The sequence below is a fragment of the Frankia torreyi genome, from assembly GCF_000948395.1.
GTDB lineage: Bacteria > Actinomycetota > Actinomycetes > Frankiales > Frankiaceae > Frankia > Frankia torreyi.
The window spans coordinates 1-45,203 of the sequence record NZ_JYFN01000059.1 but is presented as its reverse complement, the minus strand read 5'-3'; the positions used below and the strand labels follow the sequence as shown (position 1 = coordinate 45,203).

Here is a 45,203-nt window from a genome sequence, read left to right as displayed (position 1 = left end):
GCGGTCAACGCACCCCACCTCGTCGCCCTCGTCCGCGCCGGCGCCGTCTTCGAAGCCGGCCAGCTCGTCGAACGACCCACCACCACACCCGTCAACCAAGCCGCCTAACGATCACCATCCACAGGTCTTGACAATTCCTCGTGATAACGACCCGCATGACGGCTTCCTTCCGCCGGAGGCAGACCGCGGTCGGACGGAGGCTAGTACGTCAGGGAACCAGTCGCCACGGTGATACCACCGGCTCACGCGGTTATGGACCACGGGTACAGACACCGGCTGGCTACCGGGAATTCAGGACAGCCGCCAGTTGCGCGCGCGAACGCAGGCCCAGCTTGGCGTAGACATTTCCCAGGTGGTATTCGACCGTGCGAACGCTCAGTACCAGTTCGTCCGCGATCTTCTGGTTCGACAACCCGTCGCCGGCCAGGCGCGCCACGTCCGACTCCCGCCGGGTCAGACCACGCACCCGGCCCGGCAGCATGAGGACCGGCGTTGGTGTGGAGGTTGGGGTTGGGGTTGGTGACCTGACCCGAGGCATGGCGTCCATGCACGCGGCCAGCGCGGTCTCGCAGGAGGTCAGGTACGGCGTGGCGCGCAGCGAGGCGAAAATGTCCCGGGCGGAGGCGAGGACCTGTGCCGCCTCGCCGAGCCGACGCGCCCGGCTCAGAAAACGACCATGGGTGAGATCGAGTAGTGCCCGGTCGAACGGCAGGCGCACGCTGAGAGTCGTCGCCACCGCGCGTTCGTATGCCCCCATGGCGGCTCCGGCCCGCCCACTCGCCCATTCGATCGCGACCCGCGCCCGCGCCGCGGCGAACCCGGTCAGGCTCATGCCCCGTTGGGAGACCGACCGCTCGAGGGGGGCGAGTATCTTCTCGGCCTCGTCGATGCGACCGACACAGGCCAGCGACTCGGCGTAGAACACCCTCCAGGGAAGACTGACGGGTTGGACCGGGTCGTCCGCCGGATGCGCGACGAACCATTCCAGCTCGTCGACAACACGAGTGTGCGCGCCGAGGGCATGCGCGACGCGGGCTCGCGCGATGCGCACAAACTCCTCGGCACGGCCGCCGGTCAGCGCGACACGCAGGTGCTCGACTCGAGCCACATGCACGCCGGCCGCCTCGGGGTCGCGCGCCGCGAGCGGTTGGATCATGGCGAGCAGGCACCACAACGCCAGCCACGCCTGGCCGGTCTCGACGGCCGCCGCCGCGGCGGTCTCGGCGTGCGCAAGCGCGTCATCCCAGTCACCCAGGCAGAACTCGACCAGGGCCAGATGCGCCAGTGCCACCAGTCCGACCGGCGCCGCCGGGTCATCACCGTTGTGCGCCTCCGCCGCGGCCCGCAGAATCGTCCGGGCCTGGGCCATCTCGTCGGTGGACGCCTTGTACACCCCCCGGACCAGCAGCGCCAACTCCCGTTGATGTTCGCCAGCCGCAGCGTCGCGTTCGACGGACTCGGCAACGGCCCGCGCGTCCGCGAGGCGTCCCGACCACAGGTAGGCGGTCAACGCCAGATAGGGAAGGCTGCTGGGCTGGCCGCCGCTGGACCCGCCGGCCAACTGTCGAGCGAGCAAGGCCCGGCGGGCCCACGACGCGCCCGACCGGAATGATCCGTAGCTCAGACCGACGATCAGTAACGCCTCGCAGACCGCGCTCGCCATGGCGGGGTCGCGTGCGGTCGCGGTCCGGACGTCGGTGGCGTCCGAGGACTCGGCCTGGGGTAAGGAGCGGGATCGGACCTGGGGCCGGGACCCGGCTCGAGGCGCGGTCAGTTCCGCCCAGGCCCGCAGGAGCCTCGCCTCACCGGCGACGTAGTCGCCGCGAACCAGCGCGAGCCGCCCGTGGAGATAGTGGTATCGGGCGCCGTCGGCGAGCGGTTCCGTGTCCTCGAGCTGGGCCACCGCGCGCGCGGCGTCTCCAGCGTGGAGCGTGGCGTCAAGCGCGTCGACGAAGCGTCTCTCTCGGGTTGGGCGATGAGACGTGAGGCGAGCGGCATCAAGGAGCAGATCGCCGACGGCCGCCCACCGCCCTCGGGAGGCTTCCTGCCCAGCGGCCTCCACCAGGTCACCAGCGAGAGCGTCGTCGGTCAGCGGCGACGCGGCCACCCGGTGCCGAAGCGTGTCACGCGGATCGTCAACGATGTCGGCGGCGCCGCGGTGCAGGGCACAGCGACGGATGGGACCGAGGTCATGGTAGACAGCCGCTCGGATCAGTGGGTGCGCGAAGGCGATACGTCGGCCGAGCGGGCCGTGGCGTTCGGCGAGCAGCCCGGAGGCGACCGCCGGTTCGAGCGCGGCCAGGCCATCGGCGCCGTCCCCGCTGACGTCGTCGATCTCGGCGAGCCTGAGCGCCGCGGCCAACGAGCAGACCTGTCCCAACACGGAAGCGGCGACGACGAGCCGCCGCGTCGGCTCGGGGCAGGAGGTAAGGCGCGCGAGCACCACCAGCCCGAATGATCGGGGCGCCGGTAGCGGTCCGTCGTCGTCGGCGCGCAGCACGTCCTCTGGCAACTCCTCGAGCAACGCCCGGGCGTGCAGCGGGTTGCCGACCGTGGCCTCCTGCAGCCGCTCGGCCGCGCGCGCCGACAGCGGAACCGCCCGAACAGCCCGACAGAGGTGACCAAGATCCACCGCGGGCAGTCCGGACAGACGCAACCAGACAGCGCTGTCCACCAGCACCCGACGCAGTCCGTCGGCGAGCGCGGCGTTCTGACCACTCCGCATTGTCAACAGACACAGGACCTTCTCGCGCCGCAGGCGGCGTAACGCGAAAGCCAGCGCCCGCTGCGACGCGACGTCGGCCCACGCGACGTCATCAACGACAAGGACCAACACCCGATCGGCAGCGCCACCGTTCGCGAGCGCGGCCCCACCGTCCGCGAGCGCGGCGGCAAGCGCGGCACCGACCCTGGCCGAAGCCTGGAACGACTCCGCGCCGCGGGACAGGCCAGCGAGCCCCGCGAGAGACGGCGGCACGCGCTCGGGCGGTATCCCGGCGACGAACTGCTCGATGACGCCGAAGGGGACCGATCTCTCGGCCTCGTCAGCGCCCGCCAGCAGCGTGACCTCCTCGCTCAGGCCCGCGACGAACCGGCGTGCCAGGGCGGTCTTACCGATGCCGGCATCGCCGTCGATAACGACCAGACCCAGCCGACCTGTTCGTGTCTCGGCAAGCAGGGCGGCCAGAACCGCCAGTTCACGGTCCCTGCCGACGAGGTGATTCATCCCGTCACAACCCCTGTTTTCCGGCACGACGAGGGTCACTTCGGTAAATAGTTCCAAAAATTGGTGAAGTACTCAACGAACACCCCCTTCAGAATGCGCGCGGTGACGCCGGAAACAAAGATACTCGGGGCATTCCGCGCCACGCGCGGTCCACCCGTGGAATTCGACCGTGGACATGGCCGCCAACGAATCGATCGTATCCGTCCACGCGCCGCCGGCCACCGATTTTCAGGCACATCCCACCTCGGCCGAAGCACCCCCCGCGCCGATACCGGTCACTGAGCCGGGCCGTTGACCGGACGGCGGCCCGACTGGTCAGGCCAGACAGGGGTCCGCCATGATGATTGACCGAATCACGCTGTCAGGGACGTCGGTCGAGACGAGGTCGTTGAGGTCGGGTGTTCCGGCCGCACTGCCCGACTCGACCTCCCACCGGCCGTCCGCCTGCTTGCGGTAGACGACATCTCGTTGATCAATCTTCTGGTTGCCGAGTATGTCGCGTTCACAACGGCCGACGTCCCACCGCATCGTCAGCGTCTCGCCCGGCTTCTTTGCGGCAGCGACGTCGCGGATCTTCTTGCGCCAGACACCGAAGTTGAACCGGCCATCAAGGCCGACCGCCTTGTCGGCCGAATTGCCCGGGTCGAGGAACCACGCTCCGAGGTCGTAGAGGATTCCGTGTCCGCTCGGGCTGTCGAACGGCACGTAGCCCTCCTTGGCCGCCTGGTCCTTGATCCGCTTTTCGACGGCGCGGCCGTGTGCCCACCCGACGATGGGAAGCGCAATACTCAGCACGCCGCCGACAAGGCCGCCGATGCCGCCGCCGCCTCTCTTGGGCGTCGGCGTGGGCGAGGCTTCGGGGGCGAGCGCGGGCTCCGGGGCCACCGCCGGTTTCGGTGTGGGTGTGGGTGTGGGTTCGAGGGCCGCCGACTTCGGAGCGGCGGCGGGCGCCGGCTCGGCCACGGGCTTGGCCGCGGGCTTGGCCGCGGGACCGGATTTCGTTGCCGGACTGGGCTCGGGCGCGGGGCCGGACTCGGCCGCCGAGGGGGCGGCCGACGGTTCGCCGACGGCGGGAGAGCCCGCCGCGGGGGTCGGGCCCAGGGTCACACCGCGCACGAGCCGCGCGGAGGTCGCCGGCCGATTGCCCTGGAACGCGCTGGTGGAGGATGTCTTCGGGCTGGCCGTGGTGCCCGGCACCGTCATCGACTCGCGTGCGGGAACGTAGATTTCCAGGCGTTCGACCCCGAACTCGTGGGCCGCCTTCGTCAGCGCTGTGTCGCACTCAGGACAGGGAACCTGGTCGACGGCGACCATCATGGTCCCGCCCGCTGTCTGGGCGCCGGGCTTGACGCTGCCCCTGAGCGCCCCGATCGCGCCCTGCTCGCCGTGCGGCGTCGACCTGCTCGTGTAGGCACCAAGGCCGACGGCGACCTGGTTTCCCCTGGCGTCGACAATCTGGATCGCCGCATAGGTCCGATAGCCATAGCCCGTCGGCTTGCCGACCAGGTTCGGATCGATCGACACCGGCCCCGTCGTGCTGGTGCCGAATCCGCGCTGCGCGAGCATGGTGTCCATCAGCTCGTCAGGAGTGAGGGGCGGAAGGCCACCAGTCGGACCGCTCGGGCCGCCGGGCGCGAGCGCGACCCCACGGGCTGTTCCCTGGGCCCGGTCGGCCGGATGGCTGGCCGCCTGGCCCTTGCTGACCCGGTCGGCCTGGAGATCCGCCGCCGTCTCGTGAGACGCGGCGGCGTCCAGCGCCGGCGCCGGCCCGCCGAGCCGTTGCTGAACGACGTGGGCGAGCTCGTGCGCGATCAGGTGGTCGCCCGCCACGGTTCCCGGAACGTAGCGACCGGCGGCGAAGGAAATCTGCTCGCCGTGGGTGAAGGCGGCCGCGCCGAGCGCGCTCGCCGTTCGCGCGGCCGCGGCGTCAGTGTGCACCCGCACGCCGCTGAGATCCGTAGCGAAGCCCGCTTCCATTCGACGTCGGGTTGCCTCGTCCAACGCGTTGCCGGACGACGGTGTCGCCACGGCCAGGTCGGTGGCCGCGGCCTGGCCGAGGGTGAAGGAGCGCCGCGCGTGGACACGCGCCAGGGCTGGACGAGGCCGCCCAGCGGTCGCGGTCCGCGGCACCGATGGTGCCCGCTCACGAGTCATCAGGGGCCTCCCCTACCGATGGCGTCATCGCGGTGCCCGGCCACCGGTCAAACCCGGGTGACAGACCACAGTCCACGCGGCGGAATGCGGCAACCGTACTCCCGCCGCAAATCCAGCGCCGGCCATTTCTCACCGACGCCGCAGTCGGGTCGACGACATAGCCGGGTCGACTCTCGGGTGGTTCCCATTCAGAGCAGGGCGTTCTGCATCGCGAACAGCGCCGCCGCGCCACGGGTCGACACACCAATCCTGGGGTAAGAGCGTGTCTTGCGTGGACCTCCGGATATAGATTCGATCATGGATGTGTTGGCGAGCAGCCTCGCCGGGCGGCTGGTCCCGAGTGATCTGTGGGAGCTGGCGAAGTCGTTTTTGCCCCGGTTCGAGACGCGCCGGCAGGGTGGGGGGACGCCGGTGGAAGCAGGCGACGCGATACGGGCGATCGGCCCGCTCTCGTCTTCACGTAGCGGGCATGAAGCTCACCGTCAGCCGCGTCGGCCGAAGTTCTCGCCGAAGAAGGTCCCGACTCCGATTGCCGCGATGACGTACAGCGCGCCGGGCGGCGTGACGCCGATCAGACCGCCGAGGATGGTCAGCGCCACCACGGCGAGCACAGCACCCACGACAAAGCCGAGGACGGTCTTGAGGCGGTCGAAGGACGACGAACCTGACGGGGAACCGGGTACCGACGGGGAACCGGGTACCGACGGGGAACCGGGTACCGACGGGGAACTGGGTACCGACGGGGAGGGGGGTTTCGGCCGGGACACCGGCGGGGTGGAGATCTTCGGCCGCTCGTGGGTTCCGGCCCGGAACGGCTCCGGCGGCGTCGGCTTGACCGCCGGACCAGTGGTCGCCGACGGGGCCGCGTCGGCGCTGGCCGCGCCCGGCTTGGACGTGATCACAGGCTTGGGAGCGATCATCCGACGGGCGGTCAACGTCGCGCCCCGCACCACCGCCAGGTCGGGCTCGTCGACCTTGAGCACCCGGCGCCCGGACCGTCGGGCCAGTTCCCGCCCGACCAGCGGGCTCATCGAACTGCCGCCGACCGGCGCTACCGCGTCGACGTCGCGCCAGCCCAGACCCAGGTCGGCCAGCAGGCCCTCGCAGGTGTCGATCGTCTCCCGGACGTACCGGCCGGCGATTTCGTCCACGCGGTAGCGCGTCAGCTCAACCATGGTCGGCGGCTTTGTCTGCCCGACCAGTTCCGTGACCGACTTCCGGGTGGACAGCTCCCGCTTCAGCCGTTCGGCCCGGTCCCGCAGGTCGAGCCGTTGCCGTAGGACATCCAACGCGTCCGACGCGAGGAGCTCCTTGATCGGCGGGTAGGTGACGGCGAGGTGGGCGAGCAGGTCACGGTCGATGTCGCTCCCGCCGACGTCGAGGCCCTTGGTCCCCAGCGCCTCCCGGGTGCCGTCCGCCTGCTGCTCGACGACCGCGCAGTCGAACGTCCCACCGCCGAAGTCGTAGACGAGGATCCTTCCCGGCCCGCTGAAGTCGTCGGTACCGAAGGCGTGCTCGGCCCCGGCCACCGGCTCGGGAACCAGTCGCAGGACGGCGGGGTCGAAGCCGGCCGCGCCCGCCGCGTCCAACATCAGCCGCCGCCGCTGGTGCTCCCACGACACCGGCACGGTGATGCAGACCCGCTTCACCTTGCCCGGTACCTTCTCCGCGGCCAGGTGACGCAGATGCCGCAGCACCTCGCTGACCAGCTCGACGTTGGTCAGCTCCTGGTCGCCGAGCCGCTTCGGCGTGCGGTCCGCGATGTCGCCCTTGAACCCGTCCCGGTAGGCCTCGATACGGGTGTGGCGCATCCGCCGGGCCCGCTCGCCGACCGCTATCGTGCCGTCCGGGCCAAGGAAGACCGCCGTCGGCATGGAGACGCGGCTGCGGTCGGCCGGGTCCTGGATGGTCACCACATCGCCGCCCGGCCGACCAACCATGATCGCCGAAGTCGACATCCCGAAGTCGATCCCGTACACCAGTGCCACAGCTCATCCCGTTGCGAGTCATGAAGCATGAGTGAGCCTTCGTCTCGCAGCCACCGTCGATGTGGTGGCGCTCCCGGTCTGACCGGCCGCAGCCGTGCCGGGTTCCCGTTTCACAGCCACCTGCCGCGCGAACGCGGTCTTACGGTCGGCTCCGCGGGCGTTTTTCGTCTCCACCGCACTGGCGGCGACGAGGTGTTTGAGGTTGATCGCGGCGTTGGTGTCGCGGTCGAGGACCAGCCGGCAGGACTGGCAGTGGAACATGCGGTCCGACAGCGTCAGGCTTGGGTTTCGCCAGCCACAGCCGGAACAGGTCTTCGACGACGGGTACCAGCGGTCCGCGACGACGAGGGTCGAGCCGTACCAGCCGGTCTTGTAAGCGAGCTGACGGCGGATCTCGGCGAACCCGGCGGTCGCGACGGCCTTCGCGAGCCGGCGGTTGCGGACCATCCCGGCCACGTGGAGATCCTCGATCACGATCACGTCGTGGGACCGGGCGAGCCGGGTCGTGAGCTTGTGCAGGCCATCGCGGCGCTGGTCGGCGATCCGGTTCTGGACGTGGGCGAGCGCGGCGGCGCGCTGGCGGCGGCCGGCGGAGCTGGGCTTCGACCGGGCGTAGGCCCGCGACGCCCGGCGCAGTTTCCGTTCGGCCCGCTGGTAGTGCTTCGGGTTGGCCACGCTCTGTCCGGTCGACAGGACGGCGAGGGTCTTCACTCCCAGGTCGACCCCGACCGGGCCGCCCGTGCGCTGCCGCCAGGACGGCCGGGCGGGGATCTCGCGTTCGACCTCAACGGTGAACGAGACGAACCAGCGGGCGGCCGTGCGGGACACGGTCGCGCCGAGCAGCCGCGCCCGCCCGTCGGCCAGCCGGGACGCGAGCGCGGCCATCGGCTCGTAGACGTTGACCCGGCCGATCCGGGGCAGCTTCACGGACGTCTCGCTGGCTGGGCCGTAGGCGCCGGTCGTGTAACGGAACGAGTCGCGGCCCTTCCCGCGCTTTTTGAACCGGGGGAAGCCGACCTGTCGGCCCTTCCGTTTCCCTTTCCGGGAGTCGGTGACGTTCTTCAGCCCACGGGCAAGTTGGTCGAGGCCGGCGGAGAACGCCTCCTTCGAGCACTCGCCCCACCACGGGGCGACGTCGTTCTTCGCCGCGTTCCAGGCGAGGCGCAGCGCGGGCAGCGTCCACGGGACCGGGGTGAGCAGATCGCCGGTCAGGCCGTAGGACTGCTCGGCGGTGCGCTGCGACAGCGCGGCCTTCACCCGGGCCAGACCCCAGTTGTAGGCAAACCGAGCCGCCCCGGCGTGCCGGCGCAGGCCGGCGAGCTGGACCTGGTTCGGGTCAAGAGCGAACCGGTACGCCTGCAACGCCTTCACGCCGGGCCGTCTCTCGTCGCCTCAGCGACCGCACGCTGGGCCCGGTTCGCGGCGGCACGACGGCCGTACAGCCGGGCGCACATCGAGGTAAGGATCTCGGTCATGTCCCGGACCAGATCGTCATCGACCTCGGCCGGGTCGACCACCAGCAGCTCGCGGCCGTTCGCCGCAAGCGCGGCCTCAACATACTCGGCACCGAACCGGGCGAACCGGTCGCGATGCTCCACGACGATCGTGGACACGCCCGGGTCACGCAGCAGGGCGAGGAACTTCCTCCGGTGGCCGTTCAGCGCCGAACCCNCCTCGGTGACCNCCCGGTCGACAGGAAGACCCCGCCCTGTAGCCCAAGCGGTGACCCGGGCGACCTGCCGGTCCAGGTCCGGTTTCTGGTCAGCGGACGACACCCGGGCGTACACGGCGGCCAGCCCGGCCGGCCGTTCGGCGGCATCAGGCTCTACAAGGATCAGCCGGCCCACTCGGCGGGCCGGTACCGGCAGCTTGCCTTCCCGGAACCAGCGGTACGCGGTGACGTGGTGCACGCCCTCACGCTCAGCCCACTGCTTCAAGTTCACTCATGCATCATACTGCGCACTCAAACCGCAGCAGTTGGCACCCCCGTCGTGCGCCGTGTTCTTGTCGTCCGTTGGCGCCGGCCGCGACGGTCGGCGCAGGTGTCCGGCCGCCGCGCGCAGGCCGTCCAGCCGGGCCCGGAGCGTCTCGTAGCCGGCTTGGCGTTGCTCGAGTTCGGCCTGTCGCCGGNCCAGGTCGCGTTCGGACCGCTTCTTGTTCTCGCGTAGCCGCCCGACCGACTGGTTCAGCGACTCCCGGGCGAGCGTGACCTGCTGGTTGAGCTCCTGGCGGACCACATGGGTGATGTCGGTCAGGGCCTCGTCGAACGTGCGCAGGGCCCGCTCGCGGTTGGTCCGGACGGTCTGGTCGAGGTGAGACCGGAGCTGGGAACGCCGCTCCTGCGCCGCCCGCTCATCGTCGGCCTGCACGGTCTCCCGGTAGCCGGCGACCGAACCGGAGATCAGGCCGAACAGCGCGCCGAGGGCTCCTCCGATGACGGTGCCGATGCCCGGCATCACGGCCGTGCCGACAAGCGCTCCGCCCACCGCGCCGCCGGTGTAGAACATCCGCCCGGCCTGGACGGCCCGCGACGCCTTCCGCAGCCCGGTCGAACCGGCCGACACGGTCAGGTGCGGGGCCGACACCCGGGCCGTGAACCCGCTGCCGGACGCCGCCGGCGCGGTCAGGGTCAGCGCCGTCCGCGTGGCGAAATCGGCGCAGACATACTCAGCCAGCCGCATCAGGTCGCCGTTGGCCGCGTTCACCGCGTCGACCATCGTCGCGCTGACGCTGCCGACCAGCGCGTCCGGGTCGGCGTCGGCCTTGACCGCATCGTGGATCTGGGTCCGGATCGCCTCGAAGTCCTCGTCGAGCCGGCGGCGCACCGGCCGGGACTCGGTGCGCAACGCGTGGGCGAGCTCCTCCCGCCAGCCGGCGGTGTCCGACTGGAGTCGCCGGGCCTGCTCGGTCGCCGCGACCAGCTCTGCCTCGATCTTCTTGGGCTCACCACCGGCAGCCAGCGCGGCCAGCTCGTTGGCGACCGGAGCCGCACCCAGCGCCAGCGCGCTGTCGAGGGCGTCCAGGGCCCAGCCGAGCTGGGCCGCCCCACAGCCCGCCGCCAGACCGCCCCAGAGCTCGGCTTCCAGCTCGGGGAAGCCGGACTCGGCGACCAGCTCGGCCGTCAGCTCCTCGTCCGGCTCGGCGGTGGCCTGCTGCCGGCGGGCCGACGACAGCGCGACCACCAGCAGCTCGTCCGCGTCGAGCCCGGTCCGGCCCGCGACCCGCCTACGCGCCTCGTCGACGATCGCCGTGGCCGACACCACTTTGTCGATCATGGTCACGGCAACGACGACCACCGGCGACCGCTCCAGTGCGTCAGACAGAAAGTCGAGCTCCCGGCTGGACAGCGGCGCCATGGCCGAGGTCACGAACAGGATGGCGTCGGCGTTGGGGAGGAACGCGTAGGTGGCGGCGGTGTGCTCGGCGTTCATGCTGCCTATGCCGGGCGTGTCGACCAGCACCAGCCCGGTCTCCAGGGACGGGATCGGAGCCGTGATCTCGACCAGCTCGACCTGCCGCTGGTTGCCCGGGTTCGCCTGCTCGGTGACGAACTCCCGCACCTCGGCCAAGGTCAGGTCAACCCGCCGCGAAGGCCGGTCCGGCTTGGTCGCGTCCCGTAGCCAGGCGACGGCGGACTCCCGCTCCCCCCAGGCCAGGGTCATCACGGCACAGGTCGTCACGTCGACGTCGACCGGGAACAGTCGCGGTCGCTCCAGCAGAGCATTGAGCAGGCTGGACTTCCCCCGCCGGAACTCGCCGCAGACGACGACCCGGTAACGCCCGGCGGCCAGCCGGTCCCGCCCAGCGGTGAGCATCTCCCTGGCCGCCGCGGACAGGTCACCGCCGACCACGTCCAGCAGTTCCGGGAAGAAGGCCAGCACCCGGTCCCGGAGCTGGTCGAAATCGCTGTCGGTCACGCGGGCTCGTTCCCCTCAGGCGCGGCGTAGACGACCACCTGCTGGGGGCGGACGATCTGGTCGCGCCACAGGTAGCCGGGTCGAACGGTCTCGGCGATGCGGCCCTGGTGTCCGGCATCCGGCGCCGGCCGGGACGCGACGGCCTCGTGCCGGGCCGGATCAAACGGTCCCTCGTCGGCGACCCAGGTCACCTCGCAGTGGCTGATCATGGTGCCGACCCGCTGGGTGATCCAGCGGGCGAACGCGGCCGCGGCCGCGGGGTCGGCGATCGCCTCGTCATCGGTCAGGTCGACCAGGTTGTCGGCCACGGCAATCAGGTCGTGGACGACGACCGGCGGCCCGGCGTCGTCGATCGCGGCCAGCAGGTCTGCCAGGCGGTCGCGGTCGGCGGCCAAGCGGTCGCGGTCGGCGGCCAGACGGTCGCGGTCGGCGGCCAGCTCCGCGTAGGCGGCGGCACCGGCTTTCGACTCGGCCCGGGCCGCAGTCAGGTCGGCCACCAACCCGTCGGCCCGGCTCCGCAGGTCCCGCAGCTCGTGCCACGGTGACAGCACTCGACGGGTACTCACCCGACCACCACCTCACCATCGGACCTCGGCCGGGCTGCGCCGTGGGCCAGCCGTTCGTAGCTGCGCAGGACGGTCCGCGCCGCCCGGACCGTCTCCCGGTCCAGCAACGGATCGGCGCTGCGGCCCGCCCACCACCGGATCCGGGCCGTGGCCGCAGCGAGTTGGTCGGCCGCAGACGCGGCCGGGTCCAGACCCAGCCGGGCGGTCGGCTCCTGCCCGTACTCGCCGGTGACCCGCAGCAGCTCGTCGCGCTCGACCGACGAAAGATCCAGTTCCTGGGCGTAGAGCGCGGACAGGACCGAGAGCTCGGCGAAACTGTGGTCGTTGGATCGCAGGTTCTCCACTCGCCCGGCCAGGGCATCGACCGCAGCCGGCACCGGGCGCCCAGCCTGGCGCGCCTCGCGGCGCAGCCGCACGATCGCGTTCTCCAGGTCCCGCAGGCCGCCGTCCATCTTGATCAAGGTTGCCCGGTTACCGAAATGGTCGACGATCAGGGAACGCAGCCGCTCGACGCCGCTGTCGGCCAACAGCCGTTGCCGCACCTCGGCCTCGCCCAGCCCGTCCCGCAGGTAGCCGCAGGCCCGGTGGATCCCCCAGGCACCGAGCCGCAGGATCAGGTCCCGCCGCTGCTCCACCGGCACCCGGATGCCGGGCAGGGATTCGCGGGTGGCGAAGAACGCGGTGTCGCCGAGCCGCAGGGCCAGCCTTTTCGGGTCAGCGGCGGCCAGGTCGGCCAGCACGTCGAACGATGCGGCCGGCAGGGTCTGCGCCCCCTCGGCCACCAGCCCGGCCACCGGCACGATCGCAAAGAACAACCGGGCCAGCGCCGAGCGCTGGCCCAGCCGGGCGGCGATCTGGCTGGCCGCCGCCATCGGGTCGTAGGTCATCGGGTTGTGGTCACCCGGCAGGTCCGGCTGCGGTGGCCAGTACTCGTCGCACCGCGACAGCACGCCGAACGCCTTGAGCGCAGTGACCGTCGCCGCCGAACCGGACCCGACGAACTCGGTGACGACCCGCAGGTCCCGTTCGTGCGGGCTGCGCGCGAACAGGAAAAGCACGGCGTCCGCCCGGTTCACCTCGGCCGCGCTGTCGGCGTGCATGCCGGCCTCGGTCCGGCCGATCGTGGCCAGCGTCTCGGCCCGCCGCTGCGCCTCGGGGTCTCCGTACGTGCCCAGCGCGTCGTGGGTGTTCGCAGCGTCGACCCCGTCGACACTGCCCAGGCCGGGCGTGTCGACCAGGCGGAAGGTCCGCAGCAGCCGGTGCGGGAGCCCGAGTTCGACCGACCGGATCGCCCTCAGATCGGCCAGCCGCTCCGGGTCACGCACCGTCCACCGGTGCAGGTCGGCCGGGTCGACCTCGACCGAGCGGCCGTCCTGGTACCGAACGACGGCCGCCGGCTCGTCCGAGTAGACCAGCTCATTCACGTTGAAGGTCAGCTCGAGCTGGCCGGTCGCCGCGACCGTCTCTCCGAGCAGCGCGTTGACCAGGGTCGACTTCCCGCGTTTGAGCTGGCCTGCGACAGCGACCCGCATCGGCTGGTCCAGCCGCTCCTGAGCCTGGCGCAGGCAGCGGGCCACCGGCTCAGCGTCGTCCAGCCCGGCCAGCCGGTCCGCGTTGTCTGCGAAGAATCGGCCGCCGCCCGGGCTGCTGGCGTCACCGTCAGAAGTCTTCATCGCCCAGGCCGTCAAAGTGGTCGTCGCACGCGTCGTCGTTGTGGGCGTCGTCGTTGTGGGCGTCGTCGTCGTGGTCCGGCTCGAGCTCGGCCGGGTCCTCGCCGTGCAGGTAGTCGTCGTGTGTCTCGTACACATAGCCCAGCGCGTCCTGGTCGGGGTCGGTGACCGTCACCCCGTCGTCGAACTCGACGTCGTCCAGATCGCTCATGTGGCCGCCCTCCGCGCCCTTGATGTCGTGTGGCCCGACCACCCCCCGGTCAGCCGGGCCGGGCAAGACCGTAACCAGGACAGCGGTTCCCGGAGCCGCAGTTCATCGGCATGATGAGTACCGGTTGTCCCGTCCTGTCCTTCCAGGACAGCCGGAACGGGAGGAATCGCCGACGTCACTGAGCGGACGGACGACGCTGGGGGAAGTCCGCAGCCCACCGAGGAACGGAAGCGATGTCGCACACGGGGGAAACATCGCCGGAGGACCCGGACGGGGTCTCCAGCTACCAGGATCTGCACGAAGCGATCACCGGCCTGTGGGGGCGGTCCAACGACCGGTCGGTCGAGTCACGGACCGGCCTGTCCAAGACCACCATCAACGACCTGCGCAACCGGCGCCGTCGGCTCACCGAACACTCGGTGACCCGCATCGTCGAGGCCTTCGACCCGGCCCGACGCACGGCCTGGTTGGCCGCCTGGCACCGGCTACAGCGCACGGCCGGGCTGGGACCGGAGCCCGCAGCCGGGCCGGCCGGAGCCGAAACGGGAACCGCACCCGAACGCGAGACCGGCCGGAGCCCGGACGAGACGCCGGCGACGGTCGTCGCGGACCCGTCACCCGCCGATCCGGCCGAGCCCGACCCGGCGTGGCCTGGCGAGAGGCAGCCCGGAGAGAGGCGACCTGGCGAGAGGCAGCCCGACAAGGGGCAGCCCGGAGAGAGGCGGCCCGGAGAGGGGCGGCCGGCGCGACCGACCCGGACGCTGATCGGCGCGGCGATCGGCCTGCTCGGGGTGGGTCTCGGCGCCGGCATCGGCCTGGGCGCGCTGCTGTTCGGCGGCGGCACCGCCCCGACCGCCACGCCGGCCCCGCCCACCGCGGCTGGCCCACACGGCTGCTACAACCTGCCACTCAAGACGACAGCGACCGTTGTCGACCAGCGGGGCTCCGACCAGTACGGCGTGCGGGTCTCCGATGCCTCCTACACCTACTACGCCTCCTGGAACCCGTCGTTGGAGGTAGGCGGCCGGCTGTCGGCACCGGTGCCGGCCGGCAAGGAACTCGTCGGCGCCGGCTGGGCCGATCCCGGCACGACCGACTCGACGCCCCGGCACAACCCGGGCAACGGCCGCTACTACCCCGGGGACGTGCTCACGGTCTCCGACCAGCTCTGCTTTCGCGGGCCGCGCGGCGTCGTGGGCTACCCCGGCTATCCCGGGATCACGACCCGGATCTCCGTGATGCTGGTCGACAAGGGCGGGGCGACGGTGCTGGCCCGCGACGCCGAACGGCTCGACGGATTCACCGACCGCGACCTGGCTATCCGCGGGGCCGACATCATCGGCTACTTCGACGTCCCGTCGGCGCCGATGACGCCGCCGGACAGCTGATCCGCCGGCCGGGCCCACACCGAGCCACGCTGGCCCGGCCCCTGACTGCCGCCTCCTGCTGGTAAGTGGCACCCTGCCCCGCGGACGAAGATCGAAAATAGCTGAAACCGCTGTCTCACAATGGTTCTCAAGCGAGAAATGATCGCCGGAAATCGGTCGAAATCGCCCAGAAGTGGAACCGCTCCGGGTACCGACCGGGTACCCGGAGGGCCTTCCCGCTTGATCACTGGGGGCGGACGGAGGTTACTCTGCGTGCGGCTGCCCGCAAGGTCCACCCCGGACTGGATGGTTACTCTTCCTACCCGTCTGCGGACCCAGCCGTCTCGGCAAGCGGTGACACACACGCAGGGCCTCTCCAGCGGACTGGCCGGGGTGCGCATCGACGTCGACCGGCTCACCCGGATCTCGGGCGAGGTTGCCGACCCGGCGATCGCTGGCGCGCTCGACGCCGCGCTGGAGCTGCTCCGCGACGCCGGCGCGGCGATCTGATCTTACCGCGGGCGGGATTTCGGCCCGCTCATGGCCCGCTCGACGAGGATGGGGCGGCCCCCGCTGCCGGTGGCTTCGCGACCAGGTGGAGATCGCCCTTCCGACGCTGGATGCGCCAGCCCTCGGGCGTCCGGGACAGTCGGTCCAGGTGCCGCCCGAGTAGAGATATCCCCAGTCCGCCGTCGGGGCGCCGTTCCACCACCGTCCACATGACCTCCGCCGTCGCGGTATCACCGGCGAGGATCACGTCGGGGCTGGAAATGATGTGGAACGAGGTGCCGAGCCCGGCCGTGAGGGTCCGGGCCATGAGTTCCTGGATGGCCTCGGGTCCCTTGGCCCGCCCCATCGGTCCCAGGAGGACCTCACCGTCCTCGGCGAACAGGGCCGCCAACCGCTCCCAGTTGCCCTGATCAAGATGCCGGCCGTAATCGACGAATAATTGATGGATCGCATCGCGGTCCTCGAGCCGTTGAAGACGGTCCTCAAGACTTTCCATGGTCACCTCGCACTGTCGAAACGTCTGAGCAGCGCTGACCATCATCAGCGTCGCACCGCCGGGTGGTTTCGGTCGAGCAGCTCATCGACGACCTGTGTCCGGAGCAGCCCCCGGCCCGGGCGGCGGCCACGGTGCCGGTCTTCGTCTCCCGGCTGCGCCGGCCATCGGACCAGAGCGTCCCGACTCGTCACACGCCCGGCACGATGCGCATGTCACGAACGGCGCCGCCGTCGAGGACGGCCAGGGCCTTCTGGTAGGCGGGGCTGTCGTGTGCGGTCCGGGCAGCCTCGACCGAATCGAACTCGATAAGCACGGTGCGGGTCTTCTCCCCGGCCTCGTACGTCTGCTCGGGAAGACCCCGGGCTACGAAGGTGCCGCCGGCCGCACGCAGCGCCGGGCCGGCCAGCTCGGCGTACGCCGCGACCTTGCTCTCATCGACGATCTCCTTGTAGATACTGATCCAATAGGCAGTCATGACACCATCGTGCCCGAGGACGGCGCACAGACGGGTCTCAGCCCCAGGACGATCGGGCCAAGGACAGGCCCTGGAGCCTGGGTGAGGCCGTCGATGATGCGCTGACGCACCGGGGAACGCCCGATGCCCCGGCAGGAGAAAGCGGCACCGCCCTGAAGGGCGACGCCGCTTCTGCTGATCTTGCTAATTCGGCTGCCTCACCGAGCACTGCCCTGGCGGGCCAAGGTTCGAGTAAGGCTGTCGTGGTGGACCTAACGCACCACAATAAGAACCGTTTGATCTTAGTTCAGGGTCCCGAGATCACCATCCGCCCGGTCTCCACGCGACTTCCGACCAGGGGCGATGCCCGGTGATCGCTCAGCCGGCAACATCATCCAGAGAGTCGAACACACGTTCCGCACGCCTGGCGGGTCCGGAGGATCCGGTCCGCCGAGTGACCACGATCGTGAGATCGTCGTCGGGCTGAAGCCGCTTGACGCCGACGTCAGCGTGACTCCGGAGAGCCAGTCGGCGAGTATGGATCGACAGCCGGCGTCCTGCGCGCCGCGCCGGCCGGAGGTGGCGTCACCCCGGGGCGACGCCGGTCAATCGCACCTGGGGTACGGCCATGGGCCGTTCAGGTAGTCAAACATGGCGTTCCAGCTGTAGTACGAGCTCGCCGTGTCGGATGGGCACGCTATGTAGCTGTACATGAAACCACTCGGGTCACTGTAGTCGGAGCGATTGGTGAAGAGTGTGCTATGGAAGACCAAGAACACCATCGTCACGTCGCCGCTGACGTCCCAGTACACGGCTTTCGGCCCTTGGCCGTCCATGATGCCGGCATCTGGCAGGTCCGCGAGAGCCGGCCATATGTCAGTCACACCCAGAGGACTGGCCCAGGGCCCCATGGGCAGCATATCTCCGCTGCTCGCATCGAGCAGGACGACCCGGTTTCCCGCGATGAACAGGTAGGAGTCGCCGAAGGCCGTGGCACAGGAGATGCCGTTGGCCCACTGCTCTTTCTCTTCCTCGCCGAACTCTCCGCTGTCGATCCGGCTGAGCCCCCTCCAGGTATCCGTCAATTTCGACGGCGACCAGGTGACCGAGGTTCCGTTACCGTCCGTTCGCACACAGTAGGTGTCGTTGAACAGCCACCACATCCCGGTGCGGGGGACGAAGGTGCAGGTATCCAGCCCACTGTCAAACTGCTTGTAGTCCTTGAGGCAGGACCATCCATAGGTGCCCCTGAAATCCTCCGGGTTGGTGTGCATGGAGTTCCCGTCATACCCCGTGGAGAAGTAGACCGACGACACGGACTCGTCCGGATTCGAATTGGTGGCAGTGAAAGTCCAACGGTTCTTGTAGAGGTTGATGGAGTTCACGGTCCACCACCGCAGGCCGTTCACGGGGTCCGGAGGGTTCCATCCTCCCGGCGGGACGTAGCCCTCGTCCGGCACCGGCATCACGGCAGGATCGGGAATCCACCCCTCCAGTTTGACCCTTCCGTCCGACACCTGGTCCGAAACCGCCTTGATCGACTCCACCTCGACATCAATATACGCCTTAACCGCCTCGAAGAGCGGCGCGAGCTCCTCGAGCCCCTCCATGGCCGCTTTCAGGAACTGATCGAAGAGCTTGTCCATGCCGCCGATCCAGACAACCGCCTGCTTGCTCAGATGAATGGCATAATAGAGGCCACTCACTTCGCAGTAGACGTCTCCGCTGATGTCGGCCTTGCCGATGTTGGTCGCCCCGGTGTGCGAGCGGTGCGTGAGCGTTCCGCCAGCCGGTTGAGGGGGAAGCAGCAAGGTGACTCCTCCTGTCAGGACCCGTCGGCCAAAGAGTAGGAGAGCAAGCGGCTCGGCGATGGGCGTTCGAGACCTTATGTCCATCTAGGTGATGGGATGCTCCGGTCTGGTATGGAATCAGCGCCCGCTATTCCTCAACGCGCACGAACCGAGCGGCACGTCGCAGGCCCTGCTGGGCACGAGTAGGCACGTATCGAGCAGCGGGGAGACATCTTGTTCAGCCATCAGCCATCAGCCTTCTGGCGGGCGGCTTCCAGCGCCGCCTGGGACTCGTCGGGGCTGACGTCACAGAGGCCGAGATGCTCGGTATCGGCACTGTTTACCCAGATCAGAGGCCATCCGCTCTGTGCGGCGGACCATGCGTGGGCACAGTCAGGCCGAAGCCTCCGGGCTCCGACCGTCCCGCCGTCGATCCCCTACCGCGTCACCTGCGACCTCAAGATTGTCTCCGAGCTCCTTGGCCACGCCTCCGTCCACTTCACCGGTGACGTCTGCACCTCGGTCTTTGCTGATGCTGATCGGGCCGCCGCGAGGGCCGCGGCCGAGAATATCTGGTCGGGCTGACGTTCCTGTTCGCGTTCGGGAACGCGGCGACGCTCGGTATCCGTCTCGGGATGCCAACCTACGTCGCGTCCCTCGTAACCCCGGCGGTCGACCTCTCGGTCGTGGCGCTTCTGATCGGCACGCGATTCGACATTCGCGGATGCGCTGCCTCGATTCGCTGGATCGCAGGCCGTCGGCGCTGCAATGATTTCGCGCCTGGAGGGTGTGAGTGCAGCATGGCAGCGGGCCATCCGGTCGGTCTGGCTTTTCGGGATGCATCGTTCCCCGTCCTGGGCGCACCGGCAAGGCCGGACATCGGCCATAGGACCATCCGAGCGCCAATCGGGCCAGACTGGCCGCGGGTTCCGGGCGAGCGGACGTCCCCGACCTGGTATCCAGGCCGGGGCGCTCGTGGTCTCGGGCGGGTCAGCCGGCCGTCGGCACCGGCACGGTCTCAACGACCACGGCGTACAGGCCCTGGCCGACAGGGCTCCAGTCGCTGACGTGGCGGACTTCAAGGGTCGAGAGTAGGTTGTCGGTGGCCTCGCCGAGAGCGGGGAAGCCAGCCGCCTGATCGGCGGCGTAGCTGCCCGGCGTGAGGTAGATCGCGTCGAGGTGGCCGATGATGGCGCCTACCTTGTCGGCCTCACCGCGGACGATGCGGACCTCGCGGGTGTCAGCGTCGACATGCACGTAGGTGTTCGTGTCGGTCAAGGGTGCCTCCTTGGGGGTGGCAGAGATCGGTTCGGTTCGTGCAGGAGTCAGCCTTGCGCAGCGACGTAGACCCGTGCCACGCGCCCCCCGAGGTGTTAGGCCTCGGGGGCATACGGCCTCTCGCGGTCATCTCGCGAGGCCAACTCCAAACCGATGGTGGCCAAATCCGGGTCTCGCCGCAGTTGCGGATACGTTCAGCGGTAGATGCCATAGGTGCCGATCCGCAGCCAGATGATGTGTGGGTCAGCGCGGTTGGGGACTCCCGTGCCGTACTTCCGAAGTGCTCGGCCGTCGCGCGCCCAGCGGAGGTCAAACACGCCGTCTTCGCTGGGTCGCGATGGGGATGGGGGACGCTGGCGGGCAATCAGTGCCTTCAGCGGCGCCACGGGCGAGGGGAGCACCGCGGTAGACACCGGCGGACTATGCGTGCGTCGTCGCCCAGCAAGGCCTACGCGGGCCCCGAACGGGGACGATGCTCGGTGATCGTGCCGATCAGAACATTGTCCACGGAGGAGAGCAAGCGTTCCGAACGCCTGGCGGTCCGGGCACTTCCGGGCCGCCAGGTGACCGTGATCGTGGTCAGTGCGGCTGGTCGAGTTGGCTGGCGACGAGCGGGAACTCCGCCTTGAGGAGCATGGTCAGTTGCTCCTGAAGTTCGCGCAGCGCGGTCGTGGCGATGCGCCACACAATGGACCAGTCGACCTCGAAGTATGTATGCACGGCGATGTTACGAAAGTCCGTGACGGACCGCCCCGGCACGCCCGGCCAGCGCGCGCGGATCTCGGGCGAGACTCGCCCCGCCGCCTCACCGATCACCAGGAGCTTCTGCAGAACGGCGCTCTGGATCAGGTCGCTCGCTGCGAACGCGGTCTCGTCGACGTCCCGGACGAACGTCGTCGCGGCGGCCGCGGCTTCGATCATGTCGACGAGGTACAGCTCATCACGCCGCATAGAGGACCCGAGCCTCCGCGAGCACCCGATCGCGGATAACCCACTTCAGCCGGGACTTGGGCACCAGGTCGACGCGGCGACTGACGATCATTTCGAGCTCGTCTCGGAGATCAACGATCTCGAAGCCAAGCGTCGAGTCAGGCGCCAGCACGTACAGCAGGTCGACGTCCGAGGATTCGGTTCCGCAATCGCGTTCGAGTTGTCTTGGCCCGGCATCGCTGTGATGGATCAGCCCGTCATCGACACGGCGTCGGGCGTCATCGCGCCGCCACAGCGCCATCTTCAACGGTTCATGCGCGTGTCCACACTGATTTTTGTCTCACTCCCGTGTTTACCTTCCGGCAGATTGTTGCCCCACGTCATGGTCCGCTGACCAGTACGGCTGAAGGGGTTGGACTATCCGTTGTGTGCTTCAAGCTCGGTCGCCAGCGTCTGTTGGGTGGCCGCCCACGACGCCAGGAGCGCTAAATTGTCAGCGGTCGGTGTGCCCGCGGGTGCGGTGTAGACGTTGAGGTGCAGGCCGGGTTCGGCGGGCAGTTCCAGGGACTCGACGTCCAAGTCGAGCTGGCCCACGATCGGATGGCGCACACGCTTGCGGCCGGACCGGTGCAGCCGCACGTCCTGAGATGCCCACCGCTGCCGAAATAGCTCACTGCACGTTGACAGTTCGCCGACCAGGGCGATCAGCTCCTCGTCGTGCGGATTGCGACCGGCTTCCATGCGTAGCTTCGCGGCCACGTCACCGGCAATTTGGTCGTAGTCGACAAAGAAATCTCTGGCCGCCTCGGGGCTTAGATAGACGAACCGCGCTGTGTTCGCGGGCCGTCGCGGGTCGGCCAGCACCGGTGAATACAGCGCGCGAGCGAGTTGATTCATGGCGAGCACGTCATAACGGCCGTTACCGATCCAGGCCGGCGCATCGGAGATCGCGTCGAGCACCTGCTGCAGCGTCGAGCGCACCGTCACGGCATGCCTACGCCGGCGTGGGCCGCTGGGCGCCCTGGATTGGCGCGCGAGGTGGAACAGGTGGTCGCGCTCGGCCTCGTCGAGTTGCAAGGCAGAGGCCAACGCGTCGAGCACGCCATCGGAGGCACCGGCGAGGCTGCCGCGCTCCATGCGCACGTAGTAGTCGACCGATACCCCCGCCAGTAGCGCTACCTCCTCGCGGCGCAGACCTTTGACCCGACGGTTACTGCCGTAGGCGGGCAGGCCCGCCTGCTCGGGTGCGATGTGGGCGCGACGCGAGCTGAGAAACTCCCGGATCTCGGTGCGCAGATCCATCGTGGCCATCCCCTCGCCGTAAGCCCGTCCCGCAGTTTAAGGGGTACCCGATGCGGTCGTCGCGATGCCGCCGTCTACGGGGATGATGGTGCCCGTGAGGTAGGACCCAGCCCGGCTAGCGAGAAACACGGCGATACCCGCCATGTCGTCGTCGCGGCCGAGCCGGCGCAAAGGGGCCGCCGCCGCGATCGTGTCGCCGATGGCATCGAGCGTGGACGCCATCATCTGCGACGGGAACACTCCCGGTGCTACCGCGTTCACCGTGACGTGCTGTGGGCCCAGCTCTCTGGCAAGCACTCTGGTGAGTTGATGGAGTGCCGCTTTGCTGCTGGCGTACGAGTAGTTGGGCGACTGGGCGACGTGGATGGCGGCGATACTGCCGATGTTGATGATCCGCGCGGGATCATCGGCGGTGCCCGCCCTGCGAAGCGCGGGGAGCAGCGCCTGCACCAGCCAGAACGGCGACTTGAGGTTGAGGTCGATCACTGCGTCCCAGGCCTCGTCCGGGAACGTCGCCAGCGGCTCGCGCCACATCGCTCCCGCGTTGTTGACAAGGATGTCCAGGCGTTCCGAGTCGACTTTGACAAGATCGGCGAGGCGCTGACACTCGTCGTGCCTGGACAGGTCGGCGGAGATTGCTTGAACGTCACCGAATTCGGACAGTAGATGCTGTGCCTCCGCGCACGTGTCTGCCTTGCGTGAGCTGATGACGACGCGGGCGCCCGCCTGGAGAAAGCCGCGCGCTATCATCATCCCAATGCCCCTGGTGCCGCCAGTGACAAGGGCGTACTTCCCACTCAGATCGAAAAGTTCCGGGTGAGCGGTGAATTGGTTGTCCGCCATTGGTCTCCGTCCCATCTGTCGTGGAAGAATGCGCCGACACGGTCGCGCATTCGGGGCAGCTGAATTGAACTGATGGGGGTAAAGCTGCAGGGCGTGTCCATGGAGTGTTGTCGGCGCTTTCGACTCAACCAGGTTGACAGGCGTTTTGGACGTCTGGGAGACCCTGGTGATACAGGTACTGTGAGAGCCCCCCTTGCCTGGTGCGCTGACTCACCTCAGTGATCGGAGCCGACTGCGGGGCGGCGGCGGACGGCGGTCTCGCCTTATACATCGACCTACGCACAATCGGGTCGGCAAGCGGCTTGCTCGAATAGTCGCATTCGCCAACGAGAGCGGGCAGTTCGATCCGAGCACCCCATAAGGACCTCGCACCCAGGGGGTGGTGCTCTTCGGGATCATCCACCTGGTTCGGATAAGTCGGTGACGTCGTCGTTGCCGATGCCGTGGATGCGCCTGGCGAAGGCGGTGATGGGCGTGTCGGGTCGGACCAACCAGGTACTCTCCCAGGCCAGGGTCATCACGGCAGAGGTCGTCACGTCGACATCTCCACATGATCTTGATTGGCGGTGGCCCGCCAGCACGCAGCTCGGCGAGTCGGGGTACGCGTGAGCTGGCCAGGTCCGGCCACCGGCTCGGGGGGTGCCGGCGACCGGACGACCCCACTCTCCCTCGTGTTGGAACGTGGGAAGTTCCCTCGGACATGAAGGTCTACTTCACGGCTTGATGGGCCCGTGACCTGCGCAGACAGACGTCTCACGCCCGAGATCTTCGGGTTCGACGGGGAACTGGAAGTATCCGTCGGGCCGGCTCGGACAGAGAGGCGTTCGATGTCCGTAGCTGGGCTGTTACTGGTGGTCTATTCTCGATGCGCAGCGACGCTGGACTCCGGAGAGCAGGGGAAGAAGCCTTCCGCGCCATGGGACTGGAACTCGCCCAGGCCACGGGCTCCACACGCGCCGACACCCTGCTCGACGGTATGGCGGGAGCGCTCGCGGGAAACAATCGGGTGCTGGAGGTCGGCCAGTTCCTGGCCCTACCTGCCAAGATGGTGCGAGACAGGGATGTCGGCTAACTAGCGAGTAGGGCGGGTAGGGAGCGCAAGCCAGATGGACATGGGGCTGACAGCGGTTCGTCGACGCCGACCAGCGTCTCGTCGGTGCCCAGTCCGATGGTGAGGTAGCGCGGGCCGCCCAGCCTCACCGTGGCCAGGACGGGGAATCTGGTCCGTGCCTCGGCAGGCCAGCCCGGGGGGTTCGGGGGGTCGTCCCCCCGGAAGGCATTGCGGCCCGCCGGGAAGCCGATCGAAGATCGGCGACCACGGCGGGCCAACTCGGGGGGTTCGGGGGGTCGTCCCCCCGGAAAAATCGCGGCCCGCCGGGAAGCTGGACGAAGTCCAGCGACCACGGCGGGCCAGCTCGTGGAGGTGGCGGGAATCGAACCCGCGTCCTCCGGCACCGACACAGGGCTTCTCCGGGCGGAGCCTGCTACTTGTTTCTCAGCCCCGTCGGACTCACAGGCAAGCCGACGTAGGCTCAGTCGCTGTTTGATTTTCCGGCTGGCCCCGCGACCGGGTCAGTCGGTGATCCTCCTAGCGACGTCAGGTCCTGGGCCGGAGGCTCTCCCAGGCTGACGCTTGCCTAGTACTTAAGCCGCGAGGGCGAAAGTGGCAAGGGGCTGCTTCTTGTTGGCAGCTATTTTTTTGAACGGATCGTTAACGAGATAACCGTTCATCCTCGGCCCGCTTCCCCTGCCTCGACGTCCGAAGTCGAAACCGATCACCCCCAGGTACGGTTGTCTTGCCTGACGCTCCATGCTACCGCAGGACGCTGGCGACCGGGGTCCTGCGCCGCAGCCGGCGGACGCCGCCCGGGTCGACGACGGCCGGCGGCTCCCCGGCCGGGCAGACGCGGAATCGATGTGCGGCGGCGGGCATGTCGGACCCCCCGTGGTAGTTGTACGAGCAACGGCATCCCGTCCGCCAGCCCCGGGGAGACCACTGTGGAGATCAAGGAACTGGGACATCTCGTCCTCTACGTCCGCAACATCGAGCGTTCGGTCGCGTTCTACCGGGACGTCCTCGGCTGGCGGCAGGTGTTCCCCGCCCCGGCGGACTCCGCCGGCAACCCGCTGCGCGTGCCCGCGGCGGCCTTCTCCTCCGGCCGCACGCATCACGAACTGCTGCTCATCGAGGTCGGCGAGGACGCGGCGGCGGTGCCGGCCGGCCGCCGGATCGGGCTCTACCACTTCGGGCTGAAGGTCGGCGACAGCGACGACGAGCTGCGCGAGGTCCTGGCCCGCATCCGGCAGGCGGGCGTCGACATCGTCGGGGCGTCGGATCACACGATCACCCACAGCCTCTACATCCTCGACCCGGACGGCAACGAGATCGAGCTCTACGTCGACGTGCCGGGCGTCGACTGGCAGTCGGAGCCGCACCTGATCGCCGCCCCGATCCGTCCCCTGCGCCTGTAACGGCACCCGCCGCCGGCACCGCACCACGCCCCGCCCGGCCGGCGGTGGCGGTGCCGGGCGACTCGAGGTCGGGGTGACACTGTGCCGATGACGCCGTCGACCGCGCGCGACCGGCGACAGGTGGCGCTGCTGTTGGCATTGGCGAGCCTGACGGGGCTGGTCGACGCGACCAGCTTTCTCGGGCTCGGCCGGGTGTTCGTGGCGAACATGACCGGCAACGTCGTGCTCCTCGCGTTCGCACTGGCGGGAGCGCCCGGATTGTCCGCGGACCTGTCCGCGCTCGCGTTGGCCGGCTTCCTGACCGGCGCGGTCCTCGCGGGGCGGGCAGGCACGGCCCCGGCGCTGCGCCGTGGACGCGGGGCTCGGTGGCTGACGGTCGCCCTGGCCATCCAGACCGGGTTGATCATCGCGGCGCTGATCGCCGCCTCACTCACCAGCGAGGGCAGGGCGGACCGGCCTTACGGGATCATCGCGCCGCTGGCCGCCGCGATGGGCCTGCAGCACGCGACGGCGCGGCGGGTGGCGGTCCCGGAGGTACCGACCAATGTGCTGACCACCACCCTTACGGGGCTGGTCATCGACTCACGGCTGGCCGGCGGCCCCGGCTTCCACGCTCCGCGCCGGCTGGCCGCGCCCCTGGCCATGTTCACCGGTGCACTGGTCGGCAGCGCCCTTCTGCTGCACGTCGACCGGGTCGTGCCACTCGCCCTGGCCGCCGCCATCGCCGCCGGCTGCCTCACCGCTGCGGCCACGGGTCGGCTCACCGCGCCGTGAGCCGGCAAACCGCGCACAAGCCTCGGCACGAGGCTGCAGGCGAGCGACGACGGACAGGGCCGGCTACGGGTCTGGTTCATCCGATGAGGGACGGGCGCGGCAGGGGACGGGCATCAGGAAACCAGTGCGTGCAGAGGAAGGCCCAGGGCTCGTCGCGCAGCCTGGTCATCACCAGGGTGATGGCCGGACCGCCGGCGACCAGATCGCGGCGGCGGGGCAGCAGGCGGCGGCGCAGTTCGTCGACGTCGCCCGCGAGCCCACGACGACGGATCTCCAACGACCCGATCCCGCGCCCGCGTAGCTCGCCGGCGAGCCGGCGGACGTCGAACGGCAGGCTCGCGCAGATCTGCAGCAACCGGGCGAACGGGCTGGCGACGGGCGTATCCGAGCTGAGAAAGGCGATCATCGGGTCGATCTGCCAGGCGCCGAGCCGGCGCGCGAGCTCACCTACCAGGCCGGCCCGGGTGACGGCCGGACTCGGGTCGTAGAGGTACTGCCCAGGGGCGGCGACCGGGCCGCCGGGCTCCGCCGGGTCCGGGATGCCCACCAGGCTGACCGGCCGCCCCTCAGGCGACGCGGGGTGAAGCACGGTCGCGCGGCGCTCGGTCGTGGCCAGCGCCGGGGAGAACAGCACGGCCTCCTTGAGGTCGCGGCCGTCGGCGACGAACTCGATCTCCCAGCCGGGCGGGACCTGGTCGGTCGCGAGGCCCGGGGCCGCCTTCACCGCCACGGCCGCGACCCGGTCGGCGAGGGCGAAGCACCAGGGCAGCGGCGGCTCGCTGGCCCGCGAGGCCAGCCGGCGGTCCCCGGTACGCCGGGCCGGGTCGACGAAGACCCCGTCATAACCGGTCAGGTCTGCGTCGCGGACGTCGGCGAGCAGCGTGTCGACTCGGTGCGCCCCGTGGGCGGCGACGTTCAGCGCGGCCATCCGCAGGTGTACCGGGTCCCGGTCGACGAGCAGGATCTCCCGCCCCGGTGCCAGGGCGAGGGCGTCCCCGCCGATCCCGGTGCACAGGTCCGCCAGGCGACGCCGGCCGGCGAACCGCGCCGCCCGGTGTTCGGCCGCAGCCTGGGAGGACGCCTGCTCCAGCCCGGCTCGGGTGAAGAACATCTCCTCGGCGCGGGCGAACTTGGCCGCCGCCCGATGCCGCAGCTCCGCCTGGGTGAAGGCGGCGGCGACCAGCTCGGCGGGCACACCCTCGGCCCGCAGCCGCGCGCCGACGGCGAGTTCCCGCGCCGCGCTCCCGCTCCCGCTCCCGCTCCCGCCGGTGTACACCGCGGCCGCGGCGGCGAGCACCGCACCGCCGTCGGCGGTCAGCAGGGCGTCGAGCTGGGCCAGGCGCTCGGGATCGGCGCCGGTCAGCGGTAGCGGCCCTTGACGCGGCGGCCCATCTCCCGGCTGATCTCCCGGGTGGCGTCCCGCTCGGCGAGGGCGTGCCGCTTGTCGTAGGACTTGCGGCCGCGGGCCAGGGCGATCTCGATCTTGGCGCGGCCGTCCTTCCAGTACAGGCTCAGCGGCACGAGGGTGAGGCCGCCCTCCTGGGTCTGGCCGATCAGCTTCTCGATCTCGGCCCGGTGCAGCAGCATCTTGCGCTTGCGCCGCGGGGCATGGTTCGTCCAGGTGCCCTCGGTGTACTCGGGGATGTGCACGTTGTGCAGCCAGATCTCGCCGTCGCTGACCTGGGCGAAGCCGTCGACCAGGGAGGCCCGCCCGGCCCGCAGCGCCTTGACCTCGGTGCCGCGCAGCACGAGCCCGGCCTCGTACGTGTCGAGGATGTCGTAGTCATGCCGGGCACGCTTGTTCTGCGCGATCGACTTGCGCCCCGTCTCCTTCGGCACCGTCTGCGACCCTCTTCCCACTTGCCACACGTTCGCGGAACGCTTCCGAACCTACGTCCTGGCGGCGCCCCCACGCCCGAACGGCCTTGGCCGGGCAGCCATCCACCATTGTATCGATCATGCGGCGGCGGCTCAGACGCGCAGGTGGCGGCGCAGCGCGATCGATGCCATCAGCGCGGCGGCCAGCACGCCGGCGGCGAGGACCACGACCGCCGACTCCCAGACCGCGGACCAGCCGAACAGCGGGAACATCGTCTGCCGCGCGAACTGGCCGTCCACCAGGAAGACCTTCGCCGCGACCAGCACGCCGGCGGCGAGCAGCCCACCGGCCAGTCCCGCGACCGCGCTCTCCAGCACGAACGGCGCCCGGATCGTCCCGTTCGACGCCCCGACCAGCTTCATGATCGCTGTCTCCCGGCGGCGGCCGTGCGCGGAGATCCGGATCATCGTGTAGATCAACGCGAACGAGGCGAGCGCCTGCACGGCGGCCAGGGTGAAGGCGCCGACGGTGAAGGCGTCGAGGAAACGGTAGAGCGGATCGAGCAGGGCGCGCTGGTCCCGGACCGCCTCCACCCCGTCGAGCCCGGTGTAGGTGACGACGATGTCGCGCGACGCCCGGGGATCGGCCAGGGTCAGCCGCAGGGCCGCGGGCAGGTCCTCGGGCCCGACCCCGGCGACGACGTCGGGCGAGCCCCGGAAGTCCCGGCGGAACCGCTCGTACACCTGCTTCTTCGTCTCGTAGTGGACGCCGACGATCAGCGGGTCGCGGCGCATCTCCGCCTCCAGCTCGGAACGTTCGGCGGGGGTGATGCCGTCGGAGAGGTCGACGACGACCTCGATCTGGTCGAGCAGGAAGCCGTCGATGGTGTGCACCTGGGCCCGCAGCAGCAGGCCCGCGCCGAGCATCGCCAGGCAGATGGTCACCGTGACGATCACCGCCCCGGTCATCGCGAGGTTGCGGCGCAGTCCCGTCCACAGCAACGAGGCCAGCGGGCCCGGACGCATCAGCCGACCGGGCCGGTGCGCGTCAGCAGCGGTACAGACGGCGGCGGTACGGACGGCGGCGGTACGGACGGCGGCAGGGGCTGCGGCACGGTCTGGTCGTAGCGGCCGCCGGCCTCGTCGCGGATCAGCGCGCCGTCGCCGAGTTCGAGCACCCGGCGCCGCATCGCGTCGACCAGGGACGCGTTGTGGGTGGCCATGACGACGGTCGTGCCGGCGCGGTGGACGGCGTCGAGCAGGCTCATGATCTCGATGCTGGTAGCCGGGTCGAGGTTTCCGGTCGGCTCGTCGGCCAGCAGCACCCGTGGCCGACCGACGAACGCCCGGGCGATCGCGACCCGTTGCTGCTCGCCCCCGGACAGCTCGTCGGGATAGCGGTCCGCCTTCTCCCCCAGCCCGACCAGATCCAGCACCTCGGGGACGACGCTGCGCACGACATGTCGGGGACGCCCGACCACGTCGAGGGCGAACGCGACATTGGCCGCCACCGTCCGGTTCGGCAGCAGCCGGAAGTCCTGGAACACGCAGCCGACGATCCGGCGCAACTGCGGAACCCGCCGATCCGGAATCCGGGCGACGTCCCGGCCGGCGACGATGACCTGCCCGCTGGTCGCGCGATCCTCGCGCAGCAGCAGCCGCAGCAGCGTCGACTTGCCCGATCCGGACGGTCCCACCAGGAACACGAACTCCCCGGCGCCGATCTCGGCGCTGACGTCGATCAGAGCGGGCCGGGCGCCGTTGGGGTACCACTTGCTCACCGAGCTCAGGACGATCACCACACCATCCTCACGTCGAGCATCAGGTCGCATACATTCTGCGACAGAGATGGTAGGACGTAGCCGGAGCCGGCCGGCGCGGCACGCGAGGGCGAGCCGCTTCGGCCCGGATCCCCGCCGGGCTGGCGCACCGCCGGCCGCACGCGGCAAGCCGCACCGCGTAAGCCCCTGGCGGCGCCAGACCGCGAACCGAGCCAGACCGCGAAGCGGTGCGCCGTGTGGTAGCGGATACCCAATGCCCGCCGGCAGGGCGAAGGGGCGCCCGCGGGCGTACCGTAAGAGGGAGTCGATCGTCCGGATCCCGTTCCGGCGACCGGGCGGGGAACGACCGGCGCGGCGCCGGGCCGGACCCCGGGAGGGATCTACGACGATCCCTCGGATCCGCGGTCGACGTGCCGCGGCGGGAAGCGGGAAGGAGGCGGCATGGGCAGCGAAGATCTGGTCTGCGCGAGCTGCTCGGGTCTGGTGATCGAGGGCCGGTGCCCCACCTGCCGCGCGTCGCGCGAGTACCTGCGCCGGAACTCCGTCACGATCTCCCCGCAGCTCATCCTCGCGATCCTCGCGATCATCATGATGCTCACGGCCCTGGCCGTCCGCCACGCCACCTGAGCCCCGCTCGGGCCACGACGCCCACCTTCCGGCCTTCGCGCGTCATCGCCCGGGCGCGTGCAAGCCGGGCACTCAAGCACCCCGACGATCGTTGGCAGTCGAGAAAGTCCGGGTGTGAAATCCGCCGATGCCCGGTTCCTGCCGGTCCTGGAGCGTCGATGTCCGCACCTGTGCTCGCTGGGCGCCTTGGGCGGGCCGGACCGCGCCGCGAAGGCCGGGAACGAATCCGCCGGCTGATCCTGCTCACCACGGCACTCGCCGTGGTCGGGGTCGGGGTGGTCGCGTGCGGCGGTGGATCCGAGCCCGCCGCCGGCGCGGCCGCCTCCACACAGGCAACCGCGGGTCCGGTGACCGGGGAGGCGGCGAGCCCGCGTTCGGGGGCAACCCGGCCGGGCGCCTCGGAAGCGGGGGCGGCTGGGGCAGGGACGGCCGCGCCGGGGCTGCGCACCGTGGTCACGGGGCTCGCCGCGCCATGGGACGTCGCCTTCCTGCCGTCCGGCGAGGCTCTGATCAGCGAACGCGACAGCGGGCGGATCATTCGGCTGCCGGCGGGCGGCGGGCGGGCGACCGAGGTGGCGAGGCTGCCTGGCGTGGTCCACCGCGGCGAGTCGGGGCTGCTGGGGCTCGCGGTCTCCCCGAGCTTCGCGACCGACCGGCTCGTGTACGCCTACTACACCTCGGCCACCGACAACCGGATCGTGCGCTTCCGGCTGTCCGGGGACCGCGCCGAGGCGCCCACCCCGATCCTCACCGGGCTCGCCGACGCCGCGGTCCACAACGGCGGCCGGATCCGCTTCGGACCCGACGGCCTGCTCTATGCCGGAGTCGGTGACGCCGGGGTGCGCTCGCGCGCGCAGGACCGGTCGAGCCTCAACGGCAAGATCCTGCGGATGCGCCCCGACGGCGGCGTCCCGCCGGGCAATCCGTTCCCCAGCTCCCTCGTCTACAGCCTCGGCCACCGCAACGTCCAGGGCCTGGCCTGGGACTCCGCCGGCCGCCTGTGGGCGTCCGAGTTCGGCCAGGACAGGCTCGACGAGATCAACCTGATCGTCCCGGGCGGGAACTACGGCTGGCCCGGCGTCGAGGGCACCGGCGACACCGACGGCGGCCGGTTGCGCAACCCGCTGGCCACCTGGACCACCGCGGAGGCGTCCCCGAGCGGGATCGCGATCCGCGGCGACACCCTCTACGTGGCGGCGCTGCGCGGGCAGCGGCTGTGGGAACTCGACCTGGCCGGGACGGCCGTGCGAGGCCGGCCGCGGGCGCTGTTCACCGGCGAGCTGGGCCGGCTGCGCGCCGCGGTGGCCGCCCCGGACGGCTCGGTGTGGCTGCTCACCAACAACACCGACGGCCGCGGCGCCCCGAAGCCGGGCGACGACCGCATCGTCGCCCTGCGCTAGCCGCCCGCGGCCTCGCCGAGCGGGCGGTCCCGGCACGCGTGGGCTACGGGGCCACGGGTCAGTGGGGCCACGGGTCAGTGGGCACCGAACAGCTCCAGGTAGCGCTTCGAGGATTGTGGGTTCAGGTCCGGTTTGTACAGCGATGACAGGACGTTCGCCGGCTCGGAGGTGTTGAAGTAGGCCTCGTAGGCCAGGTTCGCCGCATTCGCCATGAACGTTTCGTGCATCTTGCTGATGTAGAAGGGGTTGTCCTTCCCGCCGCCGTTCGACCAGGCCACCCCCCACTCCGGGACGGCGAACTTCTTGCCGTGATCATGGGCGAACTTGATCACCGTGCACAGTCCGGACCGCTGGTGGCACTGTCGGCCCCAGCTCGCCTCGTTGATCGACGGGGGATAGAAGTCGTACGCGTCGATGCTGACGACGTCGACGTACTGGTCGCCGGGATAGGCATCCCACACGTCCTGCCCGCTGCCGGGCAGCGTGTCGGCGTGGGCGTTCATGTTCCAGTCGATTCTGACTTTCGGCGCGGTCGACCGGATCGCGGTCACCGTTCGACGGAAGCATGTCTTCCAGGTCTCGACGTCGCGCACGTGCCAGTAGTTGAAGGCGCCGTTGAACTCCCAGCCGAGGCGGACATAGGCGTCGCCCCGGCCGAACTTCGTCAGCGTGGCGCCGAAGGTGCGCCAGTTGGCGTCATAGGCGCCACTGGCGCAGGTGGCCTCGTCGCCGTCCTCGGGGAACGGCGGTTGCGCGATCGACAGTGCGCCGGGGAACTTGTCCTCGGTGAAGGCGGCCGTCGGCCAGTCCGCCGAGACGAGGTTGTACCAGTCCTTACGGCTGGTGAAGACGACCGCAACCCCGATCTCGCGGCCGGTGAACGTACCCCAGGCGTTCACGTCGGTCGGGTAGTTGCCGTTGGTGCCGGACACCCAGTGCNCCCCCGCCGGCGCCGGCTCCGGCGAGCGGGAACAGGCCCCGAGCCCCGCGGCCAGCAGCCCGATGACCAGCAGCAGCAACAGTGGCAGCAACCGCAACCGCGACCGTGGCAGCAGCGGCGAGCGGAGGTGGCCGCCGCGCCCGGGGAGCTGCCGGCCCGCCGACGCCGCCCGCCGCTGCGCGCGGAGGATCCGGGAGCAGGGATCCGCTGCTCGCCGGGCGAACATCACCTGGATGATCATCCGACGGCCTCCCGTGAGGTCCCCAAGACCGAACACCCCCTCGATCGGCAGCGGCCTACATTCTCCCGACCGCGCCTCGGCAATGCGCCATCGAAAAGTCGACCCTAACGTAAGGGTGGATTTTGGTCTTTCCGGGCCCTTGGTGCTCGCCCCTGCGCGGCGGAACGCCGAACTCGGACAGGCACTGCTCCCGTCGCGATGCCGACCGGCACGCTGGCCGAGGAGGCGGTCAGCTCCGCTCGTCAGCCGGCTGGTCCGGGGCACGCCGGGCAGCCCTGGCGCCGGCGATCTGGTCGCGCAGGCGTACCACGTCCCCGATGACGATGACGGCGGGCGAGCCGAGGTCGGCCTCCGCGGCCAGCTCGGCGATGTCCGACAGCACGCCGGTGAGGACGACCTCGTCGGCGGTGCCCCCGGCGTGGATGACCGCGGTCGGCGTGTCCGGGCGCCGGCCGCGCTTGACCAGCTCCCGGGTGANCCCCGCCAGCGCCGCCACACCCATCAGCACCACGACCGTCCCCGGCCCCGTGGCCAGCGCGTCCCAGTCGACGGTGGAGCCGGGATGGGAGGGGTCGACGTGCCCGCTGACGATGGACACGTCCTGGGTGATGCCACGGTGGGTGACCGGGATGCCGGCGAGCGCCGGGACGGCGACCGCGCTCGTCACCCCGGGGACGATCTCGCACGGCAGCCCGGCCGCGGCGCAGGCCAGGGCCTCCTCGCCGCCGCGACCGAAGACGAACGGGTCGCCACCCTTGAGCCGCACGACACCGAGCCCGCGCCGGCCACGGTCGACGATCACCGCGTTGATCTCGTCCTGGGTCAGGTTGTGGCCGTGCGGCGCCTTGCCCGCGTCGATGATCTCGACGCCGGAGCGGGTCTCGGCCAGCAGCTCGCGGGGAGCGAGGCGGTCGACCACCACGACGTCCGCGATCCGCAGCAGGCGCAGTCCGCGCACGGTGATGAGATCCGCCCGGCCGGGCCCGCCGCCGACGAGCGCCACCCAACCCCCGGAGGGTCTGTCCACGCCGGTCACCTCCGTCGCTGTTGCCCTACCGGGCCTGTCCCGCTGCCGGCGCGCGAGTCCCGGCCGCGACGACTCTCCCAGTGTGCGGCCTGACCAGCCCGTTCGGGGCGGATCGCGCCTTCCGTGCGGACGTGCTCAGGCGATGCGCCGGGCGGTGCCCGCCGGGCCGACCAGGACGCGACCGGCCCGCACCTCGACCGGATGGACCGGGATGCGCACTCCTTCGGCGTCCAGACATTCGCCCGTGACCAGGTCGAACGCCTGCTTGTGCAGCGGAGAGAAGACGACCGCGCGCGCACCGCGGGAGCCGACGAGACCGCGGCAGAGCACGTTGGCCCGGGAGATCGGGTCGGTGTTGCCGACCGCGACGACCGGCCCGTCGCTGAGTCGGAACACGGCGACCTGCGCGCCGTCGACGAGCGCGCCGGCCCCCCGGTCCGGGGTGAGGTCCTCCAGGGCACAGACATCGGTCCAGTTCACGCTGACCTCCAGGTGATCTCGGCGGGGTCCGGCAGGACGAGTGCCGGCGTCGCGGCGGGGGCGGGGGCGGCGGCGGCGACGGACTCGTGCGGGCCAGGCTGGCGCACGACCGGCAGGGTCGTCCCGGCGATCAGCGCGGCCCGCTCACCGTCGCGGGCCGGCCGGGGCTGGCCGCGGTCGAGCACGTGCAGGATGTCCGGGTCGGGCGTGTCGGGGGCGTTGACGAACGAGGTGAACCGGCGCAGCGCCACCGGGTCGGCCAGCGTCGCCTTCCACTCGTCCTGGTAGGTGTCGACGTGGTGGGCCATGGCCGCGTCCAGCTCGGCGCAGATGCCCAGCGCGTCCTCGACGATCACCTCGCGGACGTGCGCCAGGCCGCCGTCGAGGCCCTCCACCCACGGCGCGGTGCGCTGCAGGCGGTCGGCGGTGCGCACGTAGAACATGAGGAACCGGTCGATGTAGCGGACGAGGGTCTCGGTGTCGAGATCGGCGGCGAACAGCTCCGCGTGGCGCGGCCGGTGACCGCCGTTGCCGCCCAGGTAGAGGTTCCAGCCGAGCTCCGTGGCGATCACGCCGACGTCCTTGGAGCGGGCCTCGGCGCATTCGCGGGCACAGCCGGAGACCGCCATCTTGATCTTGTGGGGGGACCGCAGCCCGCGGTAGCGCAGCTCCAGGTCGATGGCGAGGGTGGTGGAGTCCTGCACGCCGTAGCGGCACCAGGTCTCCCCCACGCAGGACTTCACCGTGCGCAGGGACTTGCCGTAGGCGTGCCCGGATTCCAGCCCGGCGTCGGTGAGCCGCTTCCAGATCTTCGGCAGGTCCTCGGCGCGGGCGCCGAGCAGGTCGATGCGCTGACCGCCAGTGATCTTGGTGTAGAGGCGGAAGTCGCGGGCCACCTCGCCGATGAGGATGAGCGCCTCCGGGGTGACCTCGCCGCCGGGCAGCCGGGGGATGACCGAGTACGTCCCGTCCTTCTGCATGTTCGCCAGCATGTGGTCGTTGGTGTCCTGCAGCGCGGCCCGCTCGCCGTCGAGGATGTAGCCGTTGTGGATCGAGGCGAGGATCGACGCGACCACCGGCCGGCAGACCTCGCAGCCGCGGCCCCGCCCGTGCTCGGCGACGAGCTGGGAGAACGTCGTGATCCCGCGGACGCGGACGAGCTCGAACAGCTCGGCTCGGCTGTGGTCGAAGTGCTCGCACAGGGCCGTGGAGACCTCGATGCCGGCGGCGGCGAGCTGCTGGCCGAGGATCGTCCTCAGCATCGGCACGCAGCTTCCGCAGCTCGTGCCCGCGTTCGTGCAGCCCTTGATCCCGGCGACGTCGGTCAGCCCGTTGTCGCTGATCGCCGCGCAGATCTGACCCTGGGTGACGTTGTTGCACGAGCAGATCTGCGCCTCGGCCGGCAGCGTCACCCCGGCGCCGGCACCGGCACCGTCGCCGGCCGGCAGGATCAGCCGCGCCGGGTCGTCCGGAACCGCGCCGACGGCGCCGACCAGCGCCCGCAGGGTGCCGTACTCACCGGCGTCGCCGACGAGGATGCCACCGAGCACGCTGGTCGCGTCGTCGGAGAGCACGAGCTTCTTGTAGACCCCGGTGACCGGGTCCGCGAACGTGATCGGCAGCGCGCCGGGCGTCGTGCCGAAGGCGTCGCCGAAGCTTGCCACGTCCACGCCGAGCAGCTTGAGCTTGGTGGACAGGTCCGCGCCGGTGAAGGTCGCCGCGCCGCCGAGCAGCCGGTCGGCGACGACCTCGGCCATCGCGTAGCCGGGGGCGACCAGCCCGTAGACCCGCCCGCCGGCCGCCGCGCACTCGCCGATCGCGTAGACGTGCTCGTCGCTGGTGCGGCAACCCTCGTCGACGACGACGCCGCCGCGCTCCCCGACGGCCAGTCCGCACCCACGGGCCAGCTCGTCGCGGGGGCGGATGCCCGCGGAGAACACGACGACGTCGGCGTCGAGGCCGGCCAGGCCCTCGGGGTGGCGGCCGAAGACGAGCCGGGCGACCCGACCGGCGGCGTCGGCCTCGATCCGCTCCGTGGCGGTGTCGGTGTGCACGCCGATCCCGAGCCCGGTGATGTGGGCGCGCAGCGTCTGCCCGCCGGCGTCGTCGACCTGCGCGGGCATCAGTCGGGGGGCGAACTCGACGACGTGGGTGGTCAGGCCCAGGCTGCGCAGGGCGTTCGCCGCCTCCAGGCCGAGCAGGCCGCCGCCGATGACCACGCCGGTGCCGGTACGGCTCGACCGCGCCGACGCGCTGATCGCGTCCAGGTCCTCGATGGTGCGGTACACGTGGCAGCCGGCGGCCTCGCACCCGGGAACCGGCGGGACGAACGGGACGGACCCGGTGGCAAGCACCAGGGCGTCGTAACGGTAGGTGTGTCCGGGGGCGGTGCGCACCGTACGGACGGCCCGGTCGACGGCGACGACGGGCTCACCGAGGCGCACCCGCAGCCGGGGATGATCGAGAAAGCCGGCCGCGACCAGGCTCAGGTCGTCCGCCGTCGACCCGGTGAAGTAGGCCGACAGGCCGACCCGGTCGTAGGCCGGCCGCGGCTCCTCGGCCAGGACGGTGACGTCCCAGACCTGCCCGGCGTCCCGTTCCCGCACCGCCTCGCACAGCCGATGGCCGACCATGCCGTGACCGACGACCACCAGCGACCGAGCAGACATCCGCGCATCACCCCTGTCCCAGGTCCGATCCAGGGGCCCGCCGCCCTCGGCGGAACCCGCTACGGTCGCTGACCGTACGAGCGGCGGATGTCGCTGCCGACTCAGGTCCACGTCGGTGCGGAAACAAGGCACGCACCCCCGGCCACAGCCGGATGTGAGACTCTCGGCCCGGCCGGGGTGGCCGTCACGGGACCGGGAACGACGCCGGTTAACCGCGCCGTTGCCTGCGGGTAAGCGCCCGGACATCGGGGTGCCTGATCCTGCCAGGGACCTGAGATCGGCGTGGGTCCACAGGCCAGGAGGTCGTCGTCTTGCCAACCCCCAGTTCCGGACGGTCCGAATCCGGTGATGCGGCGGTGGCGGAGCTGCCTCCGCTGCTCGGGTTCACCGTCGGGATCACCGCGGCCCGGCGCCGCGACGAGCTCGCCAACCTGCTCGAACGGCGCGGCGCCCGGGTGGTGCAGGCGCCGGCGCTGCGCATCGTCCCGCTGGCGGACGACGGACAACTGCTCGCCGCCACCCGGGCCTGCCTCGCCGGGCGCCTCGACGCGGTGATCGCCACGACGGCGATCGGCTTTCGCGGCTGGCTGGAGGCCGCCGAAGGCTGGGGCCTCGGCGGCGGTCTGCGCGATCGGCTGGCACAGGCCCGGCTGTTCACCCGCGGGCCCAAGGTGACCGGCGCGGTCCGGGCGGCGGGGCTGACCGAGTGCTGGTCGCCCCGGTCGGAGTCGGGCGCGGAGCTCATGACCCATCTCCTCGCCACCAACCTCACCGGCCTGCGCATCGCCGTGCAGCTACACGGCGAGCCGCTGCCGGACATGGTCGAGGGGCTGCGCGCTGCCGGAGCGGAGGTGGTCGAGATCCCGGTGTACCGGTGGGAGCCACCCGAGGACCTGCGCCCGGTCCGGCGGATGGTGGAGCTGATCGTCACCGGCGGCGTGTCCGCGGTGACCTTCACCAGCGCGCCGGCCGTGCTGAGCCTGCTGGGGACCGCACGGGAGGCCGGCCGCCTCGACGAGACGCTGGCCGCGCTGCGCGCCGACGTGCTGGCCGCCTGCGTGGGACCGGTGTGTGCCGCGCCGCTCGTCCGGCTGGGGATCCCCGTCGTGACGCCGGAGCGTTACCGCCTGGGAGCGCTCGTGCGCACGCTGGCCGACGAGCTGCCGCGTCGGCGGGTGCGCACCGTCGAGGCTGCCGGGCACGTGCTGCGGGTGCAGGGCACGGCGGTGATCGTCAACGGGGAGCCGGTGATGCTGGCACCGAAGACGGCAGCGGTACTCGACGCGCTCGCCGAGCGTCCCGGTCGGGTGCTCTCCCGCGCGGAGCTGCTGCGCCGCACGGGCACCGCGGGGCTGACGGACGAACACGCGGTGGAGATGACCGTCGCCCGCCTGCGCACGGCGCTCGGCCCGGCCGGCCGCGCGGTGGAGACCGTCATCAAGCGGGGCTACCGGCTAGCGATCGCCTGAGTGGGCTTTTCGCCGTTCACCGGAGGCGGTCGGACGACGTCATCGGAAAACGACGTCATCGGAAAACGACGTGCGCCTCCGCCTGGGCACGTTTCCGCCGCTCCGTTGCCGGATCGGCGGTCAGCCGCCCCGGCCGAGCCGCCAGCGCGCCGCGCGATAGGCCCGCCAGCCGGACCGCAACCCGCGGCGGGCACTCGTGAACGCGTCGCGGTGCCCGAGGGAAACCAGGCGCAGGATGTCGGCCGCCCCGGCCGCCCGGTCCACCACCAGCCGACTGATGCCGAAACGGGACTGGGTCGGCTGATGCAGTCGGTAACCGACCTCGCAGGCCGAATCGAATCCGGCCGCCGCGACCACGTGCCGAACCGACGCGCAGTGGTATCCGAATGGATAGGAGAAACTGTCCGGGCTGCGTCCGGTCTTCTCCTCGATCATGCGCCGGCTGGCAGTCACGTCATAGCGGGCCAGCGCCGTGGGCACCACGTCCAGTTCGAGATGGCGATGACCGTGCGAGCCCAGTTCGATGCCCTCCCCCGCGAGGTCGGCCAGGTCGGCCCAGCCCAGCAACGGGAGATTGCGCTCGCTGTAGCCGTCCAGCCAGGTGGCGCGCCGGCCGGCGTAGGCGGTCGGGATGTAGAGGGTGGCGCCGGCGCCGACCGTCTGCAAGGCCGGCAGGGCCGTCGTCACGAAATCCTCGAAGCCGTCGTCGAAGGTGATGGCCACCTGCCGGCGGTGCGGGTGCGCGAGGGCGTCGGTGAGCCCGGTGAGGTGGTAGCCGCCGGCCGCGAGCGCGCCGAGCTGCTCGGCGAACACGCCCGGCGGGACCTCCCAGCTCCGGAAGTCGGCACTCACGGAGTCACCCACGCTGTGGTACATCAGGACGGGCAGGGGCATCGGGGGCGCCTCGTCCAGCACGCCGGAGGCGGCACCGGGCAGCGCAGTCGCCAGGGTGGTCACCTCGTTCCCGTACCCGCGACGATCGCCGTCACGCCCGGATCGAGCTGGACATTTCCGTGCATATACCTGTGTGCATTCATCTGCAGGGACACAGGCCGTACTCCCTCCGCGACGACGGTGCGCAATCGTGGACGAACAGGTGACACGGGCGAACATCCCATCGAGTGAAGTAGTGCGCGAACCAGCCCAGGAGGCCGAAACTAAAACATCGAACGGTCCGCGAACTACCCGGGACTCTACACGCGCATACCGGGCGTGCCAATGGCATCGGGAGATCCGCCGGAGACGTCACCCGAGGGTGGTCTGCACGGTCCCGACCCACTCGCTACACGGCCCGGATCAGGCCGCCGGACGGGTCACTGCCATTTCACCGGGTGTTCATCGCGGCTACGGTCGCATTCAAAGGCACCCGGTAAATCGGGGGAACACGGATGGGCGATCCCCCGGAAGGCATGACCGACAAACGCGAAAGTTGCCGGCCGGGGCGGCGGATAAGATTTTCGATCGACCGACCCGCGCGGGCCTGGAGAGCAGACGGGAACAGCACCGGCCGTTGGGGCGGGTATTCTCACGCCTGGTTCTCGACGGCCCGGCGCCACCGGATCTCGGCATCGATGAAATCGTCGAGCTCACCGTCGAGCACACCGCCGGTGTTCGAGGTCTCGGTGTCGGTGCGCAGGTCCTTCACGAGCTGGTAGGGATGCAGGACGTAGTTGCGGATCTGCGATCCGAAGGAGACGTCCTGGGGGCCGCCGGTGATGCGCTGCTTCGCCGCGGCCTCCTCGGCGCGGCGGCGCTCCAGGAGCTTCGCCTGCAGCACGATCATCGCGGCGGCCTTGTTCTGAAGCTGGCTGCGCTCGTTCTGGCAGGTGACCACGATGCCGGTGGGCAGGTGGGTGATACGGACCGCCGAGTCGGTCGTGTTGACCCCCTGGCCGCCCGGGCCGGAGGACCGGAAGATGTCGATCCGCAGGTCCTTGTCGTCGATGTCGACGTGGTCGGACAGCTCGACGACCGGGGTCACCTCGACGCCGGCGAAGGAGGTCTGCCGCCGGTTCTGATTGTCGAACGGCGAGATGCGCACGAGCCGGTGCACCCCGTGCTCACTGCGCAGCGTCCCATAGGCATAGGGGGCCTTGACCTGGAAGGTGGCGGACTTCAGGCCCGCCTCCTCGGCCTCGGAGGTATCGAAGACCTCGGTGGGGTAGCCGTGGCGCTCGGCCCAGCGCAGGTACATCCGCAGCAGCATCGCCGTCCAGTCGGCGGCGTCGACGCCGCCGGCACCCGCGGAGAGCTGCACGATCGCATCCCGCTCGTCGAACTCGCCGGACAGCAGGGTGCGCACCTCCAGCGCGGAGATGTCGCCGCTGAGCGCCGGCAGATCGGCCGCGGCCTCGGCGAGCAGGTCGTCGTCGCCGAGATCCGCGGCGGCGGCGATGTCGTCGAGCCGGCGGCGCAGCCCCTCCACGCGGGAGATGTCGCCGCGGGTCGACGACAGGCGCCGGGTGACGACCTGCGCCCGGTCCTGGTCGGACCACAGGTCGGGATCCGCGGCCTGCCGCTCCAGCTCCTCGGCGCGACGGCGCAGCCCCTCCACGTCGAGAACGGACTCGATGCCGCTCAGCGTTGCATCGAGCTGCTTGATCTCCTCGGACAGGTCGACGGCCATGGTGTTCACCTTACCGGCGCCTCCCGCCGACCACGGGCAGGACTGATCTTGACCCGATCCGCGACGGACCGCGGCGGACCACGGCGGCCGGGCCGGCCGTCCCTCGGCGCGGGGCCGATCGGGGCGGCGGGAGATCGTCCGTCTACGAACCAACCGACCGCCGCAGATGGCCGGCGACCGCGGCCAACACCGCCCGCCGCCGTCGCGCCGACACCGGGCAGCGGTCGTGAAAAGCCACATCGATGAAACATGCAAAGGCGTGGCGACATCATCCTGAAACACGGGATGCGGACTCGTGAATATCCGGCCAACCGACACCCGCACCGCGGACAATCCTGACGGTAACCGCACCACCCACCCCGACGGGCCACCGCCGGGACGCTGGTCGATGCCAATCCGCGGAGAGATCTGTCCCACATCGCCGAGCGCACACGACCCCGGGCGTTTGTCGTTCCCGAACGATATCTTTGACCACGGCGCTTCGCCGACGAATGCGCCGGGCATCTGGTTCCGCGGGGCAACGTGGTCCCGCGGGGCAACGTGGTCCCGCGGGGCAACGTGGTCCCGCCAGTCGCCGGGCCGCCACCAGGTCATGGTCAGGAGACCAACGAACACGGACACACGGTTAATGCGGGCCGCCAGGAGGCGGAACAGTCAGTGCCGGGCCGCTTGTCAGGGAAAGCGAGGGAGGCCGCCATGGGAACCCAGCTCAGTCAGCAGACCAACCGGGGTACGCAGTTAGACCTGGCGGTTCACCGTCCCGTCGCGCTTCGCCGGCAGGTAGACGGCGGCGCGATCACCCCCACCCGAGCGCGAAGGGTGCCATCGTGGCCGAAGTTTCGAACCGACGGTCCGTACTGGTCGCCACCGGCCTCGCGGCGGTCGGCTCCATGAGCCTGGGAGCCGACGCCACCGCGGACGCCGCCGGGTTGCACGACGCCTGCGCCGCCGCGCTGAGCGCCGCGGTGGACGCCTACGAGACCACCGATCTCAGCGCGACGGCCGCCGCCCTCGTCCCACTCGAACGCACCACCAGGACGGTGCCTCGCGAGCACCGGCTACGCGGGCGGGCCGCCCTGGACTGGATGCGCCTGCACGCCGCCGTGACGACCGCCGCGGCGGCTGTGGCGTACGACCGCGGCCGGCACGCCGACGCCGCCACCCGGGCGGACCGCGCCGCCGCCCTCGCCCGCGCCGCCGGCGACGGGCCGCTCGCCGCACGGGCACTGGCCCTGCGTGCGCGGATGGTCCGCCCGCACAGCCCGGCGGTCGCCCTGCAGATCGCCGGGGTGGCCGCGCGGATAGCCGGGTTCAGCCCCACCCGCGCGCTCATCGCCGGCAAGGTCGTCACGAGCGCGTGCGCGGCCACCGGCGACACCCCCGGGGTGCGCGACGCGGTCGCCCGCGCCTGGCAGACGATGGAACGCCTCGACGACGACGACTTCGGCTCCCCCGGTTTCGCCCTGGAGACCTACTCCCCGGCGGACCTCGCGCTGGCCTGCGCCGAGGCGCTGACCACCGTGGGCGCCGCAGACGAGGCCACACCGCACCTGGAGCGGGCCGAGACGCTCATCGCCGGCTCCGGCCAGACCGGCATGGTGGTCTCGGTGCGGATGGCGCAGGCCCGCGCCGCGCTCGCCCGGGAGATCCCCGACCGGGACGAGGCCGCCGCCTACGCCGGTCAGGCGGTGACCCTGTCCACCGGTCGGCCGGCGCAGTGGCTGGCCCGGCTCGTGCGCGACGTCTCCGAGCTGGCCGACCTGCGCACCGGGCAGGGCCTGGACGATCTCGTCGACGCCACCACCCCCTGGCTGCACGAAAGCTGGGAGGCCGACCGGGACCTGCAGCGGCCGGCGGCGCGCTTCGGCGTCCCCGGCCCGTCCGGCGTCATGGTGCAGCGGGCTGGCGGACCACCGACTGTGCCTGTGCCCCGGCCCGCACTGTGACCGGCCCGACCCCGAGGTAGCCCACGACCGGCAGGTCGACCAGGCGCGAACCCTCCACCTCCACCGTCGTCGCGTCGACGAGGCTGGAGGTGAGGGTCGTGCGGCCGCTCGGGTCGGACTGCCGCTGGTACTGCTCGACGGTCGCGTTGATGTCCGCGAGCGGAAGCTCCTGGAAGGCGTCCGTCGCCGTGTAGATCGCGTTCTCGTCGATGCGCTGCGCGGCGGCGAGCGCCGCGCCGTCCGCGGCCGAGGCGACCGAACGGCGGGCCAGGTAGACGGCGGACACGTCGGTCACGACGACGACCAGCATCGCGGCGACCATCAGGTAGCCGAGCGTGAGGATGAGAATCGTCCCGCCGTCGGCGCCGCCGGGCCCGGCCTGATCGCCGGTCGCGGCCCCATCACCTGTCGCCGGGTTCCGCCGCAGGTCACCAGGCATGTGCTTCTCCCCGTCCGGGATCGCCGGTCGCCCCACACCGGCGTCCTTCGCCGATTCGCCGCCCGACATCCCGCATTATAGGAGAATGCGCCACGTAGGGATCATGGGGCGCGTATACCTCCCCGGGGACGAAGGATCAAGACCGAGCGGGACGAGATCGAGACCCGGCTGGAACGGGAATGCCAGATCTCCGCCGCGCCGCGGAAATGCCCGCCTGTCGTCACGACCCTCGATGTCGTCCGGGATGTGGATGACGATCCGTCACCACTTCGCGTATCCCCTGGTGCCGGTCCCCTGGTGTCGGTCCCCTGGAGCCGGCTGGCCGGCCGCCGCCGCGACCCAGCACGACGCCTGGGTCGAGAACCGGACAGTCCCGCGATTCGACCGCGGAAACCGGACATACTGGCGACGAGCCGCATCGATCAAGGGAGTGGGTGTGCCATCAGGCAGGCGTGTCGGGATCGGAGCCGCTGCCGTCGTCGGCGTGTTGGCGGTGGTCTTCGGTCTGGTCGTGGGGGCGAGCGCGCTCGGTTCGTTCGCGTCGACGTCGGGCGGGCAGATCGCGGTGGTCCGCAACGGTGGCCCGTTCGACAATCACCGGATCCGCCAGATCATCGATCCCGCCTCGTCATTGACCTACGCCGGCATGTATTCCTCGACGCACAACTATCCGGCACAGCAGCGTTACTACACGATCACGTCCGTTGTCGGTGAGAGCGACCGGGGCACGGTCGATGTCGTGACGACACCGTCGAAGGACGGGGTGAGTATGGGGATCGAGGGAACGTTCTACTTCACTCTCAATCTCGACCACAATGTCCTGCGCCAGTTCGATGACAAGTTCGGCACCCGGAAGTTCCCGCTGGCGAGCAAGGGTGGGAAGCTCTACTACGCCTGGTCGGGCGACGACGGCTGGTCCGCGTTCCTCGGCGCCATCATCCGACCGGTCATCGACAACGACCTTCGCGAGCAGATCAACAACTTCACCTGCGCCGACCTCGTCTCCTCCTGCGCGCTGGTCCAGATGGGCGCGCAACAGCAGGCCGGGGCCTCGACGACGCTCAACGCGGCGTCGAGCAACGGCAACATCCAGGCCGTCCAGAACGCGATCAACAAGTCGCTGGCGACCGACCTCAACGCCAATCTCGGTGGCCCGTTCCTGGAGAACCTGCGATTCACCCTCGCCCGGGTAACCCTGCCGGCGAACGTCCAGGGGGCCGTGAACAGCGCCCAGGCCGCGTTTGCACGGATTGCCGAGGCACAGGCACGAGTCGCCGAGGCGAAAGCCGACGCGGAGGCGAACCGCCAGCGCCAGTCGGGTTATGCACAGTGCCCGGCCTGCGCCAAGATCGATGAGCTCAAGGCGATTCCGCCGAATGTGACGACCTACGCGCCCGGGGCGGAGGTCGCGGTCGCCCCGGGACAATACCAGGAACTTAGGTTCTGATCGTGTAGGTTCGAGGGGTGCCGAGACGCGGTCAGGTGAAGGAGAAGCCCGAGGACCGGTTGGTGGACCGGGTCGGGCTGGGGGTGCTGGCGGCGCAGTTCCCGGACGCGCTGGTCGACCGGGTGGTCACCGAGACCGGTCGTCGCGAGAAGCGGACGCGGGACCTGCCCGCGGCGCTGATGGTCCGGTACGTGGTCGCGTTGGCGTTGTTCCCCTCGGATGGCTACGACGAGGTGATGCGGCAGGTGAAGGTCGCCGACGACTGGCTGGCAGACAGTGCCGGGCCGGTGAAGGTGCCGGCGACCACGGCGATCACGAAGGCGCGGGACCGGCTCGGGGTGGCGC

The 45,203-nt window shown here is 70.6% G+C and carries 39 protein-coding genes, 1 other RNA gene and 3 pseudogenes; 11 read left to right on the top strand and 32 right to left on the bottom strand.

Annotation, left to right across the window (positions count from 1 at the left end; genetic code table 11):
• Window positions 1-280: 280 nt before the first annotated feature.
• The 11 genes and pseudogenes from FF36_RS25570 to FF36_RS35090 all read right to left on the bottom strand — a co-directional run bounded on the left by FF36_RS25570 (window position 281) and on the right by FF36_RS35090 (window position 13,732).
• Window positions 281-3,226, bottom strand: a complete 2,946-nt coding sequence (locus FF36_RS25570) for a helix-turn-helix transcriptional regulator (RefSeq protein ID WP_044887726.1) — start codon at window positions 3,224-3,226, stop codon at window positions 281-283.
• A 315-nt stretch (window positions 3,227-3,541) separates the two neighbouring features.
• Window positions 3,542-4,801, bottom strand: coding sequence for a hypothetical protein (locus FF36_RS36155; RefSeq protein WP_242422857.1), 1,260 nt, complete (start codon window positions 4,799-4,801; stop codon window positions 3,542-3,544).
• 210 nt (window positions 4,802-5,011) lie between these two features.
• Window positions 5,012-5,380 (bottom strand): annotated as a pseudogene (locus FF36_RS40145) (eCIS core domain-containing protein); the annotation flags it as partial.
• 482 nt (window positions 5,381-5,862) lie between these two features.
• A complete protein-coding gene (locus tag FF36_RS25560) occupies window positions 5,863-7,368 on the bottom strand; it encodes an Hsp70 family protein (protein ID WP_044887725.1) in 1,506 nt (501 codons plus the stop codon).
• A gap of 18 nt (window positions 7,369-7,386) precedes the next feature.
• A complete protein-coding gene (gene tnpB, locus FF36_RS25555; protein WP_044887724.1) occupies window positions 7,387-8,739 on the bottom strand; it encodes an IS607 family element RNA-guided endonuclease TnpB in 1,353 nt (450 codons plus the stop codon).
• A pseudogene (locus FF36_RS39025) lies at window positions 8,736-9,039 on the bottom strand (IS607 family transposase); the annotation flags it as partial. The gene tnpB and the pseudogene FF36_RS39025, both read right to left, overlap by 4 nt.
• A 13-nt stretch (window positions 9,040-9,052) precedes the next feature.
• Window positions 9,053-9,311, bottom strand: a 259-nt coding sequence (locus tag FF36_RS39015) for a recombinase family protein (RefSeq protein ID WP_242422856.1), incomplete at its 3' end; no start/stop codon positions are given.
• A gap of 188 nt (window positions 9,312-9,499) precedes the next feature.
• On the bottom strand, window positions 9,500-11,183 hold a 1,684-nt coding region (locus FF36_RS41175; RefSeq protein WP_422615116.1), incomplete at its 3' end, for a dynamin family protein.
• A gap of 98 nt (window positions 11,184-11,281) precedes the next feature.
• Complete coding sequence (grpE, locus tag FF36_RS31780) at window positions 11,282-11,851, bottom strand: nucleotide exchange factor GrpE (protein WP_082122221.1); 570 nt, start codon at window positions 11,849-11,851, stop codon at window positions 11,282-11,284.
• Window positions 11,848-13,524, bottom strand: coding sequence for a dynamin family protein (locus tag FF36_RS25535; RefSeq protein ID WP_044887721.1), 1,677 nt, complete (start codon window positions 13,522-13,524; stop codon window positions 11,848-11,850). Before FF36_RS25535 ends, grpE begins: the two co-directional genes overlap by 4 nt.
• Complete coding sequence (locus FF36_RS35090; protein ID WP_128423386.1) at window positions 13,511-13,732, bottom strand: hypothetical protein; 222 nt, start codon at window positions 13,730-13,732, stop codon at window positions 13,511-13,513. The genes FF36_RS25535 and FF36_RS35090 overlap by 14 nt, the downstream gene beginning before the upstream one ends.
• A gap of 233 nt (window positions 13,733-13,965) precedes the next feature.
• On the opposite strand from FF36_RS35090, the gene FF36_RS25525 reads away from it, so the two are divergent.
• The gene (locus FF36_RS25525; RefSeq protein WP_044887719.1) at window positions 13,966-15,120 is read left to right on the top strand and encodes a hypothetical protein; all 1,155 of its coding nucleotides are present in this window, start codon (window positions 13,966-13,968) and stop codon (window positions 15,118-15,120) included.
• 333 nt (window positions 15,121-15,453) lie between these two features.
• Entirely contained in the window at window positions 15,454-15,609 is a 156-nt protein-coding gene (locus FF36_RS35595; RefSeq protein ID WP_157866983.1) for a hypothetical protein, read from the top strand.
• A gap of 28 nt (window positions 15,610-15,637) precedes the next feature.
• Here the strand turns inward: FF36_RS35595 and FF36_RS25520 are convergent, their stop codons facing one another.
• The 9 genes from FF36_RS25520 to FF36_RS36150 all read right to left on the bottom strand — a co-directional run bounded on the left by FF36_RS25520 (window position 15,638) and on the right by FF36_RS36150 (window position 23,238).
• Window positions 15,638-16,105: a nuclear transport factor 2 family protein gene (locus FF36_RS25520; RefSeq protein WP_044887735.1), complete on the bottom strand. Its 468-nt coding sequence runs from the start codon at window positions 16,103-16,105 to the stop codon at window positions 15,638-15,640.
• A 187-nt stretch (window positions 16,106-16,292) separates the two neighbouring features.
• Window positions 16,293-16,580 carry a DUF1330 domain-containing protein gene (locus FF36_RS25515; RefSeq protein ID WP_044887718.1) on the bottom strand — a complete coding sequence of 96 codons (288 nt, stop codon included), beginning with the start codon at window positions 16,578-16,580 and terminating at the stop codon, window positions 16,293-16,295.
• Between the two features lie 584 nt (window positions 16,581-17,164).
• Entirely contained in the window at window positions 17,165-18,370 is a 1,206-nt protein-coding gene (locus FF36_RS25510; protein WP_044887717.1) for a hypothetical protein, read from the bottom strand.
• Window positions 18,371-19,339: 969 nt separating this feature from the next.
• Window positions 19,340-19,627, bottom strand: a complete 288-nt coding sequence (locus FF36_RS25500) for a hypothetical protein (RefSeq protein WP_044887715.1) — start codon at window positions 19,625-19,627, stop codon at window positions 19,340-19,342.
• A gap of 579 nt (window positions 19,628-20,206) precedes the next feature.
• Complete coding sequence (locus tag FF36_RS25495) at window positions 20,207-20,578, bottom strand: HepT-like ribonuclease domain-containing protein (RefSeq protein WP_044887714.1); 372 nt, start codon at window positions 20,576-20,578, stop codon at window positions 20,207-20,209.
• Entirely contained in the window at window positions 20,568-20,858 is a 291-nt protein-coding gene (locus FF36_RS25490) for a nucleotidyltransferase family protein (protein ID WP_242419539.1), read from the bottom strand. The genes FF36_RS25495 and FF36_RS25490 overlap by 11 nt, the downstream gene beginning before the upstream one ends.
• 116 nt (window positions 20,859-20,974) lie before the next feature.
• A complete protein-coding gene (locus FF36_RS25485; protein WP_206778479.1) occupies window positions 20,975-21,859 on the bottom strand; it encodes a helix-turn-helix transcriptional regulator in 885 nt (294 codons plus the stop codon).
• Between the two features lie 36 nt (window positions 21,860-21,895).
• The gene (locus FF36_RS25480) at window positions 21,896-22,702 is read right to left on the bottom strand and encodes an SDR family oxidoreductase (protein WP_044887712.1); all 807 of its coding nucleotides are present in this window, start codon (window positions 22,700-22,702) and stop codon (window positions 21,896-21,898) included.
• A 395-nt stretch (window positions 22,703-23,097) separates the two neighbouring features.
• Window positions 23,098-23,238 carry a hypothetical protein gene (locus tag FF36_RS36150; protein ID WP_199865498.1) on the bottom strand — a complete coding sequence of 47 codons (141 nt, stop codon included), beginning with the start codon at window positions 23,236-23,238 and terminating at the stop codon, window positions 23,098-23,100.
• A 380-nt stretch (window positions 23,239-23,618) separates the two neighbouring features.
• On the opposite strand from FF36_RS36150, the gene FF36_RS35590 reads away from it, so the two are divergent.
• Entirely contained in the window at window positions 23,619-23,774 is a 156-nt protein-coding gene (locus tag FF36_RS35590) for a hypothetical protein (RefSeq protein ID WP_157866984.1), read from the top strand.
• A gap of 343 nt (window positions 23,775-24,117) precedes the next feature.
• Here FF36_RS35590 and ssrA read toward each other — a convergent pair.
• Window positions 24,118-24,485: a transfer-messenger RNA gene (gene ssrA, locus FF36_RS32100) on the bottom strand.
• 215 nt (window positions 24,486-24,700) lie between these two features.
• Here ssrA and FF36_RS25470 point away from each other — a divergent pair.
• Both FF36_RS25470 and FF36_RS25465 read left to right on the top strand, forming a co-directional pair.
• Window positions 24,701-25,174 (top strand): VOC family protein, encoded by a 474-nt coding sequence (locus FF36_RS25470; protein ID WP_044887710.1) that lies wholly within the window; start codon window positions 24,701-24,703, stop codon window positions 25,172-25,174.
• An 87-nt stretch (window positions 25,175-25,261) separates the two neighbouring features.
• Window positions 25,262-25,948, top strand: coding sequence for a YoaK family protein (locus FF36_RS25465; protein WP_044887709.1), 687 nt, complete (start codon window positions 25,262-25,264; stop codon window positions 25,946-25,948).
• Between the two features lie 76 nt (window positions 25,949-26,024).
• On the opposite strand, the gene FF36_RS25460 is transcribed toward FF36_RS25465, so the two are convergent.
• The 4 genes from FF36_RS25460 to ftsE all read right to left on the bottom strand — a co-directional run bounded on the left by FF36_RS25460 (window position 26,025) and on the right by ftsE (window position 29,565).
• A complete protein-coding gene (locus tag FF36_RS25460) occupies window positions 26,025-27,245 on the bottom strand; it encodes a class I SAM-dependent methyltransferase (protein ID WP_082122216.1) in 1,221 nt (406 codons plus the stop codon).
• Window positions 27,246-27,307: 62 nt separating this feature from the next.
• On the bottom strand, window positions 27,308-27,787 hold the full coding sequence (gene smpB, locus FF36_RS25455) for an SsrA-binding protein SmpB (protein WP_044887707.1): 480 nt from the start codon (window positions 27,785-27,787) through the stop codon (window positions 27,308-27,310).
• 132 nt (window positions 27,788-27,919) lie between these two features.
• Entirely contained in the window at window positions 27,920-28,792 is an 873-nt protein-coding gene (ftsX, locus tag FF36_RS25450; RefSeq protein WP_044887706.1) for a permease-like cell division protein FtsX, read from the bottom strand.
• Window positions 28,792-29,565, bottom strand: a complete 774-nt coding sequence (ftsE, locus tag FF36_RS25445) for a cell division ATP-binding protein FtsE (RefSeq protein WP_044887733.1) — start codon at window positions 29,563-29,565, stop codon at window positions 28,792-28,794. The genes ftsX and ftsE overlap by 1 nt, the downstream gene beginning before the upstream one ends.
• A 423-nt stretch (window positions 29,566-29,988) precedes the next feature.
• Between ftsE and FF36_RS25440 the strand changes: the two genes are divergently transcribed.
• Window positions 29,989-30,174, top strand: coding sequence for a hypothetical protein (locus tag FF36_RS25440; RefSeq protein WP_044887705.1), 186 nt, complete (start codon window positions 29,989-29,991; stop codon window positions 30,172-30,174).
• 158 nt (window positions 30,175-30,332) lie between these two features.
• The gene (locus tag FF36_RS25435) at window positions 30,333-31,574 is read left to right on the top strand and encodes a PQQ-dependent sugar dehydrogenase (protein ID WP_242422854.1); all 1,242 of its coding nucleotides are present in this window, start codon (window positions 30,333-30,335) and stop codon (window positions 31,572-31,574) included.
• A gap of 1,410 nt (window positions 31,575-32,984) precedes the next feature.
• On the opposite strand, the pseudogene FF36_RS39005 reads toward FF36_RS25435, so the two are convergent.
• The 4 genes and pseudogenes from FF36_RS39005 to nirB all read right to left on the bottom strand — a co-directional run.
• Window positions 32,985-33,232, bottom strand: a pseudogene (locus FF36_RS39005) (uroporphyrinogen-III C-methyltransferase); the annotation flags it as partial.
• A 1-nt stretch (window position 33,233) separates the two neighbouring features.
• Window positions 33,234-33,791, bottom strand: a 558-nt coding sequence (cobA, locus tag FF36_RS25425) for a uroporphyrinogen-III C-methyltransferase (RefSeq protein ID WP_242422852.1), incomplete at its 3' end; no start/stop codon positions are given.
• A 126-nt stretch (window positions 33,792-33,917) separates the two neighbouring features.
• Window positions 33,918-34,262 (bottom strand): nitrite reductase small subunit NirD, encoded by a 345-nt coding sequence (gene nirD, locus FF36_RS25420; protein ID WP_044887703.1) that lies wholly within the window; start codon window positions 34,260-34,262, stop codon window positions 33,918-33,920.
• Entirely contained in the window at window positions 34,259-36,931 is a 2,673-nt protein-coding gene (gene nirB, locus FF36_RS25415; RefSeq protein ID WP_044887702.1) for a nitrite reductase large subunit NirB, read from the bottom strand. Before nirB ends, nirD begins: the two co-directional genes overlap by 4 nt.
• Window positions 36,932-37,242: 311 nt before the next feature.
• Here nirB and FF36_RS25410 point away from each other — a divergent pair, with 311 nt between their 5' ends.
• Window positions 37,243-38,400: a uroporphyrinogen-III synthase gene (locus tag FF36_RS25410; RefSeq protein WP_044887701.1), complete on the top strand. Its 1,158-nt coding sequence runs from the start codon at window positions 37,243-37,245 to the stop codon at window positions 38,398-38,400.
• A 120-nt stretch (window positions 38,401-38,520) separates the two neighbouring features.
• Here FF36_RS25410 and FF36_RS25405 read toward each other — a convergent pair whose 3' ends face one another.
• A complete protein-coding gene (locus FF36_RS25405) occupies window positions 38,521-39,357 on the bottom strand; it encodes a polysaccharide deacetylase family protein (protein WP_052681426.1) in 837 nt (278 codons plus the stop codon).
• 568 nt (window positions 39,358-39,925) lie between these two features.
• Window positions 39,926-41,026: a peptide chain release factor 2 gene (prfB, locus tag FF36_RS25400; RefSeq protein WP_044887729.1), complete on the bottom strand. Its 1,101-nt coding sequence runs from the start codon at window positions 41,024-41,026 to the stop codon at window positions 39,926-39,928.
• Window positions 41,027-41,853: 827 nt separating this feature from the next.
• On the opposite strand from prfB, the gene FF36_RS25395 reads away from it, so the two are divergent.
• Window positions 41,854-42,972 (top strand): hypothetical protein, encoded by a 1,119-nt coding sequence (locus FF36_RS25395; RefSeq protein WP_044887700.1) that lies wholly within the window; start codon window positions 41,854-41,856, stop codon window positions 42,970-42,972.
• Here the strand turns inward: FF36_RS25395 and FF36_RS25390 are convergent.
• The gene (locus tag FF36_RS25390) at window positions 42,914-43,411 is read right to left on the bottom strand and encodes a pilus assembly protein TadG-related protein (RefSeq protein ID WP_044887728.1); all 498 of its coding nucleotides are present in this window, start codon (window positions 43,409-43,411) and stop codon (window positions 42,914-42,916) included. The two genes, FF36_RS25395 and FF36_RS25390, sit on opposite strands and share 59 nt — an antisense overlap.
• A gap of 436 nt (window positions 43,412-43,847) precedes the next feature.
• Here FF36_RS25390 and FF36_RS25385 point away from each other — a divergent pair, with 436 nt between their 5' ends.
• Complete coding sequence (locus FF36_RS25385; RefSeq protein WP_044887727.1) at window positions 43,848-44,858, top strand: SPFH domain-containing protein; 1,011 nt, start codon at window positions 43,848-43,850, stop codon at window positions 44,856-44,858.
• A 17-nt stretch (window positions 44,859-44,875) separates the two neighbouring features.
• Window positions 44,876-45,203, top strand: a 328-nt coding sequence (locus tag FF36_RS25380) for a transposase domain-containing protein (RefSeq protein WP_199865497.1), incomplete at its 3' end; no start/stop codon positions are given.

Excerpts from the sequence above, each read along its gene's own strand:
- FF36_RS25515 (WP_044887718.1), bottom strand. The coding sequence starts at position 16,580 with ATGACTGCCTATTGGATCAGTATCTACAAGGAGATCGTCGATGAGAGC.
- FF36_RS35590 (WP_157866984.1), top strand. The coding sequence starts at position 23,619 with ATGGGACTGGAACTCGCCCAGGCCACGGGCTCCACACGCGCCGACACC.
- FF36_RS25390 (WP_044887728.1), bottom strand. The coding sequence starts at position 43,411 with ATGCCTGGTGACCTGCGGCGGAACCCGGCGACAGGTGATGGGGCCGCG.
- FF36_RS25435 (WP_242422854.1), top strand. The coding sequence starts at position 30,333 with ATGTCCGCACCTGTGCTCGCTGGGCGCCTTGGGCGGGCCGGACCGCGC.
- FF36_RS25570 (WP_044887726.1), bottom strand. The coding sequence starts at position 3,226 with ATGAATCACCTCGTCGGCAGGGACCGTGAACTGGCGGTTCTGGCCGCC.
- FF36_RS35090 (WP_128423386.1), bottom strand. The coding sequence starts at position 13,732 with ATGAGCGATCTGGACGACGTCGAGTTCGACGACGGGGTGACGGTCACC.
- FF36_RS25480 (WP_044887712.1), bottom strand. The coding sequence starts at position 22,702 with ATGGCGGACAACCAATTCACCGCTCACCCGGAACTTTTCGATCTGAGT.
- FF36_RS25495 (WP_044887714.1), bottom strand. The coding sequence starts at position 20,578 with ATGCGGCGTGATGAGCTGTACCTCGTCGACATGATCGAAGCCGCGGCC.
- FF36_RS36155 (WP_242422857.1), bottom strand. The coding sequence starts at position 4,801 with ATGGACACCATGCTCGCGCAGCGCGGATTCGGCACCAGCACGACGGGG.
- FF36_RS25525 (WP_044887719.1), top strand. The coding sequence starts at position 13,966 with ATGTCGCACACGGGGGAAACATCGCCGGAGGACCCGGACGGGGTCTCC.
- FF36_RS25485 (WP_206778479.1), bottom strand. The coding sequence starts at position 21,859 with ATGGATCTGCGCACCGAGATCCGGGAGTTTCTCAGCTCGCGTCGCGCC.
- nirB (WP_044887702.1), bottom strand. The coding sequence starts at position 36,931 with ATGTCTGCTCGGTCGCTGGTGGTCGTCGGTCACGGCATGGTCGGCCAT.
- ftsX (WP_044887706.1), bottom strand. The coding sequence starts at position 28,792 with ATGCGTCCGGGCCCGCTGGCCTCGTTGCTGTGGACGGGACTGCGCCGC.
- FF36_RS25490 (WP_242419539.1), bottom strand. The coding sequence starts at position 20,858 with ATGGCGCTGTGGCGGCGCGATGACGCCCGACGCCGTGTCGATGACGGG.
- FF36_RS25535 (WP_044887721.1), bottom strand. The coding sequence starts at position 13,524 with ATGAAGACTTCTGACGGTGACGCCAGCAGCCCGGGCGGCGGCCGATTC.
- prfB (WP_044887729.1), bottom strand. The coding sequence starts at position 41,026 with ATGGCCGTCGACCTGTCCGAGGAGATCAAGCAGCTCGATGCAACGCTG.
- FF36_RS25465 (WP_044887709.1), top strand. The coding sequence starts at position 25,262 with ATGACGCCGTCGACCGCGCGCGACCGGCGACAGGTGGCGCTGCTGTTG.
- FF36_RS25520 (WP_044887735.1), bottom strand. The coding sequence starts at position 16,105 with ATGGAAAGTCTTGAGGACCGTCTTCAACGGCTCGAGGACCGCGATGCG.
- FF36_RS25440 (WP_044887705.1), top strand. The coding sequence starts at position 29,989 with ATGGGCAGCGAAGATCTGGTCTGCGCGAGCTGCTCGGGTCTGGTGATC.